Raw genomic sequence first — 56,216 nt, 5'->3', positions numbered from 1 at the left:
CGAGTCTTCTCCTGGGCACCATATAAAAACCCACTAGCTTGCTAGTGGGTTTTTTCTTGCCTGCGTTTTTTGTCCCACCCGCTACGCCCTCCCCTCCGGCCAAAAATTCAGCTGCTCGACGATCGTCTGCCCATGAATTTCTTGTCACACGGCCACTTGAGAAACGATTTCGTTTACCATTGTTTCCAAATATGTAGCCGTAAGCGAGGAAGTACCCGCATGACGATCCGTCCGCAACCGCTGATGCGCACCCTGGCCGCCGCTGTATTGAGCCTGGTGATCGGCGCCCCGGCCGCCATGGCAGACGCCCCGGTCACACTGACCATGTACAACGGCCAGCACAAGGAAATCGGCGAGGCCATCGCCAAGGCCTACGAGGCCAAGACTGGCATTCACATCAATATACGCAAGGGCAGCAGCAACCAGCTGGCCAGCCAGATCATCGAAGAAGGCGAGCGCTCGCCGGCCGACATCATCTATACCGAAGAGTCGCCACCCCTGAACAACCTGGGTGAGCTGGGCCTACTGGCGAAAATCGACGACGCCACCCTGAGCATGCTGCCCAAAGAATACGTAGCCGCCAACGGCACGTGGATGGGCGTCACCGCGCGCACCCGCGTGGTAGTGTTCAACCCGAAGAAAATCGACGAGAAAGACCTGCCGCAATCGGTCATGGACTTCGCCGACCCTGAATGGGATGGCCGTGTCGGTTTCGTGCCGACCAGTGGCGCGTTCCAGGAACAGGCTGTAGCCATCCTCAAGATGCACGGGCGTGATGCGGCCGAAGAGTGGCTGACCGGCCTGAAGGCTTTCGGCAAGACCTACACCAACAACATGGTCGCCCTGAAGGCTGTGGAAAAAGGCGAAGTCGCCGCCGTGCTGGTGAACAATTACTACTGGTATGCCCTGGAGCGTGAGCGCGGCAAGCTGGACTCCAAGCTGTATTACCTGGCCGACGGCGATGCCGGTGGCCTGGTGACCATCTCCGGCGCCGCCGCGGTCAAGGCCAGCAAGCACCCGAAAGAAGCCCAGGCCCTGCTCAACTGGATGGCCAGCGAAGAAGGCCAGCGCGTAATCACCCAGACCACCGCCGAGTATCCGCTGCACAAGGGCATGGTTTCTGACCGTGGCCTAAAACCTTTTGAAGACCTGCACCCACCGAAGATCTCCCCGGCCGACCTTGGCAATGCCGAAGAAGCCCTGGAACTTGAACGTGAGGTCGGTCTGCTCTGATGACTGCCGCCCTGTCCGAGCCGGCGCCGGTACGTTTCGTGCCGCGCCGCAAGCGCCCCTCGATCTGGGTGGTGCTGCCTGTGCTGTTCCTGGTGGCGATGAGTTTGCTGCCACTGGCGTATGTCGCCCTCAAAGCCTGGGAAGCAGGCTGGCGAGAAGCCCTGCACCTGCTGTGGCGCCCGTTCGTCTGGGGCCTGATGCGCAACACCTTGATGCTGATGTTCGGGGTGACGCTGGTGTGCATGGTGGTCGGCCTGGCCCTGGCCTGGCTGCTCGAACGCAGCAACCTGGCGGGGCGTCGCCTGTGGGGTGTGGTGCTGTGCCTGCCGTTTGCGGTGCCGTCATTCGTCAGCAGCTTCACCTGGGTGTCGCTGAGCTCGGACTTCGAAGGCCTCGGCGGGGCCATTTTGGTCATGGCCTTGTCCAAGTATCCGCTGGTGTTCCTGCCGGTGGCAGCCACCCTGCGCAACGTCGACACCTCGCTTGAAGAGTCGGCGCGTACGCTGGGGTGCAGCCGTTGGGGCGTGTTCATCAAGGTGACCTTGCCGTTGCTGTGGCCCTCGATGCTGGGCGGCGCCCTGCTGATTGCCCTGCACATGCTGGTGGAATTTGGCGCACTGTCGATCCTCGGCCTGCAGACCTTCACCACGGCGATCTACCAGCAGTTCGAACTGGAATTCAGCAACGCCAACGCGGCCATGCTCTCGGCCGTGCTGCTGGCGCTGTGCATGATCATGTTGTGGCTGGAACTGCGCGTGCGTGGCAAGGCCCGCCACGTTCGTATCGGCCAAGGCGTGGCGCGCCGCGCACAGCCTGTGCGCTTGCGCGGCTGGGCGCCCTTGGCGCAGCTGTTCTGCGTAGGCCTGGCGGTGCTGGGCAGCGGCATTCCGCTGGCCATGCTCGGTTACTGGCTGAGTGTTGGCTCGTCGGCGGCGTTCCCGGTCGCCGAAATCTCCAAGGCGCTGCTCACGTCGTTGTCGGTGTCGCTTGGCGGCGCAGGGTTCTGTGTGTTGCTGGCATTGCCGATCAGCTTCCTGGTGGTGCGCTACAAGGGCCGCCTGGCGATCTGGGCTGAACGCCTGCCGTACCTGCTGCATGCCCTGCCGGGCCTGGTGATCGCGCTGACGCTGGTGTTCTTCGCGTTGCACTACGTGCCTGCGATGTACCAGACCACTGCGCTGTTGCTGCTGGCCTACGCACTGCTGTTCCTGCCGCTGGCCCAGGCGCCGGTACGCACCGCCTTGAACAAGGCTTCGCCGACGCTCGAAGAGGCTGCCCGCACCCTGGGCGCGAGCAGCTTCACAGCGTTCTGCCGGGTGACTTTGCCGATCATCTTCCCGGCCCTGGCCGCGGCCTTCGCCCTGGTGTTCCTCGATGCCATGAAAGAGCTGACCGCCACACTGCTGCTGAGCCCGACCGGCATGACCACCCTGGCCACTGAGGTCTGGGCGCATACCGCCAACGTCGAGTTCGCGGCGGCAGCGCCTTACGCGGCGTTGTTGATCGTGGTGTCGGGGTTGCCGGTGTATTTACTGACGACGCGGATGTACCTGAACAAGGCGTGAGATCAGGTCTGAGCTGCTGGGCAGCTCGGACCATGCGCCAGGCCGACCGGCAGCAACACCCCTGTGTGGGCTCGGGCTTCTATCGCGACACCTACCCAACATTGTAACTAGCACGTTTTTCAGGGCCTGCCTTCCCTCGACAGCGTCTAGTCTCTACCCCTCCCCCCTCAAAGGAATGAAGCTATGAAAAGGGATTTTTTCATCGGGACTTTCTGCAAGATTGACGGCACACCACTGACATTCAGCAAGACTACATACGAAGATCGCGAGCGGATTGTCTCTACCGGTAGATTCGTAGGTGGTTCGGCCGAAGCCACCTCTGAACGCGCAGTCAGTTTCTCACTGGAGTTTATCGACTACCTCACGACCAATACCTTCGATGACTATGCACAACCCTTCGAATTCGAACATGTTACGCAAGGAGAGGCCGAACGTGGCGCGTCAGGCTATTTGTTGAAACTGAAAGACTCCCACGACTACCTTACCGTTTCGCCCCAAACCTACTACAAAAAGGTCGAGGGCAGGGAGAACGGGTGGCGATTGGAGATTTGCAAGAAAACAGAAAATGGCTATCGAGTCATGAGCCATGAGGAGCTTGAGCTCGGATCGCACGAGGTCATCATCAGAGACCACGGAAGAGACAAGTTCTGGTCCGAATGGGGTGGGGCAACGGTACACGAGCATAAATGGCACTACATTGCGGGCGTGGAGCTGAAACACTACCTGACCCTCAAGCTTGAGATCACCAGGAAGCTGTCAAAGGATATTGGTATCTAGCAAAAGTGGCTTTTGCAGGAGTGGCCTTGTGTGACAACAGGGCCGCATAGCGGCCTCAGCAATCTCACCTGCAACGCAAGCCTGGGGGCGTTACGCCCTGAACTGCCCCAGACTGGCCCGTAGTTGCGCTGCCAGGTCATCCAGTACCTTGCTGCTGGCCGTGGTCTGCATCACCACTTCAGCCGAGCGTTCGGCCTGGGCGTGGATGGTCTCCACCCGGCCGCGCACCGCTTGCGCACCGTGCGCCTGCTGTTCGGCCGCGCGGGTAGCCAGCCCGATCGCTGCATGCACTTGCTCGACCGCCGCCTGCACCGACTGCTGGCGGCGCTCGTTCTCGCGCAACACCAACAACCCTTCGCTGGCCTTGAGCCCTGCCTGGCTGATGGTGGCCACAGCTTCTTTGGCGCCTTTCTGCAGCGCAGCAATATGCGCCTGGATATCCCCGGTCGAGCTTTGCGTCTTGCTCGCCAACGCGCGCACTTCATCAGCCACCACGGCAAAGCCGCGCCCCGTCTCGCCAGCACGCGCCGCCTCGATGGCCGCATTCAATGCCAGCAGGTTGGTCTGCTCGGCAATGCCGTGGATCACTGTCAGCACCACCTCGATCTGCTCACTCTGCTTGGCCAGCCGTTCGATCACATGCGAGCCGGTCTCCACCTGCCCTGCCAAGCTTTCGATCAGGCCGGCGAGCTGGGTCGAAGTCCGGCTGTTCTCATCCGTGGCCTGGCGAATATCCACCACCTGCTGTAAGGCGGACTGCATGGCATGGCTCTCGGCTTGGGCTTCGTCGGCCATGCTCGACAGGTCACGCAGGCTGGCGGCCACTTCATCGCGCTGCAGCGCAGCAGCGGCGTCAGCACCGGCATTGCGCTGAGCCATGGCGCCAATCTCGACCCCCGTACGCTGCGCCACCTCACCGGCCTCGCGGACGATGGGCTGCAACTTGTCGACGAAACGGTTGACCGCCGAGGCCATGTCACCGATCTCGTCGCGACTGTCGAGGGTCACGCGCTTGGTCAGGTCGCCCTCACCGGCAGCCAGGTCGTTCAGGGCGGTGATCAACAGGCGCAGCTTGCTGAGCACCCGCCGACCAAGCACCACCGCGACTACCAGCAACACGCCAAGGCCCACCAACACCAGGCCCAGGCCAATACGCCAGCGCAGCTCGGCAGCAGCTTCACGCACCGTCTGCGCGGTATTGGCCTGCATCGCGGTGGCACTGCTCTGGGCAGTCTCCAGGCGTTCGCGCAGGGTCTTGCCGCTGTCGGCCGCGGCGGCCCCGAGGCTGTCACCCACCAGCTGCTCACCACTGGCGATCAACGCGGCAAAGCGCTGGTCAAGGGCTGCGAGCTCCTGATCGACGCCGGCCGTGGAAACCCCCATCAACACCTTGCCGATCTCCGCACCATTGGGGTTGATCGACGCTTCGACAAAATACACCGCCGGGTCGCGGCGAGCCGCATCGATCACCTTGTCCAGCGCCCGCTCGCCCTGCCCCTTTTCCATCAACGCCTGGTTGATCGGGTTCTGCCGGTTGAGGTAGCGGGTCAGGTGCTGGCCCTGGGCGTCGTCGTAGACCACGAACAGCACGTTGGGGTTGCGCTGAGCGCGACGGGCGAAGTCGGAGAGCACCGGCACATCGTTGTCCCAGATAGCCCGCGGGGCGACCGAGGCCAGCAGTTCGGCCATGTCGTTGGCAGAATCCTTGAGGTTCTTTTCCAGCGTGGTGCGCAGTTGCTGCTGCTCGTTTTGCAGGCGTGTCGACAACCCTGCGCTCAAACGCTGACGGGTGCTGCTGGACAGGCTGTCGAGCCCCGAACGCACGTCCTGCCCAGCTTGCTCCAGCTCGCTGGCCAGCTTGCGGCTGTCATTGCCCAAGCGCTCGCCCAGGTCGGCCTCCAAGGCGGTGACCGTGCTTCGGGTCAGCGCAACGGCAACCAGCACCTGCACCAAAAGAGCGATACCAAGGGCAACAAACACAGGCCGCAAAAGGCGGCTTCGTAACAGTGAGAGGATGGCAGACACGGTGTAACCCTCGTGTTTTCTGGCGCCACTATTTTGATGGCATCTACAGAAACTTCTTACAGCAAGGGTTATGCCGGGAACAGCAGGGATATGTGCCAAGGTCTAGCAAGGTGATTGCCTGCACGGGCCTTTTCGCGGGACAAGCCCGCTCCCACAGTGATCTCCACGGACCCTGCATCCACTGCAGAGATCCGGTGGGAGCGGGCTTGCCCCGCGAAGAGGCCGGTGCAGGCCTACAAATGAAAACGCCGCGGCCCCTTTCAGGGCCGCGGCGTCAGATCAGCCGTAAAAGCGGATCAGGCGAACGGATGACGCAGCACGATGGTCTCGTTGCGGTCCGGGCCGGTGGAGATGATGTCGATCGGCGCGCCGACCAGCTCCTCGATGCGCTTGATGTAAGCGCGAGCAGCTTCTGGCAGCGCTTCCAGGGTCTTGGCACCCAAGGTCGACTCGCTCCAGCCTGGCATCTCTTCGTACACCGGCTCCAGGCCGATGTAGCTGTCGGCATCGGAAGGGGCGTCGATGACAGCACCGTTCTCGTTCTTGTAGCCAACGCAGATGTTGATGGTTTCCAGGCCGTCCAGTACGTCCAGCTTGGTCAGGCAGATGCCCGAGATGCTGTTGACGTCGATGGCGCGACGCAGGATGACGGCATCGAACCAGCCGCAACGACGGGCACGGCCGGTGGTCGAACCGAACTCGTGACCACGCTTGGCCAGGGTAGCGCCGGTTTCGTCGAACAGTTCGGTCGGGAACGGGCCGGAACCTACGCGCGTGGTGTAGGCCTTGGTGATACCCAGGATGTAGTCCAGGTACATCGGGCCAACGCCGGAACCGGTGGAGATACCGCCGGCAGTGGTGTTGGAGCTGGTGACGTACGGGTAGGTACCGTGGTCGATGTCCAGCAGCGAGCCCTGGGCACCTTCGAACATGATGTCCTTGCCGGCGCGACGCAGGTTATGCAGCTCGGCGGTGACGTCGAGCATCATCGGCTTGAGCTGCTCGGCGTAGGCCATGCACTCGTCCAGGGTCTGCTGGAAGTCGATGGCCGGCTCTTTGTAATAGTTCACCAGCTGGAAGTTGTGGTAGTCCAGCAGCTCACCGAGCTTGGCAGCGAAACGCTCACGGTGGAACAGGTCGCCAACGCGCAGGCCGCGGCGTGCGACTTTGTCTTCGTACGCTGGGCCGATACCACGGCCGGTGGTGCCGATCTTGGCTTCGCCACGGGCTTTCTCGCGGGCCTGGTCCAGGGCCACGTGGTACGACAGGATCAGCGGAGCAGCCGGGCTGATGCGCAGGCGCTCACGCACCGGTACGCCCTTCTCTTCCAGCTTGGTGATTTCACGCATCAGGGCATCTGGAGCAACGACCACGCCGTTGCCGATCAGGCACTGAACGCCTTCACGCAGGATGCCGGACGGAATCAGGTGCAGAACGGTTTTTTCACCGTTGATCACCAGGGTGTGGCCCGCGTTGTGGCCACCCTGGTAGCGCACTACGGCGGCAGCATGTTCGGTCAGCAGATCGACGATCTTGCCTTTGCCCTCATCACCCCATTGGGTGCCCAGGACGACGACATTCTTACCCATTACATTGGTCCTCATTCACGCAAACTTGGTTGCCGGCCTTTTGCCGACGCAGAAACTCAATGGGTCAGCGGCAGTACCTGCCAGCGCCCGTCTTGCTGAATCAATTGCCGATCACAATCCGCCTCGAGAGCAGCACTCAACGGCTGGCCAGGCAAAGCCTGAACCACACGCTGGCCCTCGCTGCGCAACTGGCAGACCTGCTGCCAGAGGGCCGCGTCACCACTGTCGGGCATCCAGATGCCGCCAGTTGGCAATACGACCTCCGCTCGCCCCAGTGTGACCAGGGTCTTCAAATCCGTGGAGAATCCAGTGGCCGGGCGTGCCCGGCCGAAATCAGCGCCGATATCGTCATAACGGCCGCCCTGGGCGATCGATTGACCTTCGCCCGGCACGAACACGGCGAACACCACACCAGTGTGGTAGTGGTAGCCACGCAGCTCACCGAGGTCGAAGTACAACGGCAGGTCTGGGTAGCGCGACGCCAGGCGATCAGCGATCGCCAGCAGGTCGTCCAGCGCCGCCAGCACGCTGGCCGGGGCACGGCCCAGGCGCACGCGGGCTTCGGCCAGCACTTCACGGCCACCGCACAGCTCGACCAGGGCGCGCAGCATGTTGCCCAGGTCTTTCGGCAGATCGGCGGTCAGTGCCTGCACTTCGTCGACCGACTTGCGCTGCAGAGCGTCGAACAGCTGTTGCTCGACCGCGCCCGACAGGCCAGCGGCACGCGCCAGGCCACGGTAGATGCCGACATGGCCGAGGTCCATGTGCACGTCCGCGACATCCGTCAGTTGCAGCGTGGCGAGCATCAGGCTGATGACTTCGACATCGCTGGTGGGGCTGGCATCGCCGTACAACTCGGCACCGAGTTGGATCGGGCTGCGCGAGGTGGACAGCGCACGCGGCTGAGCATGCAGCACGCTGCCGGCATAGCACAGGCGGCTCGGGCCTTCACGGCGCAAGGTGTGGGCGTCGATACGCGCCACTTGCGGGGTGAAGTCGGCACGGAAGCCCATCAGGCGACCGGACTGCGGGTCGACCACCTTGAAGGTGCGCTGATCCAGGTCCTGGCCGGCGCCGGTCAACAGCGACTCCAGGTACTCGATATGCGGGGTGACGACCAGTTCGTAGCCCCAACTCTGGAACAGGTCCAACACCTGGCGACGCGCGATCTCGATGCGCGCAGCCTCAGGTGGCAGTACTTCCTCGATGCCATCTGGCAGCAGCCAGCGGTCTACCGTTGCCATTACGCCATTTCCCCTCTGGTCCGGGCGGCCTGCCTGTGGCGAGCCGTCAGTAAAGCAGGTATCGCGCACAGCAGCGGGCAGCACTGATCCCAGCGCAGCCACCGTACCCAATACCCTCGAATTGCCTTGCGCGCTGACCAAACCGTCAACTGGCGGCTTGCCAATCAACCTTGCAGACGCAAAAAAGCCGGGAAATTTCCCGGCTGCCTCATCATACACCCCTTTTCATTCAGGATGCACCCCGCCTGGTGTTTTAGCTGCCAGGCGGGGCGTAGCCCCAATGAAAACGGGCTCAGAGCATCAAGGCTTGCTCTTGTCCAGGAAGCGGAAGAACTCGTTCTTCGGGTCCAGGACCAGCACGTCGCTCTTGTTCGAGAAGCTCTCGCGGTACGCCTGCAGGCTACGGTTGAACGCATAGAAATCAGCGTCCTGGCTGTAGGCCTTGGCGTAGATGGCAGCCGCCTGGGCGTCGCCGTCACCGCGGGTTTCTTCAGCTTCACGGTAGGCTTCGGCCAGCAGTACACGGCGCTGACGATCGGCATCCGCACGGATACCTTCGGCCAACTCGTTACCTTTGGCGCGATGCTCGCGGGCTTCACGCTCACGCTCGGTGCTCATACGATCGAACACGCTGCGGTTGACTTCCTTCGGCAGGTCGATGGCCTTGACGCGCACATCGATGACCTCGATACCCAGCTCTTTGTTAGCCATGCGGTTCAGCGAAGCGGTGATGTCAGCCATCAGCGCGTCACGTTCGCCGGAAACCACCTCGTGCAGGGTACGCTTACCGAACTGGTCACGCAGGCCGCTTTCCAGACGACGCGACAGACGCTCATCGGCGATCTGCTTGAGGCCGGAAGTGGCGGTGTAGAAGCGCTCGGCATCCTTGACGCGCCACTTGGCGTAGGCGTCGACCATGACCGCTTTCTTCTCCAGGGTCAGGAACCGCTGGGTCGGCGCATCAAGGGTCATGAGGCGGGCGTCGAACTTGCGCACCTGGTTCACGTAAGGAACCTTCACATGCAGGCCTGGCTGAACATCAGCCTGAACCACACGGCCGAATTGCAGCAGTACGGCACGTTCGGTCTGCGACACGATGTAGAAGCAGTTCCAGGCCACGACGGCCAGCACCACAGCGGCGATCAGGGCGATCAGCGATCTATTGCTCATCAGCGGCTCTCCCTAGTGCGCGGCGGCTGTTGTTGCTGTTGCATGTCCTGCGCCGCACGCGCGGCCGCATCGTTGGCCGACGCAGATACACCGCTGGCCGGTGCGGACGTGTTGCGGCTGCCTTCGACCATCTTGTCCAGTGGCAGGTAGAGCAGGTTGTTCTGCCCGTCCTTGGTAGCCACCATGACCTTGCTCGAGTTGCTGTAGACCTCTTGCATGGTTTCCAGGTACAGACGCTGACGGGTGATGTCCGGCGCCTTGTGATACTCGGTCACCAGCTTGCTGAAGCGGTCGGCTTCACCCTTGGCGCGAGCGATCACTTCGTCGCGGTAACCGTTGGCGTCCTCGATGATGCGCTGGGCCTGACCACGGGCTTCTGGCACCACGCCATTGGCGTAGGACTCGGCCTGGTTGCGGGCACGCTGTTCATCTTCACGCGCACGGATCACGTCGTCGAAGGCTTCCTGCACTTCACGCGGGGCTGCCGCGCTCTGTACGTTGACCTGGGTGACGGTGATACCGGTACGGTAGTTGTCGAGGAAGCGCTGCAGGCGTTCGCGGATATCCACGGCCATCTGCTCACGGCCTTCGGTCAGCACCTGGTCCATGGAGGTGGAACCCACCACATGGCGCAGGGCACTGTCGGTCGCATGCTGCAGGCTCACCTCTGGCTGGTCGACGTTGAGCACGAAGTCCTGCAGGTTGGTGATCTTGTACTGGACGGTCAGCGGTACCTCGACGATGTTCTCGTCTTCGGTCAGCATCTGCCCCTGCTTGGTGTAGGCACGCTCACGCGTGACGTTTTCCATGTACTTGCGATCGATGGGCGGGAAGTAGATGTTCAGGCCGGGACCGACCGTCTCATAGTACTTGCCGAAGCGCAGCACTACGGCCTGCTCCTGCTCGTCGACCACGTACACGGCGCTGTACAGCCAGATGGCAGCCAACACCGCCAGGCCGATGCCCAGCAGGCCGTAGCCGCCACCCTTGCCGACATTGCGGTCACCGCCGCCACGTTTCTTGCCGCTGCCGAACATGCCGTTCAGGCTGTCCTGCAGTTTGCGGAAGGCCTCGTCCAGATCCGGCGGGCCTTTTTTATCGCCACCACCGCCGCCGCCACCACGGCGACCGCCCCAGGGATCCTGATTGTTCGAGTTGCCACCCGGCTCGTTCCAAGCCATAGCGCTCTCCATCTGATAAAGCAAAGACGCGCCCACGGCGCGCCGTCCAATGCTACAGAATGCCTGTCACTGCTGCCCGGCGACCTCGTCGAGCATTTATTGCAAAGTGTGTTGCTCGACAAACATTTGCGGCTCCATGCCTTCGCGGCTGACCAGACGATTCAACTCGACCTTGGGCAGTCGCACGCTCAGCAGGCTGCGCCCTTCTTCATCATGCTCTTCCCTCTGCACGGCACCCAGGGCAAAGAATTGCGCGCGCAAGCGGGCAAAACGCTGCTCCAGGCACAGGGTACCGACAAACAGATCATCCCCCAGCAACTCGGCAATCGCCTGGCCAACCAGCTCCAGGCCACGCCCATCGCGTGCCGATACCCAGACCCGCTCCGGCTTGCCATCGGCATCGCGCTGGATCTGCGGCTCGACATCTTCGAGCAGGTCGAGTTTGTTATAGACCTCAAGGATCGGCAAGCCTTCGGCACCGATCTCGCCCAATACCGCCAACACCTGCTCGATCTGCTCCATGCGGTCGGGCTCATGCGCGTCGATCACATGCAGCAGCAGGTCAGAGTTGCTCGACTCTTCGAGCGTAGCCCGAAAAGCCTCGACCAGCTTGTGCGGCAGGTGACGAATGAAGCCGACGGTGTCGGCCAGCACGATCGGCCCAAGGTCGTTCAACTCGAGCCGGCGCAAGGTCGGGTCGAGGGTGGCGAAGAGCTGGTCGGCGGCGTAGACCTCGGATTGGGTCAGGGCGTTGAACAGGGTGGACTTGCCGGCGTTGGTGTAACCCACCAGCGAAACCGACGGGATATCGGCGCGGCGCCGGCCGCGACGGGCCTGCTCGCGCTGGCTACGCACCTTCTCAAGGCGTGCCTTGATCTGACGCAGGCGTACCCGCAGCAGGCGGCGGTCGGTCTCAAGCTGGGTTTCACCCGGGCCACGCAGGCCGATACCGCCTTTTTGCCGCTCAAGGTGAGTCCAGCCGCGTACCAGTCGCGTGCTCATGTGCTCGAGCTGGGCCAGTTCGACCTGCAGCTTGCCTTCATGGGTACGCGCCCGCTGGGCGAAGATATCGAGAATCAGCCCGGTGCGATCAAGCACGCGACACTCGAAGACACGTTCGAGGTTGCGTTCCTGGCTGGGCGTGAGGGTGTGATTGAAAATCACCAGATCGACCTCATCAGCTTTGACTTGGTCGCGTAGTTCTTCGACCTTGCCGCTGCCAATCAGGTATTTGGCCGTTGGCTGATGCCGTGTAATGGTCACCAGCGAGACGATGTCCGCCCCGGCCGACAATGCCAACTCCTGAAACTCCTGCGGGTCTTCGCGCGCCTCAGGGTTCTGACCTTCCAAGTGAACGAGCAACGCCCGTTCACCACCACCGTGGCGCTCAAAGAACAATGCAGGCTCCTATCAGGCGTTGCCTGGCTCGCTGTCACCGTGTTCGGAATCGGACGGGCTTGGCAGGCGAACCGGACGCGCAGGAACCACGGTCGAAATAGCGTGCTTGTAGACCATCTGGCTGACAGTGTTCTTCAGCAGCACAACGAACTGGTCGAAAGATTCGATCGAGCCCTGCAGCTTGATCCCGTTGACCAGGTAGATGGAAACCGGAACCTTTTCTTTTCTCAAAGTGTTCAAGTAAGGGTCTTGTAGCGAATGCCCTTTTGACATATGCCGCACTCCTGTAAGGATAAATAATAGAAAATCAAGAAAATCGATAAATTAGGCCGCCCCTTCGCAAGAATAGACGGCAATTAGCAGGGACTCAGCTCAATATGGAGACGCTTCCCAGGTATTTCAAGGTGCGGGACAGATTGTCGCAGGCGAGGCTGTCAAGCCAGTGCACGTCAGACCAACCGCGCAACCAGGTGAACTGCCGCTTGGCCAGCTGGCGAGTGGCAATGATACCGCGTTCTCGCATCTCATTCTCACTAAGCCTGCCGTCGAGGTAGTCCCAGACTTGCCTGTACCCCACTGCCCGTATAGACGGCAACCCGGCGTGCAAGTCACTTCTGGCTCGCAGCGATCGGACCTCGTCGATGAAGCCCTGTTCCAACATCTGCGAAAATCGTAACGCAATTCGCTGATGCAAAATGTGACGATCTGTAGGAGCGATCGCCAAACTCGCGACAGTATAGGGCAAATGTCCGCCAGCGCCTGCGTCTGCGCCGCGACTTTCCGCGAATTGACGCTGGCGATGAGCCGTCATGCTCTCGCCGCTCACCCGGTAAACCTCAAGCGCACGGATCAGCCGCTGGGGGTCATTCGGATGGATGCGCGCCGCCGACTCAGGGTCCACTTCGGCCAACTGGCGGTGCAGCTCGACCAGGCCTAGCTCGCGAGCCTGCGCTTCGAGTTCGGCACGCACGCTGGCGTCGGCCGGCGGCATGTCAGCCAAGCCATCGATCAAGGCCTTGTAATACAGCATGGTGCCACCCACCAGCAGCGGGATCTTGCCCCGTGCGGTGATTTCCGCCATGGCTTGCAAGGCATCGGTGCAAAAGTGCGCGGCAGAGTAGCTTTCGGCCGGGTCGAGAATGTCGATCAGCCGATGCGGGTGCGCAGCCAGCAGTTCCTTGGAAGGCTTGGCGGTCCCGATGTCCATGCCACGGTAGACCAGCGCCGAGTCGACACTGATCAACTCGCAGGGCAGGACCTTGGTCAGCTCGATGGCAAGGTCAGTCTTGCCGGCCGCCGTCGGGCCCATGAGAAATATTGCTGGGGGCTTGCCGCTCATGTCATCGACCGCGCAGGAAAAGTTTGTCCAGGTCGTCCAGGCCCATTTGGGTCCAGGTCGGTCGGCCGTGGTTGCACTGGCCGCTGCGCTCGGTGTTTTCCATGTCGCGCAGCAGTGCGTTCATTTCGGGGATGGCCAGGCGCCGGTTGGCGCGCACGGCGCCGTGGCAGGCCATGGTGCCGAGCAGTTCGTTGAGGTGCGCCTGTATGCGGTCGCTGGTCCCGTATTCCATCAGGTCGGCGAGCACATCCTGCACCAGGCGGTTGGCCTCGGCTTGCTTGAGCAGCGCCGGGATCTGCCGGATCGCCAGGGTCTCGGGGCCAAGCCGCTGCAACTCGAAGCCCAGGCGCTGGAACCATTGGGCGTGCTCTTCGGCGCAGTCGGCTTCGCGCTGGCTCAAGGCCAACGACTCAGGCACCAGCAGCGGCTGACCGCTCAGGCCTTCGCTGGCCATGGCCACCTTGAGCCGCTCGTACATGATCCGCTCATGCGCGGCGTGCATGTCCACCAACACCAGGCCGACAGCATTCTCGGCCAAGATGTAGATGCCCTTGAGCTGAGCCAGGGCATAACCCAGCGGTGGAATGTCACCCTGGCTTTCCGGCAGCGACGAAGGTGCAGCCGCGCCATCGCTCAGCGGCTTGTAGAACTCGCGATACACCGCCTGCGACTCGGCGGCCGGCAGTGGCTGCGACGGACGCGGGCTGTACTGGGACTGATAGCCCGAGCCACTGCCGCCATTGGAAATCGAAAACTGCGGCGCACGAGGCTGCTCAAGCACCGGCGAGGCCAGGCGCATCTCGCCTTGAGGGCCAAACTCACCGGCCTGCTGGCCACTGGGGCGGACGATGTCGCCAGCCGCAGCGGGTGCAGCCAGCTGGTCCTCGGGGCGCACGTCGGCCAGGGCGCGGTGCAAAGTGCCATAAAGGAAGTCATGCACCGAACGCCCCTCACGGAAGCGCACTTCGTGCTTGGTCGGGTGCACGTTGACGTCCACGCCGTTGGGCTCGAGTTCGAGGAACAGCACAAAGGTCGGGTGCCGGCCATTGAACAGCACGTCCCGGTACGCCTGGCGCACAGCGTGGGCGACCAGCTTGTCGCGCACTGCCCGGCCGTTGACGAAGAAGTACTGCAGGTCGGCCTGGCTCCGCGAGAAGGTCGGCAGCCCCACCCAGCCCCACAAGCGCAGGCCGTTGCGCTCGACATCGATGGGCAGCGCCTGCTCCATGAAGCCCGGCCCGCAGATGGCGCCGACGCGCCGCGCACGTGCGGTTTCATCGTGGGCCTCATGCAGGCTGAGGATGCTCTTGCCGTTATGGCGCAGGTGGAAGCCGACATCGAAGCGAGCCAGGGCCAGGCGACGAATGACTTCCTGCAGGTGATCGAATTCGGTTTTCTCGGCCTTGAGGAATTTGCGCCGGGCCGGGGTATTGAAGAACAGGTCACGCACTTCGACCGAGGTACCCACCGGGTGCGCAGCCGGTTGCACGCGCGGGGTCATGTCGCGGCCTTCGGTCTCGACCTGCCAGGCTTCGCTGGCATTGGCCGTGCGCGACGTCAGGGTCAGGCGCGCCACCGAGCTGATCGAGGCCAGGGCCTCGCCGCGGAAACCCAGGCTCAGCACGCCTTCGAGGTCTTCCAGTTCACGGATCTTGCTGGTGGCGTGACGGGCCAGCGCCAGCGGCAGGTCATCGGCAGAAATCCCGCCGCCATCGTCACGTACCCGCAGCAGCTTGACGCCACCCTGCTCGACTTCGACATCGATGCGCCGGGCACCGGAGTCGAGGCTGTTTTCCAGCAACTCCTTGGCCACGGAGGCCGGGCGCTCGACCACCTCCCCCGCGGCAATCTGGTTAGCCAGCCGCGGGCTGAGCAGCTGGATGCGTGAACCACCACTCATTGCTGCGAAGCCAGGGTAGTGGCCGGCACGTCGAGACGCTGGCCGACTTTCAGCTCATCGGTCTTGAGGCTGTTAGTGCTGCGCAGGCTGGCCACGCTGACCTGATAGCGCACCGCGAGCATGGCCAGGGTCTCACCTGGGCGCACGGTGTGTTCACGTGGGCCGGCCGCGATCTTGCCGGTGTCGCGCAGCCAGGCAATGTAAGTGCCCGGCGGTGGGTTTTGCTGGAAGAACTGGCGCACGCCGGTATGGATCGAGCGGGCCAGGGCCTGCTGATGGCTGCGGGTGGCCAGCTTGGCGGCTTCGTTGGCGTTGGAGATAAACCCGGTTTCAACGAGGATCGACGGGATATCCGGCGACTTGAGCACCATAAAGCCTGCCTGCTCCACACGCTGCTTGTGCAGCGAGGTGATGCGGCCCATGTTGCCCAGCACCTTCTGGCCCACATTGAGGCTGGAGCTGAGCGTGGCGGTCATCGACAGGTCGAGCAACACGCCCGCGAGCATGCGGTCCTTGTCGTCGAGGCTGACGTTGCCGGCACCGCCGATCAGGTCGGAGCGGTTTTCCGTGTCGGCCAGCCAGCGTGCGGTCTCGGACGTGGCGCCACGGTCGGACAATGCAAAGACCGAGGCACCGAAGGCGGCCTTGGACGGCGCGGCGTCGGCGTGGATCGAGACGAACAGGTCGGCACCCTTCTTACGGGCGATTTCGGTGCGTTTGCGCAGCGGGATGAAGTAGTCACCGGTGCGGGTCAGCTCGGCACGGAAGCCCTTCTCGCTGTTGATCTGGCGCTGCAGCTCCTGAGCGATCTGCAGGACGATGTCTTTTTCATGCTGGCCGCGCGAGCCGGAAGCGCCCGGGTCTTCGCCGCCGTGGCCGGCGTCGATGGCGACCACGATGTCACGTTTGCCGCTGGGCACCGGTGGCAGCTTGATGGCCGGCTGGGCCGGGCTCACCGGCACCGCAGGCGTGGTCACCGGCGTTTGCACTGGCGTCGGCGGCGGCGGTGTACTGGCAGCGACGGCGTCGGCTTCCTGGTCGTACAGGTCGACCACCAGGCGGTTGCCGTACTGAGCATTGGGCGCCAAGGTGAAGCTCTTGGGCGTGACCGACTTTTTCAGGTCGACCACCACGCGCAGGTCGGTAGGCGTACGCTGGGCCGAACGCACGCTGCTAATCGGCGTGTTGGACGTCGCTACGTTCAACGGCGCGGCCAGGGTCGCACCATTGATGTCGATGACCAGGCGGTCTGGCGCGCTGAGGGTGAAGACGCTGTGCTGCACGGGGCCAGACAGGTCGAAGACCAGCCGCGTGTTGTCCGGCGCGCGCCACAGGCGCATGCTCTTGACTTGAGTGACGGCCAGAGCGTCAACGGTCACCGTTGTCAGCAGCAGCCCAACGATGGCGACCAGTGCGCGTATGCGCATACCTACCCCACTTACAGTTTTAGTGTTTGCCCAGTGCAACGCACCAAGCCTCGCCGCGAGCCCCCTGCGGCGAAAGGTTCAGCGAGCGTCCGCTCGCTTGGGGGCTTATGGTAATGGTCAGGTCAGGCTTTGGCAAAACGCCCGCACCCTTTTGTGGCCACTCGAACAGGCACAGCGCATCGCCCTCGAAGTAGTCACGTATGCCCATGTACTCCAGCTCCTCCGGATCGACCAGGCGATACAGGTCGAAATGGAACGCACGCACCTCACCAATCTCGTACGGTTCGACCACGGTAAAGGTCGGGCTCTTGACTGCACCAGTATGGCCCAAGCCACGGATCAGGCCACGTGAGAGCGTGGTCTTGCCCGCCCCCAGGTCACCTTCGAGAAAAATCACGCCATGACCGCCGGTCACTTCGGCAAGCCGCGCACCAAACGCGACCATGGCCGCTTCATCGGCCAGAAACAGGTTTAAGCCAGACACGCAGAATGCTCCTCCAACAACTCACGAATGACCGGCGCCAGATCACTGGCTGCCAGGCCTCTACCTTTGACGCCCAGGCGCTCGCCCGCACAGGCATGCAGCCACGCCCCCAAGCAAGCGGCCTCCCAGGCCCCCAAGCCTTGAGCCAGCAGCGCCGCCAGCACGCCGGTCAACACATCGCCCAAGCCGGCGCCGGCCATGGCCGGGTGCCCACGGTCACACCGCGCCAACTGCCCGCTCGGGTCGGCCACCAGGGTACCGGCGCCCTTCAGCACGCAGACGCTGGCATAGCGGCGGGCAAGCTTGCGCGCAGCCCCTGGGCGGTCGGCTTGCACGGCCTCGGTGGAAATCCCCAGCAACCGCGCCGCCTCACCCGGGTGCGGGGTGAGGATGCTGCCGCTGGGCAGGGCCAGGGGCGTGCGCGCCAGCAGGTTCAAGGCATCGGCATCCCAAACCTGCGGTTGCTCAGCGTTGGCCACTGCCGACAACAGGCTACGGCCCCACGCCGCCTGCCCCAACCCCGGGCCGACCACCAGCACCGAGGCACGCTCCAGCACGCCCATCAGCTGATTGGCCGAACTCACGCCCAGGCACATGGCTTCCGGCAGGCGGGCCAGGCATGCGCCGACATGTTCAGGACGCGTCGCCACGCTGACCAACCCGGCACCACAGCGCAGCGCGGCTTCGGCACTCAGTAGCACCGCACCGCCCGTACCGAGGTCGCCGCCAACCACCAGCACATGGCCGAAGTCACTTTTATGGGCATGCGCAGGCCTCGCCGGCAGGTGCGCGACGGTCACGCTGCTGAGCAGTTGCGGGGCATGCGCGGGTTGTTTGGTCTGGGGCATGGGGTCAAAGGCTCCAATGTCTGGCAGAATTATACGCACCTGAGCCCGTATTGCCTGCCCATCCATGTCCGCTTGCACACTTGACCTCGCCGCCCTGGCCCAATCCATCAAGATCTGGGGCCAAGAACTCGGTTTTGCCCATGTCGGCATCGCCGGGGTGGACCTTGGCGAGCACGAAAAGCACCTGCAGCGCTGGCTAGAAGCCGGCTATCAGGGCGAGATGGACTACCTGGCCGCTCACGATGGCAAACGCGCACACCCGGACCAGTTGATCCCCGGCACGGTAAGGGTGGTCTCGCTGCGCATGGATTACTTGCCCGGCGACACGCAGATGGCACAACGCCTGGCCCAGCCGGAAAAGGCCTACGTGTCGCGTTACGCCCTTGGCCGCGACTACCACAAGCTGGTGCGCAAGCGCGTCCAGCACCTGGCCGATCGCATTCAGGAAGCCATCGGCCCGTTTGGCTACCGGGCCTTCGTCGACAGCGCCCCGGTGCTGGAAAAGGCGATTGCCGAGCAAGCCGGGCTGGGCTGGATCGGCAAGAACACCCTGCTGCTCAACCGCAAGGCCGGCAGCTACTTCTTTTTGGCCGAGCTGTTCGTCGACCTGCCGTTGCCGGTGGACGACGCGCACACCAGCGAGCATTGCGGGCGTTGCGAGGCGTGCCTGGACATCTGCCCGACCAAAGCCTTCGTCGGGCCTTATGTGCTGGATGCCCGGCGCTGCATTTCCTACCTGACCATCGAGCTCAAGGGGGCGATCCCCGTCGAGTTGCGCTCAATGATGGGCAACCGGGTGTTTGGTTGCGACGACTGCCAGATCGTCTGCCCGTGGAACCGCTTTGCCCGACCCACGCAGGAGCATGACTTCCAGCCGCGCCATGGGTTGGAAAATGCCGAGTTGGCCGAGATGTTCTTGTGGGACGAGAAGACCTTCCTGCGCAAGACCGAAGGCGGGCCATTGCGGCGCGCGGGTTATGAGCGCTGGTTGCGTAACCTGGCCGTGGGGTTGGGCAATGCGCCTTCGACGATCCCGGTGATCGAGGCCCTGAAGGCACGGCGCGAGGATGCCTCGGCGCTGGTGCGCGAGCATGTGGAGTGGGCGCTGGAACGGCACGGTATCCAGTAGCCACGCCATCCCTGTGGGAGCGGGTTCACCCGCGAACACCGGCGGAGCCGGTGCCCTACACCGCTGTGCCTGCTTCGCGGGTAAACCCGCTCCCACAGTGACCGCGTCGCACCTGAAGGCGGCTCTATTGCTGGTCGTTGTAGTGGAACTTGGGCATTTCCCAGTGGAACCGGATCGCCAGCAAGCGCAGCAGAAACCCGCCGAACAAGGTCAGCAACATGGCCTGCTCCGCTGGCAACTGGAAGTGCACACAACCCAGATAGAACCACGCCGCCGCGAACGACACACTGGCATACAGCTCACGACGGAACACCAGCGGGATGTCGTTACAGAAGATATCGCGCAAGATCCCCCCAAATACACCGGTGATCACGCCGCTGATCGACGCCACCAGCATGCCCTGCCCCATCTCTAGCGCCGTCATGCAACCGATCAAGGTAAAGGCCACCAACCCCAGGGCGTCTAGCACCAGGAACATCGAGCGCAAGCGGCGCATCATGGGGGCGATGAAAATCGTCAGCAGTGCCGCGCAACTGGTCAGCACCAGGTACTCAGGGTGCTTGACCCAGGTGAGCGGGTAATGCCCGAGCAGCACGTCGCGCACCGAGCCGCCACCCAGGGCCGTGACACAGGCAATCAGCACCACGCCGAACCAGTCCATGCCGCGGCGGCCGGCAGACAACGCGCCGGTCATGGCTTCAGCGGTGATGGCAATGAGGTAGAGCATCAACAACATGGTGCGAGTCCGTGCGAGAAAGGCGCGCAGTCTAACCAGTTGCCCAGGGCACCAAAAGAGGGCACAGACACAATATCTGCGCCCTCACGCTTCACACCTTGATGAAGTGCTCGCGGTAATGGCGCAGTTCGGCAATCGACTCGCGGATATCGTCCAGCGCCAGGTGGGTGCCGCCCTTCTTGAAACTGTCGCGCACATTCGGCGCCCAGCGTGCGGCCAGCTCTTTAAGCGTCGAGACGTCGAGGTTGCGGTAGTGGAAGTAGTTTTCCAGGCTGCGCATGTGCCGATACAGGAACCGGCGGTCCTGGCAGATGCTGTTGCCGCAGATCGGCGACTTGCCCTTCGGCACCCATTGCTCGAGGAAGGCGATGGTCTGGGCCTCGGCCTCGGCCATGCTGACCTTGCTCTCGCGCACGCGCTGGGTCAGGCCCGAGCCGCCGTGGGTACGGGTATTCCATTCGTCCATGCGCGCCAGCACTTCGTCACTGTGGTGAATGGCGATCACCGGGCCTTCGGCCAGGGTGTTCAGATCGCTGTCGGTGACAATCGTGGCCATCTCGATGATGACGTCGCTGTCCGGATCCAGGCCGGTCATTTCCAGGTCGATCCAGATCAGGTTCTGTGGGTTTTGCATGCAGGGGCTCCTCGTATAGGCCGTCATAGTAGCCTAGCGAGTGCGGCGGGCGCATGTGCGGCGCGCGGTGCAAAGGTAAGCAGAATGGTCGAGCGCCCGGCGTGCTAAACTGCCTGCCGTTTTCAATCTGTCCCAGCACGGAATCTTCATGGCCAAACGCCAGCTCAATCGTCGCCAAAACTGGCGTATCGAAAAAATCCAGAACGAGCGCGCCGCTCGCGCCGCCAAACGCGAGCAGCACACGCTGCAAGAGCTGGAAGGCGGCGACCTGGGGCCAGAGCAACTGGGCCTGGTGATCGCGCACTTTGGCGTGCAGGTCGAAGTCGAGGCCCAGGACGGCGACGTGGCTGGGCAGATCTTCCGCTGCCACCTGCGGGCCAACCTGCCTGCGCTGGTCACCGGCGACCGCGTGGTCTGGCGGGCGGGCAACCAAGGCATCGGCGTTATCGTCGCGCAGATGCCGCGCAGCACCGAGCTGTGCCGGCCAAACAACCACGGCCAGCTCAAGCCGGTGGCGGCCAACGTCGATCTGATCGTGATCGTCTTCGCGCCAGCCCCCGAGCCCCACCCAAACCTGATCGACCGCTACCTGGTAGCCGCCGAACACGCCGGCATCCGCCCGTTGCTGCTGCTGAACAAGGCCGACCTGATCAACGACGAGAACGCCCCGGCGTTGCAGGCGCTACTCGAGGTCTACCGCGACCTCGGCTACCCGCTGCTGGAGGTTTCGGCCCACCAGGGTGACGGCATGCAACGCCTGCAGCAGATGCTGGACGGGCACATCAGCGTGTTCGTCGGCCAGTCGGGCGTGGGCAAGTCGTCGCTGGTCAACAGCCTGCTGCCCGCTGCCGACACCCGCGTCGGCGACCTGTCCGAATGGTCGGGACAAGGCACGCACACCACCACCACAGCGCGCCTGTACCACTTCCCCAACGGCGGCGACCTGATCGACTCGCCGGGTATTCGCGAGTTCGGCCTGGGCCATGTCAGCCGCGATGACGTGGAAGGGGGTTTCATCGAATTCCGCGACCTGTTCGGCACCTGCCGCTTCCGCGACTGCAAGCATGACCGCGAGCCGGGCTGTGCCCTGCTCAAGGCGCTGGACGAAGGCCGGATCAAGCAGCAACGCATGAACAGCTACCGCTCGATCATCGCCAGCCTGCCGGAAGACAGCTACTAACCCGCCTGATTTGTAGGAAATATTACCGGAGCGCGTAAGACCGCTCCGGTTTTAGCGTCATCTATTGCCCCTTCTCCTGCTTTCGCTGATGGTCATGGCTTCTATCAGGGAGGGCAACCGCCATGCCGGTTCTTATCAGCTACCGCCACGAAGAGCGGCTCGACGCGTTCATCCTCAATGAGCGCCTGCTGCTCGAAGGCATCCCCACCCAGCTGGTGCAATACGACAGCGATGGGCAGACCCGCGATGACCTCTATGGCAGTTTCTGCCAACAGATGAGCGATGCCACCCATTGGGTCGGCGTGTTGCCGGCCAGCGTCGGTGAACAATGGTGGACTGCCTGGCTGCTGGGGGCTGCGGCAATGGGCTGCCGCCGGGTGAGTTTCTATTGCAAAGGGCCAGGTACACAGCCTGAGTGCCTGGGCAGATGGCCGATCATGCGCGAGCGCCCGCACATCGACCTGTTCGTGCGTGCGTATCACGATGAACGCACGTTCGAGCGGGCCATGTCATTGCCGCCAGGGCGAGGGTTAGGGGCCGACCGGGATAATGCCGACTACTTTCATGCCGACCTCAAGGCCAAGATTCGCCGGGGGTTTTGAATGCATTGGGGCCGCTACGCGCCCCATCGCCGGCAAGCCGGCTCCCACAGATAGAGTGTGGGCCTGAGCTTCGCACAACCCCTGTGGGAGCAGCTGTCTTGTGGTGCTTGTTCCGGCCTCATCGCTGGCAAGCCAGCTCCCACAGGTGCGGCGCTTGACTTGGAGGCTACATAGTTCGGGTGGGAGCTGGCTTGCCAGCGATGGGCCGCAGAGCGGCCCCAGTCACTTACTGCTCCTTGGCTTCGTCCATCTTCAACGTGCCATCCTCGAAGATGTTCAGCTTCTGACGCAGCTCGCGTGGCTGCATCGGCGCTTGCTCAGCGCCCGGTACAGCAGGGGCCGAAGAAGCCCCCGGCGCGGCGCCGGCAGGCGGTGCTGGCTGGGCCGGAGGCGTTTCGGGCGCAGCCTGCTCACCTTCGATGTCGCGCTGGGCCTTTTTGGTCAGCACGATGATGTCGATACGCCGGTTGACCGGGTTGAACGGGTCCTTGCGGTCGAACAACGACGACGACGCATAACCCACCACCCGGGCCACTTGCCCATCCGGATAGCCCCCGGCAACCAGCGCACGCCGCGCCGCGTTGGCACGGTTGGCCGACAACTCCCAGTTGCCGAACTCACCGGTGCCGGCGAACGGCTTGGCATCGGTGTGGCCGCTGACACTGATCTTGTTCGGCACCGCCTTGATGGTGTCGGCCATGGCCAGCAGGATGTCTTCGAAATACGGCTGCAAACGCGCACTGCCGAGGTCGAACATCGGCCGGTTCTCGGCATCCATGATCTGAATACGCAAGCCGTCCTGGGTGATCTCGAACAGGATCTGGTCCTTGAACTTCTGCAGCTGCGGGTTTTCTTCGACCTTGTTCTGCAGTTCCTGCAGCAACAGCTCAAGGCGCTCGCGCTCGACCTGTTCGGCCATGGTCTCGACCTGGTCCTTGTTCAACTGAACCGTGGACTCCTGCGTCGGCTCGGTCTTCACCTCAGGGTTGATGGTCTTTTCCGGCGCCATCTCAGGCGAGCCGCCCAGGTCGATCACGTAGGGCGTGCCACTCTCGGAGAAGCCGATCGGGTCCTGGAAGTAACCGGCAATGGCGATTTTCTGCTCGGGGGTGGCTGTGGATAACAGCCACAGCACCAGGAAAAACGCCATCATCGCCGTGGCGAAGTCGGCAAAGGCGATTTTCCAGGCGCCGCCATGATGGCCGCCGCCGAAGCGCTTGACGCGCTTGATGATGATCGGCTGATTGTTTTCCATGACTCAGCGACCGCGAACCGCTTGTTCCAGCTCGGCAAAACTTGGGCGGTGTTTCGGGTAGAGCACCTTGCGCCCGAATTCCACAGCCAGGGACGGCGGCATGCCAGAGGCCGACGCGACCAGCGAGGCCTTGATCGACTCATAAAGGTTGAGCTCTTCCTTGGCATCGTGCTCCAGGCACTTGGCCAAGGGGCCGAAGAAGCCATAGGCCGCCAAGATACCGAAGAACGTACCGACCAACGCCGCACCGACGTGCATGCCGATAGCCGCCTGGTCGCCGTCGCCGAGCGAAGCCATGGTCACCACGATACCGAGTACCGCCGCAACGATACCGAAGCCGGGCATGCCGTCGGCAATGCCGGTCACCGCATGGGAGGGGTGTTCGAGCTCTTCCTTCATGCTCAGCAGCTCCATGTCGAACAAGCCTTCGAGCTCGTGCGGGGCCATGTTGCCGGTGGACATGATGCGCAAGTAGTCGCAGACGAACGCCGTCATGCGCTCATCCGCCAGCACGGTGGGGTACTTGGCGAAGATCGGGCTGGCTGCGGCGTCCTCGATATCACTCTCGATGGCCATCATGCCTTCACGACGGCTCTTGTTGAGGATCTCGTACACCAAGCCCAGCACTTCCAGGTAGAAGGCATGGGAGAAGCGCGAGCCGAACATCTTCATCGACTTCTTGATGACGTGCATGGTCATGTGGCCAGGGTTGGCCTGCAAGAATGCACCGAAGGCCGCACCGCCGATGATCAGTACTTCGAACGGCTGGATCAGCGCCGCAATCTTGCCGTGGGAGAGCACGTATCCGCCGAGCACGCTCGCGAATACGACGATGATGCCGATAATTTTAGCCATAGGTTCAAAGCACTTGCTGTCGTGGTCGGGGTATGAGACTGGGAGCTTTAAAACTCTTCTTCTACTTATCGGCAGAACTGCGCCAGACTATAGCCACTCAAAGCGAAAAGCCAGTTCGGACTGATGTCAAAATGCCAATTGAAACCAAGGTGCCCGCTCAGCCGCCGCGTACGTTAGAGGCTTGGGTAAAGCTGCTGGAGAGTGTCCGCATCCCTGTGCCGAAGCACAGTCACGACCGGGTAATCGCTGCCATCAATGACAGCCGCCGCTCGCTGCGCGATATCGCCGAACTGATGCAGGACAGCCCGGCATTGGTGCTTTCCGTGCTGCGTGAGGCCAATCACCCGACCAACGCCAGCCAGGCCGAGCCTGCCGAGAGCCTGGAAATCGCCCTTAACCGGCTGGGCCTTGCCCGCACCGAGCAGTTGCTCAAGCGCCTGCCCTCCGTGCCCGTCGAAGAAATCCCGCCAGTGCTCAGCCAGTTCCAGCTGATCAGCCAACACGCCTCGCAGCAGGCCAGCGGCCTGTTCGCCGGCCGCCTGGCAAGGCTGTGGCAGGAAATTCACTGGGGCAGCCTACTGTTCCTGTCACCCCTGTGGCCGCTGGCACTGGCCTACCCCAAGCTGCTCGACACCTGGGAGCTGCGGGTTATCCACAAGGGCGAGGACGCCGCCCAGGTAGAAGAAGAGCTGTTTGGCGTGCGCATCATGGCGCTGTGCCGGACCATGGCGGAGTACTGGCGCCTGCCGCAGTGGGTAACCCAGGGTTACCGCCTGTTGTTGGAAGAACGCGAACAACTGGCCCAGGTGCTGAGCATCGCCCGCGACGAAGACCTGCTCAGCCAGCAACACCGCCTGGATGCCGAGCCGGGCCTGCGCCGCTGGTTCAACCAGCCGGCCAACACCGTGCTGCTGGCCAACAACCTTGCGCTGGCGGCGCAGGTGGGCTGGGACAACCCGCACCTGCTGCGTTGGCAGCTGCTGACTGCGCTCTACCTGCAAACCTCGCTGGAAGACGTGCAGCAGCAAGTGCACCAGCAGGCCGCGGCCAGCGCCCGCCGCCACGCCAGGCATGCCCTGTTCCACCCGGCGGAAGCACTGATCTGGCCCTGGTACCAGCGCCGCCCGCACCCGGACATGCTGGCCCCACCACCGCCCAATAGCGACGACCTGGCGCGCTGGCGCAAGCTGTGCCAGGACCTGTTGGCCCAGCCCAGCCCGTTCACCAATACCGTGCACCTGGCCACCCAGGCCCGCGAAGCCCTGCTGGCCTGCGGCATGCAACGCATCCTGCTGCTGAGCCTGGACAAGGCCAGCGACTACCTGCGCGTGCAACAGACCGCCGGCTTGCCCAAAGAGGCCGGAGCCCTGGCCCTGCAGGTGTCGCAAAACAAACTACTGCAAAAGCTGATGGCCCAGGCCGGACAGTTGCGCATCACCCCGGAAAACCACAGCCAGTTCTCGGCCCTGCTGCCCGCCCCGCTGCGTGCCCTGTTCCGCAGCGAGCACGTGCTGCTGCGCTCGCTGGCAGTAAACGATCAGGTGCTGATGCTGATGGTGGCCGACCAGGGCTGCCGGCCATTGGCCGATATCAGCGTGCAAGCCTTTGGTAAAACCGCGCAATGCATCGAGCGCGCGCTGTCGGTGTTTGCCAACCGCAAGGGCTGAGCCTTGCGCTACAATCGCCCCTCTTTCCACACTGGAGACCGTGGATGACTGACTTTTCCGGCCTGCCCCTGGTGATCGAAGCCGCAGACCTGCTGCCGCGCCTGGATTCGCCACAGCTGATCCTGGTCGACCTGAGCAGCGCCAACCGCTATGTCAGCGGCCATATCCCCGGCGCACGCTTCGTCGAGGGCAAGCGCACCCAGCTGGGCCAGCCTCCTGCGCCCGGCCTGCTGCCGGCCTCGGGCGATCTGGAAAAACTGTTCAGCGAACTCGGCCACCGCGACGACGCCGTGTATGTGGTGTATGACGATGAAGGCGGCGGCTGGGCCGGGCGCTTCATCTGGTTGCTCGACGTGATCGGCCACAAGGCTTACCACTACCTCAATGGTGGTATCCAGGCCTGGCCGGCCGACACGCTGGTGACCGACGTACCGGCACCGGCCAACACGCCCGTACGCTTGCACGTGCATGGCGAGCCAACCGCCACCCGCGAATACCTGCAAAGCCGCCTGGGCGCCGATGACCTGGTCATCTGGGACGCCCGCGGCCCGCAGGAATACAGCGGCGAGAAGGTGCTGGCGGCTAAAGGCGGTCATATTCCCGGCGCGATCAACTTCGAGTGGACCGCCGGCATGGACCTCAATGACCACCTGCGCATCCGCCAGGACATCGCTGACGTCCTCGAAAAGCTGGGCATCACCCCCGACAAGGAAGTGATCACCCACTGCCAGACCCACCGCCGCTCCGGTTTCACCTACCTGGTGGCCAAATCCCTCGGCTACCCACGCGTCAAGGCCTACGCCGGCTCGTGGAGCGAATGGGGCAACCACCCGGACACGCCTGTAGAAGTCTAAGGAACCTGCATGAAATCCCGTTTGTTCATCATCAGCCAGTACCTGCTGCCGCACCACCTGCTGTCGCGGCTGGCCGGCTGCATTGCCGAGTGCCGTGCACGCTGGTTCAAAAACGCCTTCACCGCCTGGTTTGCCAAGCGCTACCAGGTGAACATGTCCGAGGCCCTGGTCGAAGACCTGAGCGCTTACGAACACTTCAACGCCTTCTTCACCCGTGCCCTGAAGCCCGGCGCCCGTCCGCTGGACGAAACGCCCGGTGCCATCCTGTGCCCGGCCGACGGCGCGGTCAGCCAGCTTGGCCCGATCGAACACGGCCGTATCTTCCAGGCCAAGGGCCACGGCTTCAGCGCGCAAGAGCTGCTGGGCGGCGATCCAGCCATGGCTGCGCCGTTCATGGGCGGTGAGTTTGCCACCATCTACCTGTCGCCGAAGGACTACCACCGCGTGCACATGCCGCTGGCCGGCACCCTGCGCGAGATGGTGTATGTGCCGGGCCGCCTGTTCTCGGTGAACCAGACCACTGCAGAAAACGTCCCCGAGCTGTTTGCCCGTAACGAGCGTGTGGTGTGCCTGTTCGACACCGAGCGTGGGCCGATGGCCGTGGTGCTGGTGGGTGCGATGATCGTCGCCTCGATCGAGACGGTCTGGGCCGGCTTGGTAACCCCACCCAAGCGTGAGCTGAAGACCTTCCGTTACGACGAAGGCAGCCGCGCGCCGATCCACTTGGAAAAAGGCGCCGAACTGGGCCGCTTCAAACTGGGTTCGACCGCCATCGTGCTGTTCGGGCCAGAGCAGGTGAAGTGGGCAGAAAGCCTGGGTGCCGGTTCGGCGGTGCGCATGGGGCAGTTACTGGCAGCGCCTGCCGAAGCCTGAGGCCAGCAAGTACACATGCCCCTGTAGGCGCAGCCTTGTGCTGCGAAGAGGCCAGCGAAGACTGCTAAATCTTCGCCGCTTCACCGGCCTCTTCGCAGCGCAAGGCTGCTTCTACAGAGATCAGGACTGCAAAGCAGCCCCAAAATCTCGAATCAGCCGCGCGCGTCGCGGTCTCGCAGCCCCAGCAGGTACAGCACACCGTCCAGCCCCAGGGTCGAAATCGCCTGCTTGGCCGATTGACGTACCAGCGGCTTGGCACGGAACGCCACGCCCAGGCCCGCCAGCGACAGCATCGGCAGGTCATTGGCACCATCACCCACGGCGATGGTCTGGTCCAGTTGCAAGCCCTCTTCGCGGGCCAACTGCTGCAGCAGCTCAGCCTTGCGCTGCGCATCGACGATAGGCTCAACAGCCACGCCAGTCACCTTGCCGTCGACCACTTCCAGCTCGTTGGCGAACACGTAATCGATGCCCAGGCGCGCCTGCACCTGACGGGCGAAATACGTAAAGCCACCGGACAGGATCGCAGTCTTGTAGCCCAGGCGCTTGAGCTCGGCGAACAGGTTCTCGGCACCTTCGGTCAGGCGCAGCGAGGCACCGATCTCATCCAGCACGCCCACGTCCAGGCCCTTGAGCAACGCCATGCGCTCTTTGAAGCTGGCGCGGAAGTCCAGCTCGCCGCGCATGGCCCGCTCGGTGATTGCAGCCACTTGCTCGCCGACGCCGGCAGCCTTGGCCAGTTCGTCGATGACCTCGGCCTCGATCAGCGTCGAGTCCATGTCGAACACCGCCAGGCGGCGGTTGCGACGGAACAGGTCGTCCTTCTGGAAGGCGATGTCGATGCTCAGTGCTTCGGCCAGGGCGAAGAAGTCTGCACGCAAGGCCTGGGCATCGCTCGGCTCTCCGCGCACGGAAATCTCGACGGCCGCCTTGCCCTTCTCGGTGTCGGCATCCAGGCCCACACGGGCAGACAGGCGCTCGATGCGCTCGATGGTCAGGCCGTACTGGCTGATGACCGCGCTGACCCGTTGCAACTGCTCTGGGGTGATCTTGCGGCTGAGTAGGGTGACGATATGACGCGCCTCACCGTGGCCATCGGCCCAATGCTGGTAATCGGCCTCGGAAATCGGCGTGTAACGTGCCTGCAGATTCAGCTCATGGGCCTTGGCCTGCACGCTTTGCAGCAGGTTGGTGGCCACTTCGTTGTCCGGGATATCGACCAAAATGCCGAACGACAAGGTGCCGTGCATGACCGCCAGGCCGATGTCGAGGATGTTCACACCACCCTGCAGCAGGACGCCGGTGATGGCCGCGGTGAGACCGGGACGGTCTTCACCTGTGATGTTGATCAGGACGATTTCGCGCAAGACCGGACTCCGACTTCGATGAAAAATGCGCATTCTACCGATTTTCCGTGACCATCGGGCACGAACGATACTTTGCCGAAAAAACCGGGGTCGCTATACTGCCCCTCACTTTTATGCCATTAAGAGCCGAGCTCTGTGAACCGGCCCACCCCCGTCAAGCCAGACAACTTCTTCCTGATGATCTATCGTGCCCTGAGTCAACGTCGCGTCCCTCTGGCGCTGCGCATCGCCTTCACCAACATTTTCTTGGTGGCGCTGGCGCTGGTCATCTATGCCTGCGTGATGGGCCTGCAGTTCAAGCAGGCCATGCACGAGCAGGCGGATGCGCTCGGCCAGAGCCTGACCACGCAGACGGCCACGTCGGCCACGGAGCTGTTGGTGTCCAACGACATCCTCAGCCTCAACGTGCTGCTGGGTAACCTGGTGAAAAACCCATTGGTGGCCCATGCGGCGATCTACAGCGTGGACAACCGCATCCTCGCCGAAGCCGGCCAGCGCCCGCGCAACAGCCTGCTGGGCGAGGCCGAAGGCCTGTACCAAACCAAGATCACCTTCCAGGACGTCACCGCCGGGCAGCTGCGCATCAGCCTGGACATGGGCCAGTTCCAGCAGCCGATGCTGATCAGCCTGCAAAGCATGGGCATTCTCGCCGCCATCCTGCTGGCCCTGGCACTGAGCCTGAGCCTGCGCCAGGCCCGCCATATCACCCTGCCGCTGCTGCAGCTGCGAGTCTGGCTGCGCGACCCGCACCCCTACACCCCGGCCACCGACCGTCAGGACGAGATCGGTGACATCGCCCGCCAGTTGCACACTCGCCTGGCCCCGCCGCCACCGCCTGAACCCGAGCCAGAGCCGGAAGACGAGGACGACGAAGACACCTTCGAGCACCTGCACGAAGCCGCACCTGCACCCAAGGCTGCCCCGCGCGCCAAGGTTGTCGCACAGGCAGACGACGAGGACGATGAAGCCTTCGCCGGGTTGCTCGATAACGAGGACAGCGCGCCGAAGGCGGTGCCGTTCGAGTCTGACGAGCCGCAAAACAGTGCTGTGCTGGCCGTGCAGCTCGGCTCGCAAGAGCAACTGCGCCGCCTGCCGCGCACGCGCCTGACCGAGTTGCTGGAGCGCTACCGCGACTGCCTGGAGCATGCCGCCTCGCTGTATGAGGGCGAAACCCACACGCTCAACGACGGCAGTACTCTGGTGCTGTTCCACAGCCGCGACTGTGGCGAGGACTACCTGACCAATGCGATCTGCTGTGGCGAGCTGCTGCGCGCACTGGGCCATGCCTTGCAGATCGAAGTCGCGGACAGTGGCATTACCCTGCAACTGCAGCTGGGCCTGGCCCTGGGTAACGACCTGCATGGGCTGGAGCTGGTCGACCTGCTGATGGCTGAAAAAGCCCAGGATGCCCTGGCGCTGTCGCAGCACAGCCGCAACCTGTTGCTGGTGGAGCGTCAGATCAGCGACGACGCACTGATTCGTCAGCGCGCGCGGATCCGCCCGATTGCCAGCCCAGAAGGCGCGTGCTGCGTGGAGCGGCTGATGGAGCCTTACCCGTCGATGCTGGAACGGCAACTGGCGCGGATGCACGAGCGCCGAGCCTGATTGTACGACCAGCCTTGTGCTGCGAAGGGGCCGGGGCTGGCAATGCATCTCTGTTGCCAGGACTGGCCTCTTCGCAGCGCAAGGCTGCTCCTACAGCGATCACGTAGCAGATACGAAAAAGCCCGCACATGTGCGGGCTTTTTCGTATCTGGCGGAACCATCAGAACCGATAGACTTCCATATCGGTACGGATCGGCGAAGCCATCGGGATCTTGGATTTCTCCGGCGCCTTCTTCACCTGTACCGGTGCAGCTGGCTTTTTCGGCGTTTCTTCGGCAATGGCAGGCTGATTGGCCAACGGTTTGACCGCTGTGCTCAATTGTTCAGCCAGCTTTTGCAGCAATTGCCCTTGCGCCTGCACCTGCGACGCCTCGCTACCCTCGTGCTGCTGCTCGAGGTGAACGATGCGGTTGTCGCGCACATGGCCACGACGGTCGAGCAGACGCCATTGGGCATCGAGAATCGCCGGCTGGTCCTTGCCAGAATCCAGGCGGGTAATCGACAGCAAGACTTGCACGTCCGGGCTGAAGCCAGCGGTTGCCGGTGCCAGGACCACGCGCTGGCTGTCCAGGCGCCAGGCCAGCTGGCGAACCAGCAACTGGTCAATGTCCGACGAGAGGCTGCCCGCCCAACGACCGTCGGTCGCCGAACTCAGGCTGCCATCGGCCTGACGCTGCAGGAACGTCTCGCGTTGCAGGTAATCGGCAACCGACACCGGGCCGAGCACCACAGCCATGCCCGCGCTTTGCGACGGCTGGCCAGGATCACCGCTGTCGAGCTGGTACAAGGCAACCGGCTGATGCATGCTGCATCCGCCCAGCCCCAAAAGGCCCGTCATCAACAGCGCAAATGGAAGGCGCAGAAGTTTCATCATCCCATCCAGGCGGTCGCCACAGGCAGACCGCAGTGATACTCATGTAGATTCAATCGGGCACACGGCTACGCCGGCACCGCAGGGGCCATATCATCCGCGAAATAGCTGTCCGACTCCAGCATTTCTGCCTGGAACGGCGCTGAAATTGCCGTTCCAGACATTTCACCGGGTTACGCCGGACCTTCCACCTGCAACCCATCGACACGCTGGAAGCCGCGTGGCAGCTTGCTGCCGCGCCGGCCTCGTTCGCCCTTGTAGTGCTCCAGGTCGTCCGCTTTCAGAGATAGCGTACGCTTGCCGGCTTGCAATACAAGGGTCGCCCCTTCGGCCATCACCGCCAGGTCGGTGACAAATTCTTCACGGCTGGCCACCCGATCACCGGGCACGCCGATGATCTTGTTGCCCTTGCCTTTACCCAGTTGCGGCAAGTCGCTGACCTTGAACACCAGCAGCCGGCCCTCGGTGGTCACCGCCGCCAGCCAATCCTGCTCGCGGTTGGCGACCGGGCGTGGCGTCATCACTTTTGCCCCGTTGGGCAGGCTGAGCAGGCCCTTGCCGGCCTTGTTCTTGGCCTGCAGGTCTTCACCCTTGACCACGAACCCGTAGCCGGCGTCCGACGCCACCACATACAGGGCGTCATCGTCAGGCAACAGCACACACTCGAAGGTTGCCCCAGGTGGCGGTGTCAGGCGGCCGGTCAGCGGCTCGCCCTGCCCCCGCGCCGACGGCAGGGTATGCGCGGCCACCGAATAGCTGCGGCCCGTGGAGTCGATCAGCACGGCAAACTGGTTGGAGCGCCCGGCAGCGGCGGCCTTGAAGCCATCGCCCGCCTTGTACGAGAGGCCGGTGGCATCGATGTCGTGGCCCTTGGCGCAACGCACCCAGCCCTTTTCCGACAGTACGACGGTGACCGGTTCGGTCGGCATCAGCTCGTTTTCCGACAGCGCCTTGGCCTCGGCACGCTCGACGATTGGCGAACGACGGTCATCGCCATAGTTTTCGGCGTCCTTGATCAGCTCGGTGCGCACCAGCTTGCGCAGCTTGGCGTCGCTGCCGAGCAAGGCCAGCAGCTTGGCTTGCTCTTTGAGCAGTTCGTCCTGCTCGCCGCGAATCTTCATTTCTTCAAGGCGCGCCAGCTGCCGCAGGCGGGTTTCGAGGATGTAGTCGGCCTGGATTTCAGTCAGTTGGAAGCGGTCGATCAACGCCTGCTTGGGATGCTCCTCGGTGCGGATGATGTGAATCACTTCATCCAGGTTGAGGAAGGCCGTCAACAAGCCCTCAAGCAAGTGCAGGCGACGCTCAACCTTGTCCAGACGGTGTTGCAGCCGGCGACGGACGGTAGTGGTACGGAACTCCAGCCACTCCAGCAACAGGGCGCGCAGGTTCTTCAGCTGCGGCCGGCCGTCGAGGCCGATGATGTTGACGTTGACCCGGTAGCTGCTTTCCAGGTCGGTGGTGGCGAACAAATGCTGCATCAGTTCGTCGGCATCCACCCGGTTGGAGCGCGGGATGATGACGATGCGGCACGGGTTCTCGTGGTCTGACTCGTCACGCAGGTCGGCCACCATCGGCAGCTTCTTGGCCTGCATCTGGGCGGCGATCTGCTCCAGTACCTTGGCCCCGGAGACCTGGTGCGGCAGTGCGGTGACCACCACATCGCCATCTTCGACACGATAAACGGCGCGCATGCGGATCGAGCCGCGGCCGGTTTCGTAGATCTTCAGGATCTCGGCGCGCGGGGTGATGATCTCTGCTTCGGTCGGGTAGTCCGGGCCCTGAATGTGCTCGCACAGCTGCTCGATCGTGGCCTTGGGCTCGTCGAGCAAACGGACGCAGGCACTGGCCACTTCACGCAGGTTGTGCGGCGGCACGTCGGTGGCCATGCCCACGGCGATACCGGTGGTGCCGTTGAGCAGGATGTTGGGCAGGCGCGCTGGCAATACCGCTGGCTCCTGCAGGGTACCGTCGAAGTTCGGCACCCAGTCCACGGTGCCTTGGCCCACTTCGTTGAGCAGCACTTCGGCGTAGCGCGACAGCCTTGCTTCGGTGTAACGCATGGCGGCGAACGACTTCGGGTCGTCCGGCGCACCCCAGTTGCCCTGGCCATCGACCAGGGTGTAGCGGTAGCTGAACGGCTGCGCCATCAACACCATGGCTTCGTAGCAGGCCGAGTCGCCGTGAGGGTGGAACTTGCCGAGCACGTCGCCGACGGTACGCGCCGACTTCTTGTGCTTGGCATCGGCATCGAGCCCCAACTCGCTCATGGCGTAGACGATGCGTCGCTGCACCGGCTTCAGGCCGTCGCCGATGTGCGGCAGGGCCCGGTCCATGATCACGTACATGGAGTAGTTGAGGTAGGCCTGTTCGGTGAAGTCCGCCAGCGAGCGGCGTTCGACGCCGTCGAGGCTGAGTTCCAGTGAGTCGCTCATGCGGGCCTCGTCATTTCAGGTTCTGGCGCAGCAGCATGGTGCCGCCGCGCTGGGTAAATTCAAGTTGTTTCAGGGCGCTCATGCCGAGCAGCACGGTCTGCCCGTCCAGGCCGGGCACCACGGTGGCTCGCACGTCCTGCAGGCGGATATCACCCAGCTGCAGGGTATTCAGCCGCGTGCGGTAGCCTTCGGTGCGGCCGTTTGCGGTACTGAGCAGCACCGGGCTGCCGCGCGCAAGCGCCAGCGTGTGGGCCAAGGCCTCAGGTATCGCCACGTCGGTCGCCCCGGTGTCGAGCATGAAATGCACGGCCTGGCCATTGATCGCGCCATCCACCACGAAGTGCCCCTGGCCATTGCTCAGCAGGCGCACCTCGATAAAGCCTTCGCCACGTGAAGACTGCACCTGGGCATTAGGGTTGCGCTGGCTGTCTTCCCATTGGCCGAAGAAACGCGTGGCAAGGAACAACGCCGCCGCCCAGGCGACGATCATCAGTAGCTTGCCGGCACGCTTGCCCGGAGCCTGGCTCATGGCTTGGCGCTCCAGCCGCCGGCAGGTGCGTCAAAGCGCCAGACGATCGGGCGTGCCTCGCCATCGGCGCGCACGCCATTGTTGTTGTCCAGGCCAATCCAGGCGCCTTTGGCATCGATTACCAGGGCTTCTGCCAGGCCGTACGGCTGATCGTACCGGCGCGATTCCACCAACGCATCGGCGGCGAACGACCAGCAACGCTCGACCACGCCGCTGTCTGCGTCGCGGCGACAAATGCGGTAGGCGTTACGCTCAAGGGTGTACAGCTTGCCCTCGAACCAGGCCAGGTCGGCAAAATCACGCGACAGCGCCCGGGGGTTGGGCATCTGCGCCGGCTGCATCTCGACGCCAGCCTCGCTCAGCAGCACGCAACTGCGCCCGCAGGTCCACACCGACTGCTGACGCTCGATCGCCACCAAGCCCCGGCGCTCGCGCTCGGCGGCCAGCCAGATGCGGTCACCCGCCGGGTTGATCGCCAGGCCTTCGAACAAGGCATTGAAGTTAAGCAGCATGCCACTGGCCCGCGCCTGCCGAACCATGGCCGGGTCGATCTTCAGCCAGTCCGGCTCACCCTCGAGCGGGATGCGCAACACGCCGGCATGCGCCTCGCTGACCAGGTAGAGGCTACCGGCCTGGTCACAGGTGATGCCTTCGAAATCCAGCTCGCCACCGCGCACATAGGACGCCGCCCAGTTGCGCGACTTCAGCCCCCACGGCAAGCCGCTCTCGGGTACGGGCGGCGGGGTGAAGGTCAGCGGTTGTGCACGCCACACCGCGTTTTGCTGATCGAAGCGGTAGACCCGGTCATCGTCACGGTCGGATACACCCCACAACGCCCCCCGGCACTGCACCAACCCAGACAAGTTGCCGCCGCGCATACCCTCGACGGGGTATTCGGCAGTCATCTTCAACTGCGGCCAGTCGCCCGCCACACTCGGCAAGGTAACCAGGGCAAGGCAAGCGGCGAGAAACAGCCGAATCAAACCATGACCTCGGCAAGGTTACCTTTGGTTTCCAGCCAGCTCTTGCGGTCGCCAGCGCGCTTCTTGGCCAGCAGTTTGTCCATCAGCTCGCAGGTGGCCTGCACATCGTCCAGCGTCAGCTGCACCAGGCGCCGGGTGTTCGGGTCCATGGTGGTTTCGCGCAGCTGTGGCGGGTTCATTTCACCCAGCCCCTTGAATCGCGTGACTTGCGGCTTGCCGCGCTTCTTCTCGGCCACCAGGCGATCGAGGATGCCGTCGCGCTCGGCTTCGTCCAGGGCGTAGTAAATTTCCTTGCCGAGGTCGATGCGGTACAGCGGCGGCATGGCCACGTAGACATGGCCGGCCTCCACCAGTGGGCGGAAATGCTGCACGAACAGTGCGCACAGCAGCGTGGCAATGTGCAAGCCGTCAGAGTCGGCGTCGGCGAGAATGCAGATTTTGCCGTAGCGCAGCTGTGAGAGGTCGGCAGCCCCCGGGTCGACGCCGATGGCCACGGCAATGTTGTGCACTTCCTGGCTGGCCAGGACTTCGCCACCGTCCACTTCCCAGGTGTTGAGGATTTTCCCGCGTAGCGGCAGGATCGCCTGGAACTCTTTGTCCCGCGCCTGCTTGGCCGAACCACCGGCAGAGTCGCCCTCGACCAGGAACAGCTCGGCGCGCATTGGGTCCTGGCCTGCGCAATCCGCCAGCTTGCCCGGCAGCGCCGGGCCTTGGGTGATGCGCTTGCGTTCGACCTTCTTGCTGGCCTTGAGACGACGGCCGGCGTTGCTGATGGCCAGTTCAGCCAGTTGCATGCCCAGCTCGGGGTGGGCATTGAGCCACAGGCTGAATGCGTCCTTGACCACGCCGGAAACGAAGGCGGCCGCCTCACGGGACGACAGGCGCTCTTTGGTCTGCCCGGAGAACTGTGGCTCCTGCATCTTCATCGACAGCACGAAGGTGATGCGCTCCCAGACGTCTTCAGGCGCCAGCTTGACCCCGCGGGGCAGCAAATTGCGGAACTCGCAGAACTCGCGCATGGCATCCAGCAGGCCTTGGCGCAGGCCGTTGACATGGGTGCCGCCCTGGGCGGTGGGGATCAGGTTGACGTAGCTTTCCTGAACGCTGTCGCCGCCTTCAGGCAGCCACAGCAAGGCCCAGTCCACGGCCTCCTTGTTACCGGCCAGGCTGCCGCAGAACGGCTCGTCGGGCAGGCGCAGGTACTCGCTGACCGAGTCGACCAGGTAGGAACGCAGGCCATCCTCGTAGTGCCACTCGACCTTCTCGCCGCTGCCTTTGTCCTCGAAGCTGACCAGCAGGCCCGGGCACAGCACGGCCTTGGCCTTGAGCACGTGCTTGAGGCGGCTGATGGAGAATTTCGGCGAATCGAAGTACTTCGGGTCGGGGCTGAAGTACACGCTGGTGCCGGTGTTGCGCTTGCCGACCGAGCCCACCACTTCCAGTTCGCTGGCCTTGAAGCCATCGGCGAAGGTCATCTGGTATTCGTTGCCGTCACGCTTGACGCGCACGCGCACCTGGGTCGACAGGGCGTTGACCACCGAAATACCCACGCCGTGCAGGCCACCGGAGAACTGGTAGTTCTTGTTGGAGAACTTGCCGCCGGCATGCAGCTTGGTCAGGATCAGCTCGACCCCGGACACGCCTTCTTCGGGGTGGATGTCCACCGGCATGCCGCGGCCATCGTCGCTGACTTCCAGCGAGTGGTCGGCATGAAGGATGACCTGCACCGAACGGGCGTGACCGGCCAGGGCTTCGTCGACACTGTTGTCGATGACTTCCTGGGCCAAGTGGTTCGGTCGGCTGGTGTCGGTGTACATGCCCGGTCGCTTGCGGACCGGATCAAGGCCCGAGAGGACTTCGATGGCGTCTGCGTTATAGGCGCTAGCGCTGGGATTGGCCATGGGGTCTCGTCGTCAGTCAGGTGAATGCAAAAGTGCTGGGTACAAAGCTCAGAGCACGGAAAAGTCGAGCGCCGCATACGCGCCCGGGGCAATCCCGGCAAAGGCCAGCAGTGCCGGCAGGCGCTCGACAAAGCCCTGGAAGCTGTGGTCGCCACCGGCCTGGATGCGCAATGCACACGCTCGGTAATAGCGCTCGGCGTGGCGATAATCCAAGGTTTCGTCAGCGGTCTGCAACCACACTTGGTAGCGGTTGGCATCCTCGGGGGCTGGCACTTCCAGCTCGGCCAGGGCCTGCACGTGATCGTGGGTCAGCTCCCAGGCCTCATCGGTGTAGAGGTTGCGCTGGGTGCCCAGGTAGCCATCGAACAACCGGTGGGGTGCCACCGCTGGGTTGATCAGCAAGGCCTTGAGGCCGTGGCGCTCTGCCAGATAGGTGGCATAGTAGCCGCCGAGCGAACTGCCGACCAGCAAGGGCGCACCCAGTTCGGCGATGGCGCCCTGCAATTGGGCGATGGCCTGGCGTGGGTGATGGTGCAACGCCGGCACACGCAATTGGTCGGACAAGTCCAACTGCTGCATGACTGCCTCGAGCTGGCGCGCCTTCTTGGACAGCGGCGAGCTGTTGAAGCCATGGATATAGAGGATGGAACCCGACATGCTGCCCCCGGAATCTGCGGCTTCGCGCCCTTGTTGCGGGCGCAGGGACGCGCAGTGTAGCGCGTTCGCCGGGTTTTGACGCAGTGAGGGGGATTTCGCAACACTTTCTTCAGGCACTTCCGGGCATTCAAGGGGCGCTTTCCGTGTAGGAGCAGCCTTGTGCTGCGAAGAGGCCGGTGGCAAGACCCAAGATCGGCGTTTTTGCAGCTGGCCTCTTCGCAGCACAAGGCTGCTCCAAGGAAGATGTATTGCCTGAACCTCAATACCCCGGGCTGTCGAAGTCCAGTTTCACCTCGAAATCCCGTGCCCGCTCCACGCCGCTCTCCAGCTGCCCGTCGGCATGCAAGCGCAACCAGCGATAGCCAGGCTGCTCTTCGCTCACCTTGAAGTCCTCGCTTTGCGCCGCGAACTGAATGCAGGTCGACGGCGTGGCCATCAAGCGCAACCCCTCGCGCAGTTCATCCCACGTCTGGTGGATATGCCCCCAGAGCAACGCCCGCACCTGTGGATAACGTTCAACGATGGCGAACAATGCCTGGGCATTGCGCAGCCCGATGGGCGCGATCCAGGCGCAGCCGATGTCCACCGGCTGATGGTGGAAGCACACCAGGCAATGGCGCTCACCGGCCTGTTTCAAGGCAGATTCCAGCGCGGCCAGTTGGTCGTCTTCCAGAAAACCGTGGGTAGCACCGTGCACGGCCGTGTTGAGCATGACGACGCGCCATGCGCCAATGTCGGTTACCGCCTGCACCAGCTCCGGCGCCACCTGCGCCATTACCTGCGCCTCGTCATGGTTACCTGGCAACCAGCGGGTGGGCACGGCAAACGGTGCGGTCAGCTCACGGAACGCCTCATAGGAGGCCACGCTGGCATCCTGGGACAGATCGCCGGTGCACAGCAGCAAATCGATGGGCGGCTGCTCGCGGCGCACTTGGGCGACCACATGGCGCAGGCTGTCACGGGTGTTCAGGCCAAGCAGGGTACCGGCCGGGTCGGCGAACAAGTGGGCATCGGTGAGTTGCACCACATGCACGGGGCGGGTTGGGTCTAGGTGCGGCAACGGCCGTCTCCTCGAACGGATTCAGCACGAATTATGGCTGCGCAACGGTTGCGAGCAAACACCCGAAACCGACGCACATCACATTTCAGCGAACACTTGCCAGTTCATGACCGCAGGCCAGGCAGTGGCTCAGCCATTCGCCGAGGAACAGGTTGAGCTGCGCTTTTTCGTCGGGCTGGTGCATACCCGCATTCGGATAAGGATAAATGCTGCGCAAGCGCCGGGCATGCTCGGCGCTGACCACCTCGGCCATGCGTGCATCGTGGTACACCTGCACCTCAAGGTGCGGCACCGGCAGCCACGGCAAGCTGTGCTCCTGGCGCACGTGCAGGGTGGTGGTATAAGGGCAGGCCAGCACGACATCGAGCACCAGCACACCGAGCATCTGGTCGCCCTGGGTCATGCCGATGCGACGCGAGCTCTGGGTAGTGCGCATGTCTGGTAACAAACGCATCAGCCGGGCGTAATTGGCCTCGCAGGCTGCTTGCAGCCCGACCAGGTCAACCCGATATCGCTCGCGCAGCAGGTTCACTTCCACATACCTCGAACTTCGTCTCTGTTAAGCGCCAGCCATTGCAGGCCGATGATCGTCGCGGCGTTGCAGATACGGCCGTCACGCACGGCCTGCAAGGCATCCTCGAACGACCACACGCGCACGCGAATGTCTTCGCCCTCTTCTTCCAGGCCATGCAGGCCGCCCGCGCCTTCGCTGGTGCAGCGCCCCAGGAACAGGTGGACGAATTCGTCACTGCCACCGGGCGATGGGAAGTAGCGGGTCATTGGCCACAAAGCGCTGAACGTAAGCCCAGCCTCTTCTTCTGCCTCGCGGTGTGCGACCTCTTCAGGTTGCTCGTTCTTGTCGATCAGCCCGGCGACCATCTCGATCAGCCAAGGGTTGGCGACCTTGTCGAGCGCACCGACACGAAACTGCTCGATCAGCACCACCTCGTCACGCAGTGGATCGTAGGGCAATACACAAACCGCATCGTGGCGCACGAACAGTTCGCGGCTGATCTCGCGGCCCATGCCCCCGGCGAACAGTTCATGGCGCAGGCGAAGCTTGTCGAGCTTATAAAAGCCCTGGAAGCAATTGGCCCGCTCGATGATCTCGAAGCCCTTGGGCACTGAATTCAACGCGTCTGACATGGAAATCCTCATGGCCTCAAATACTGCATCGCGCCATCCTACTCCGCACTTTGGCGCGTTTCACCCCTTTCCGGCAACCGTTCGCGCAGTCGGGACAGCGCGCCTTCTGTCTGTTAGCTTAGTGGCGAACTGACGGTCGCGCCGACGGTCAAAGGCCGACTTTTCCCTGTTCTGCAAGGATCATCATGACACTTGTCAAACTGACTTCCGTGGCTGTGCTGGCACTGGCCCTGGGTGCCTGCCAGAGCCTGTTCACGCCCAACTACCGGGCCCCGCTCGAGGTCAAGCGTGACGCCTGGGAGCACGTCAAACCCGGCTGCAGCGAAAGCGACTGCCCGCTGGTGAACATCGACACCCTTCACTTCCCGGCCCAGCCCAAGCTCGACGCCATCGTCGAACAGCGCCTGCTGCAGCTGACCGAAGACAACCAACACGGCGCCGCGCCGACCACCCTGCAGGCGTATGAGCAGCAGTACCTGGCCAGCGCCGACAAGCGCAACAGCAGCTACTTGCAAGCCAAGGTACGCGAACAGCATGACGGGCTGGTGATCATCGAACTGTCCAGCTACCTGGACAGCGGTGGCGCCCATGGCATGCCAGGGCGCGGCTTCATCAACTATTCGCGCAAGCTGGACAAGGTACTGACCCTGCAGGACATGCTGGTGCCCGGCCAGGAAGAGACCTTCTGGAAAACTGTCGAAGAGTCGCACCGCGCGTGGATGATCAGCGTCGGCATGGACAAGGACGCCGACTTCGTCAAGACCTGGCCCTTCAAGCGGTCGCCGCACATCGCCCTGACGTACGGCGCGGTGGTGGTCAAGTATGAGGTCTATGCCATCGCGCCCTACTCCATGGGCCACGTCGAGCTGAAGATCCCCTACCCTCGCCTGAACGGCGTGATCAAGCCCGAGCTGTTTCCCGGCCGCGGCTGAAGCTCAGTAGCGCATGCAGCACACCTGCCAGCACCAGTGCCGGCAGGGTTGCGCCCAGGTCCGGTGCTTGCGCGGCAATCAGGTGATAAGCCGCCACACCCACGGCCCAGGCCAGCAACGCCTGCCAATGCAAGCCATCGACCTGTGACGGCAGGCGGCGGTGACGGATCACGTAGTGGTCCATCAGCACCACGCCGAACAGCGGCGCAAATACCGAACCGATCAGCAGCAAGAAGTTTTCGTACTGGGCCAGTGGCGCGAACAGCGCGATCAGGGTGCACAGCACACCAATGGCCAGCGCCAGGTGCTCGACTTTCAGGCGTACCAGCACGCCGGTGGAAACGGCGGCCGAATGAATGTCGGCAAAGGCTTTTTCCGACTCGTCCAGTAGAATCAACAGCAACGGGATACCCAGCCCAGCACCTGCCAGGGCCAGCAGCAAGGCATTGGCTTCGCCGCTGGGGGCAAAGGCCAGGGTGTAGGCGACGCCCAGGCTCATCAGCCAGGTATTGCCGATGAAGTAGCCCAGCACGGTACCGCCGAACACGCGCTTGCCGCTGCGGGCGAATCGCGAGTAGTCGGCGATCAGCGGCAACCACGACAGCGGCATGGCGATAACGATGTCGAAGCCGACGGCCAGCGACATCGAGCCGTCACCGGCGCGTTGCCACAGGTCGGCCAGGTCGGCTTTGGCGAACAGGTTCCAGGTCAACCACAGGCAGGCGCCCAACAGCACCCAGATGCCCCACGTGCGCAACACCTTGCGCACGAACGCCAGCGGCCCACTGACTGCAAGCAGGGTCGCCAGGGCGCCGAAGCACAGGGTCCAGAGCATAGGGCTGTTCCACGCACTGCCTTCACCGAAGGTACGCGCGCCGAGCAGGCTGGCCGCGTCGCGCATGACGATGATCTCGAACGCCCCCCAACCCACCAGCTGCAGCAGGTTGAGCACTGCCGGCAAGCGGGCGCCATGGCTGCCCAGGCTGAGCCGCAGGGTGCCCATGGCCGACAGGCCAGTGTCGCTGCCGATGACGCCAGCCGCCCCGAGTAACAGCACGCCCACACCGGTGCCAAGGGCGATGGCCAGCACCGCACTGGCAAGGCCCATGCCTGGGGCGAGCATGGCGCCGACCTGCAGCACCATCAAGCCGATACCGAGGGAGAACCACAGAGAGAACAGGTCGCCGAAGCCGAAGATGCGTTGGCTGGTGGGGACCGGGTGGTCCGGGGAAAAATGGCTGGGGGTGGTCATTGTTGTGATCGCCGCAAAGATTGGGATGAACAGGCATCCAACGGTGGGAGCGGGCTTGCCCCGCGAAGGCGTCTGGCCTGCCAATCGCGCTGGCCCAGCTGACGCTTTCGCGGGGCAACCCCGCTCCCACGGTGGTGACGGATTGCCTTACACTTTTTTGTACAACTGGCTGCCTTCCTGGCGGAACCGCTCGGCCTGCTCACGCATGCCTTCTTCAACCGTCACGTCCACGGCTTCGATCTTGGCGGCGTACTCACGCACTTCCTGGGTGATTTTCATCGAGCAGAACTTCGGCCCACACATCGAGCAGAAGTGCGCGACCTTGGCCGATTCCTTAGGCAAGGTTTCGTCGTGGTACGCGCGGGCGGTGTCCGGGTCGAGGCCAAGGTTGAACTGGTCTTCCCAGCGGAACTCGAAACGCGCCTTGGACAAGGCGTTGTCACGAATCTGCGCGCCCGGGTGGCCTTTGGCAAGGTCGGCGGCATGGGCGGCGATCTTGTAGGTGATGATGCCGGTCTTGACGTCATCCTTGTTCGGCAGGCCCAGGTGTTCCTTGGGCGTCACGTAGCACAGCATGGCGCACCCGAACCAGCCGATCATCGCCGCGCCGATACCGGAGGTGATGTGGTCGTAACCCGGCGCAATGTCGGTGGTCAGCGGGCCAAGGGTGTAGAACGGCGCCTCGTCGCAGCATTCGAGCTGCTTGTCCATGTTCTCCTTGATCAACTGCATCGGCACGTGGCCCGGGCCTTCGATCATGCACTGCACATCGTGCTTCCAGGCGATCTTGGTCAGCTCGCCGAGGGTTTCCAGCTCACCGAACTGCGCAGCATCGTTGGCGTCGGCAATCGAGCCCGGACGCAGGCCGTCGCCCAGCGAGAAGCTGACGTCGTAGGCCTTCATGATTTCGCAGATTTCGTCGAAGTGGGTGTACAGGAAGTTTTCCTGGTGATGCGCCAGGCACCACTTGGCCATGATCGAGCCGCCCCGGCTGACGATGCCGGTAACGCGCTTGGCGGTCAGCGGCACATAGCGCAGCAGCACACCGGCGTGGATGGTGAAGTAGTCCACGCCCTGCTCGGCCTGCTCGATCAGGGTGTCGCGGAACAGCTCCCAGGTCAGGTCTTCAGCGACACCGCCGACTTTTTCCAGGGCCTGGTAGATCGGCACGGTACCGATCGGCACGGGCGAGTTACGGATGATCCACTCGCGGGTTTCGTGAATGTGCTTGCCGGTGGACAGGTCCATGACCGTGTCCGAACCCCAGCGAATCCCCCAGGTCAGCTTGGCCACTTCTTCCTCGATCGAGGAGCCCAGGGCGCTGTTGCCGATGTTGCCGTTGATCTTCACCAGGAAGTTGCGGCCGATGATCATCGGCTCCAACTCGGTGTGGTTGATGTTGGCCGGGATGATCGCGCGGCCGCGGGCGATTTCTTCGCGGACGAATTCGGGGGTGATTTCTTTCGGGATGTTGGCGCCGAAGCTGTGGCCCGCGTGCTGCTGGTCAAGCAGGCCGGCGGCGCGGGCTTCCTGCAGTTTCATGTTCTCGCGGATGGCAACGTATTCCATCTCGGCGGTGATGATGCCCTGGCGGGCATAGTGCATCTGCGAGACGTTGACGCCCGCCTTGGCGCGGCGCGGGTTGCGCACGTGGTTGAAGCGCAGCTTGGCCAACTCTGCATCGTTCAGGCGCTGTTGGCCGAAGTCGGAACTCAAGCCGCCCAAACGTTCGGTGTCGCCACGCGCGTCGATCCAGGCCGAACGCACGTCGGCCAGGCCTTTGCGCACGTCGATGATGACGTTAGGGTCGGTGTAGGGGCCGGAAGTGTCGTAGACCAGCACCGGGGCGTTGGTCTCGCCGCCGAAATCGGTAGGGGTGTCGTGCAGGCTGATTTCGCGCATGGGCACGCGGATGTCCGGGCGGGAGCCTTCGACATAGACCTTGCGCGAACGGGGGAACGGTTGCACGGATTGCTGATCGACTTGTGCCGATTCGCTGAGGTTGATCGTTTTTTCTTGTTTGCTCATCACGGGCTCTCCAGACAGCTTCCTAGCGGATGGAATGTCGGGGAGAACCTGAAAGACGCGGACGCACCCCTTTACGGGTGTGCAGTGCCGGATACATGGGGGTGCCGTAAGCTGCTTGCAGCTGAGACATTCCCGGACCTGGCACAAGAGGCTCCCCGGGAAGGCGAGCAATCTTGTTCCCTACGCAGGCGCTAACCTGATCAGGTTCAACGGGATCCGCAACTTTGCGATCTCAGCCTTTGCTTCAAGGCACCCCGACAAGAACATGCGCAGTCTAGACTGGAGTGGTCGGCAAAGCCAAGCGGGTAAATACGGGTGATGATGAAAGGCGCACTGGGCGATTGTTGCCGGGGGCGCATGGCACTACACTGGCCCATCGCTCGATACTCAACAGTTCAGTAATTATATTTCGTACAAGGATTGCCTCTATGCTGCGCAAACTCTCACTGGCGATAGCCGTGTCTTGTGCGTCCAACGGAATGGCCTGGGCAGCAGAAATGCCCATGACGGTTAAGACCGACCTGGTCAGCGTCTACCAGGAAGCGGTCGACAACAACGCCGATCTTGCGGCAGCCCGCGCCGATTATGGCGCCCGCCGCGAAGTCGTCCCACAGGCCCGCGCCGGCCTGCTGCCGAACCTGTCGGCCGGTGCCGAGATGATGAACACCCGCACCAAGCTCGACGAGCCGTCCCTCACCGCCAACCGCAGCGGCAACTCCTGGAGCGCCACCCTGGCGCAGCCGGTGTTCCGTGCCGACCGCTGGTTCCAGTTGCAGGCGGCCGAGGCGGTCAACGAACAGGCGGCGCTGGAATTGTCTGCCACTGAGCAGAACCTGATCCTGCAGACCGCGCAAAACTACTTTGCCGTGCTCCGGGCCCAGGACAACCTGGCCGCGACCAAGGCCGAGGAATCCGCCTTCAAGCGCCAGCTCGACCAGTCCAACGAACGTTTCGACGTGGGCCTTTCCGACAAGACCGACGTCTTGCAGTCCCAGGCCAGCTACGACACGGCCCGAGCCAACCGGATCATCGCCGAGCGCCAGGTGCAGGATGCCTTCGAGGCGCTGGTGACGTTGACCAACCGCGAGTACTCGTCGATCCAGGGTGTGGTCCACACCTTGCCGATCCAGGTGCCTACGCCCAATGACGCCAAGTCCTGGGTAGAAACCGCTGCCCGCCAGAACCTCAACCTGCTGGCGACCAACTACGCCGTCGATGCCGCCGAAGAAACCCTGCGCCAGCGCAAGGCCGGCCATGCCCCAACCGTGGATGCGGTCGCCAAATACCAGAAAGGCGATAACGACAGCCTGGGCTTTACCAACTCGCCCGCGCAGCCAAACGTGCGTTACGGCAGTGATGTGGAACAGACCAGCATCGGCCTGCAACTGAACATCCCGATCTACAGCGGCGGCCTGACCAGCTCGCAAGTGCGCGAGGCCTACCAGCGCCTGAGCCAGAGCGAGCAACAGCGCGAAAGCCTGCGCCGCCAGGTGGTGGAAAACACCCGCAACCTGCACCGCGCGGTGAACACCGATGTGGAACAGGTGCAGGCACGCAAACAGTCGATCATTTCCAACCAGAGCGCGCTCGAAGCCACCGAAATCGGCTACCAGGTCGGTACCCGCAACATCGTCGACGTACTCGACGCCCAGCGCCAGCTGTACACATCGGTGCGTGATTACAACAACAGCCGCTATGACTACATTCTCGACAACCTGAGCCTGAAGCAGGCGGCGGGAACCCTGAGCCCGCAAGACCTGCAAGACCTGGGGCGCTACCTGAAGCCGGACTACAACCCGGACAAGGACTTCCTGCCACCGGACCTGGCGGCGGCGGCGGCGAAGAACTTCGAGCGCAGGCCCTGAGATAGATGTCGCGCCATTCGCGGGTAAACCCGCTCCCACTGGTTTCGTGCAGCTCGCAAGGAAAGCACCACCCCTGTGGGAGCGGGTTTACCCGCGAAGAAGCAATCGCCTATCTCAGCCGATAAGCGCGCCCAGCCCATCCAGCAACCGCTGCAAGGCGCCCTGGTTTGCCCGCATCACCGCCCTGCCCGCCTCGCCCATGCGCTGACGATCCTGCGGCAACTCGATCAACCGCCGCACCGCCTCGGCCAGCCCGTCGGCATCTTCGATCTGCTGCAACGCCCCGGCGTCCTTCAGCATCGCGCTGATCTCCAGGAAGTTGAACACATGCGGCCCCATGATCACCGGCAAAGCCAGTGCTGCTGGCTCGAGCGGGTTATGCCCGCCAGTGGCGACCAGGCTGCCGCCGACGAAGGCGATGTCGGCCAGGGCGTAGAGGAACAGCAACTCGCCCATGGTATCGCCAAGCAGCACGCGGGCCTGGTCATCGACCGGGGTGCCGGCAGAGCGGCGCACGGTGGTGAACTGTTCGCTGCACAGGGCATGCACTGCATCGAACCGCTCCGGGTGGCGTGGCACCAGGATCAGCAGCGCATCGCCGTGCACCTGCAGCAGCTTCTGATGTGCCTGCAGGATCAGCGCGTCTTCACCTTCATGGGTGCTGGCGGCAATCCATACCGGGCGCTGGCTGGCGCCCCATTGCTCGCGCAGCGCCTTGGCGCGCGGCAGCAACTGGTCATCAACCTTCAGGTCGAACTTGATCGAACCGGTCACCTGCACGCATTCAGGGCGCGCGCCCAGGTCGCGAAAGCGCTGCGCTTCGGTTTCGGTCTGTACCGCGATCAGGTTCATCTCGGCGAGCATCGGCCGGGTCAACGTGGCAAAACGCCCATAACCACGGGCCGAGCGCTCGGACAACCGCGCATTGGCCAGCGCCACCGGGATGCCACGCTTGGCACACTGGTGAATGTGGTTAGGCCACAGTTCGGTTTCCATGATGATGCCCAGCTTCGGCTGCACATGGTCGAGAAAACGCCCGGCCGCCCACGGCAGGTCGTAGGGCAGGTAGCAATGCTGCACACGCGGTTCATCGGCGAACATCGCACGAATGCGCTCCGACCCGGTCGGGGTCATGCAGGTAAGCGTGATCGGCAGGCCTGGGTAGGCCTTCAGCAGCGCCCGTACCATGGGCGCGGCGGCAATGCTTTCGCCCACCGACACCGCATGCACCCAGATGCCGCCCTGGCGCATGGGCGGCAGGCCGAAGGCAAAGCGCTCGCCGATGCGCTGGCCGTAGGCCGGTGCCTTGCGCGCCCGCAGGAACAGGCGCAGCGCAACCAGTGGCAGGCCCAGGTGAAACAGCAAGGTATAAAGAGTTCTGTTCATGGCGGCGAAGTTTACCCGATCGCGCGCAGGTGCACCGCAAAGCGCTCGGCCAGCCATTGCGCGGCAGGCCCCAGTGGCTCGTCACGGCGCCAAGCCAGTTCTACGACCAGTGCCGGTGGCCGCCACTCGCTGGCGAGCTCGACCATGTGCGCCTGGTAAGTGGGGTACTGCACCACGTGCCGGGGCAACCACGCCCAGCCCAGGCCACGCATCAGCAGCTCGGCCATGGCGTAGAAGCTGTCGGCACGCCAGATCTGCGGGCTGATCGCCTCGCCGCCGGGGTAGCCACTCTGTTGCGGGGTGATCAATAGCTGGCGATGGCGCGCCAACTGCTGGCGGTTGACCTTGGCCTGCTGCGCCAGCGGATGGCCGACCGCGCACACCGTGACCATTTCCACACTGCCCAAGGCACGACGCTCCAGCGATGCCGGCATGCTTTCGTGATGAAAGAACAGGCCAAGGTCGGCACGCCGCTCCACCAGCTTGCGCGCCACATCGCCCTGGGCGCCGCTGGCCAGTTGCACTTCCAGGTACGGGTAGCGGCTGGCCAGTTCATCGAGGCTGTCGATCACCGGTTGATAGGGCATGGCCTCGTCCTGGGCGACACGCAGCAGGGCTTCCTGCCCACGCATCAGGGCCAGGGCACGGCCGTCGAGGCGCTCGCATTGGCGCAGCAGCTCGCGGGCGTCCTCCAACAGCGCGGTACCGTTTTCGGTCAACTTAGGCTGGCGGCCGCTGCTGCGGTCGAACAGGGTCACGCCCAGGTCGGCTTCAAGCATGGCGATTGAAGTGCTGATTGCCGACTGCGCCTTGCGCTGCTCACGGGCAACGGCGGAGAACGAGCGCAGCTCGACGACGCGGACGAAGGTCCGCAGTTGGTCGAGGTTCCAGTGTTCCGCCATCAACCTATCTCCCATGGTGATAGGTAATGACTTTACCGCATCCAGGCGGCGTCTAGAATGCCCGACCAGTCACCGGAGAATTGCCATGAACGCCTACACCTACCTCGCTATTGCCATCTGCGCCGAAGTCATCGCCACTGCCTCCATGAAAGCAGTAAAGGGCCTGAGCACGCCGCTGCCATTGCTGTTGATGGTGGTCGGTTATGGCATTGCCTTCTGGATGCTGACCCTGGTGGTGCGCAGCATTCCGGTGGGTATCGCTTATGCCATCTGGTCGGGGCTGGGGATTGTGCTGATCAGTGTGGCAGCGCTGGTGATCTACGGGCAGAAGTTGGATGTGCCCGCAATGCTGGGCATGGCGATGATCGTTGGCGGGGTGGTTGTGATTCAGCTGTTTTCGAAAACTGCCGGGCATTGATGCGGGCTGTATACTTGCCAGCTGTCCCAGTCTTCGAGGTACCGCCATGCCAACCGCCATTTCCACTGACGTGCTGATCGTCGGCGCCGGGGTCGCAGGCCTCTGGCTCAATGCCCGGTTGCGCCGCCAAGGCTATTCGACCGTGCTGGTGGAACGCGCCAGCCTGGGTGGCGAGCAGACCATCAAGTCCCAGGGCATCATCCACGGCGGCACCAAGTACGCCCTGCACGGCGCCCTGACCGGCGCCTCGGAAGCGATCGCCGACATGCCGCGACGCTGGCGCGAGGCCTTGGCGGGCGATGGCGAGCTGCCGCTAGGCAAGACCCGCCTGCTGTCCGACGCGCACTACCTCTGGTCCCCCGGCACCCTGGCCGGCAACCTCACCAGCTTCTTCGCCAGCAAGGCCGTGCGCGGCCGCGTCGATCAGGTCAAGGGGGAGCAACTGCCGCCTGCCCTGCAGGACCGCGACTTCAAGGGCAAGGTCTATCGCCTGGCCGAGCTGGTCATCGACGTGCCCAGCCTGCTGGCCAACCTGGCCGAGCTGGCCGGCGACAGCCTGCTCGCCGGCGAACGCATCGAACCCCTGCGTGACGGCGATGAGCTGGTTGGCCTGCGCGTGGACGACCGTGAAATCCGTGCGCAACGTATCGTGCTCAGCGCCGGCGCCGGCACCGAAGACGTGCTGCACGCCTTGGGCCTGAGCCAGCCGGCCATGCAACGTCGCCCGCTGCACATGGTCATGGCCAAGGGGCCGAACCTCAAGCCACTGTATGCACACTGCCTGGGCGGCGGGCCCAAGCCACGGGTCACCATTACCACCCACCCGGCGGCGGATGGCCAGTGGGTCTGGTACCTCGGCGGCGACCTGGCCGAGGCCGATGGCGTAGCGCGTGAGCCTGCCGCGCAGATTGCCGCGGCGCAAAAGGAAATCGGCAACCTGCTGCCGTGGGTCGACCAAAGCCAGGTTCGCTGGGCCACCCTGCGCGTCGACCGTGCCGAACCGGCACAGTCGGGCCTGGTACGCCCGGACAACGCGTTTATTGCCGACCAGCAACGCCTGCTGGTGGGCTGGCCGACCAAGTTGGCGCTGGCCCCGGACTTCAGTGACCGGGTAATCGCCAAGCTTGAGCGCGATGGCATACGCCCCAGTGCCCAAGCCGACCTCTCTGGCCTGCCACGCCCTGCGCTGGGCGTGCCTGCTTGGGAGCAACTGCTGCCATGAGCCTGCCGACCCTGCACGACTTCCATCGCCCCCTGGGCAGCACCGGCCTCACCGTTTCGCCCCTGGGCCTGGGCACGGTCAAGTTGGGCCGCGACCAAGGCGTGAAGTACCCGACCGGTTTCACCATCCCCGGCGATGACGAGGCCCGCATGCTGCTGGCCCAGGCGCGCGAACTGGGTATCAACCTGATCGACACCGCCCCGGCCTATGGCCGCAGCGAAGAACGCCTTGGCCCACTGCTGCGCGGCCAGCGTGATGAGTGGGTGATCGTCAGCAAGGTTGGCGAAGAGTTCGACAACGGCCACTCCCACTTCGACTTCAGCGCCGCCCATACCCGCCGCTCGGTCGAACGCAGCCTGCGCCTGCTGGAAACCGACCACATCGAACTGGTGTTGGTGCATTCCGACGGCAATGACTTGGCCATCCTCGAACAGCAAGAGGTCTACCAGACACTGGCCGCCCTCAAGCAGGAAGGCAAGATCCTCGGCTACGGGTTGTCCGGCAAGACCGTCGCTGGCGGCCTCAAAGCCCTGGAACAGGGCGACTGCGCCATGGTCACCTACAACCTGAACGAGCAGGCAGAACGCCCAGTGCTGGACTACGCTGCCGAGCACGGCAAGGCGATTCTGGTTAAAAAAGCCTTGGCCAGCGGGCACATCTGCCTGGCACCTGGGGTTGACCCGGTGCAAGCCAGTTTCGAGCTGCTGTTCTCCCACCCGGGGGTCAGCAGTGCTATCGTCGGCACCATCAATCCCTTGCACCTGGCCCATAACGTGGCCACCGTGGCCCGAATTCTGGGCCAGCATTGAGCCGCCCTCGCGGGCGTCCGACAGGAGGAGGAACCTCGTGCCGCGTACGCTGATCCGCAAGAACCCGAGCAACTTCAAGACACTGCCGCTGCATGTCGAGGCAACTGCCGAAGGCCTGGTCTACCAGAGCATCGGCATGCCGCTGAACTTCGCCCAGACCCAACAGCGGCGCAGGGCCATCCAGTTGCCCGACACACAGCGTTTCGTGGCCGAGCTGGCCAACCTGGGCGTTTCGGTACGCCTGACCCTGCATTGGCAAAACCGTGATTACTGGGTACTGGTGCGCCAGCGGCGCCAGGACCGTGGCGACGTGGTGCTGAAGCTGATTTCAGGCTATGTCCCCGCTCAAGAGCTCAACTTGCCGCTGCACACCGCTGTCCAGGAAGTGGCCGAGGAGTGTTTGCTGGAAACACCGGAAGGCTGGCTGGGCGGGCGCTTCAACGACACCTGGCTACCGGCGCCATACGCCGCCGCACTGCACTACCGCGAAGCGCTGCCTTTTGTGCTGACGCCGGAGTCTGGCGCGGCACGGCCGGTGCATTGCGGCAAGCTGATGCTGCTGGAGCGGCCACGGGCCTACGTGCACTTGCCGACCGCCTCGTTGCAGCTGATCTATGACATGCGCCTGCAGGTACCCAAGGACGCCAAAAAGCTCAGCTTGTTCCATGTCGACGAACGCCTGGAAGGTGACCAGCTGGTGGCCCGACTGAATCGCAAGCGCCCAGACCTGTACCTGATGCCATTGGAAGAAGGCCGACCGTTGGCCGAGCTCTATACGCTGAAAAAGGACGAGCTGGTGCCGGCGAGCACGCGCGGGCTTTACCTGGCAGAGAGCTTTGCCCGGCAAGAAGGCTGGGTGGTCACCGATGAGCGGATTCGCTGGCGGGATTGGGTAAAGCAGCAGGGCTTGGTGGATGCCAAGCCAGGGCGGGCTTCACACCTGCAGCGGTTTGGCGACAAGGCACGGGCGCTGCTAGCGCGGGCGCGGACGTCGCTGAATAAATAAATTCACGCGCGCGCCCTGTAGGAGCAGCCTTGTGCTGCTCCCACAATGACCGCGCATTGTGCAGGTAAAAGGACCGCGCAGTGCGCAGGCACATCAATGCTTGCGGATCTTCTCGACAATCGCTGTGGTCGAGCTGTTTTCAACCAGCCCGAGCACCTTCACGGTCCCGCCATAGGCCTTGACGATATCCGCGCCGACCACCTGGTCGATACCATAGTCGCCGCCTTTGACCAGCACATCCGGCTTCACCTGGCTCAGCAGGTTTTCCGGCGTACCTTCCGGGAAGCTGATCACCCAATCCACCGCGCCTAGCCCCGCCAGTACCGCCATGCGGCGGTCGACGCTGTTGATCGGGCGGCCAGGCCCCTTCAGGCGGCTGACCGACGCATCGTCATTGACCGCAACGATCAGCCGATCGCCCTGGGCCCGTGCCTGCTCCAGGTAGGTGACGTGGCCGGCATGCAGAATATCGAAGCAACCGTTGGTGAAGACGATTTTCTCGTTGTGCGCACGCGCATCATCGATCGCCAGCAGCAGTTGCTCCAGGCCCAGCACACCGCGCTCGGAACCTTCTTCGCGCTGGATCGCCCGGCGCAGCTCAGGCGCGCTGATTGCCGCCGTGCCCAGTTTGCCCACCACGATGCCCGCAGCCAGATTGGCCAAGGCAACCGCGTGTGGCAGTTCTTCACCGGCCGCGATGGCTGCTGCCAGGGTAGAGATCACGGTATCGCCGGCACCGGTCACATCGAACACTTCACGCGCCCGGGCCGGCAAGTGCAATGCGGGTTGGCCGGTACGCAGCAGGGTCATGCCATGCTCGCCACGGGTGACCAGCAAGGCGCCCAGGTCGAGGTCCAGCAGCAGTTGCAGGCCCTTGGCGACCAGCTCCGCCTCATCGGCGCAACGGCCGACGATGGCTTCGAACTCGCTGAGGTTCGGGGTAATCAGGCTGGCACCGCGGTAGATGGAAAAATCCTTGCCCTTGGGGTCGGCCAACACCGGAATGCCCTTGGCGCGTGCGGCCTGGATCAGGCTCTGGTGGTTTTTCAAGGCACCTTTGCCGTAGTCGGACAACACCAGCACCTTGACGCCATCGAGCAGGCTGTCGACCTCCGCGCCCAACGACAGCGGGTCGGTGGCGAACGGTTCTTCGAAGTCGATACGCAGCAGTTGCTGGTGGCGGCTCATGACCCGCAACTTGACGATGGTCGGCTGGTGCGCGATGCGTTGGAACACCGAGCGCACGCCCGCAGCTTGCAGGCTGTTGGCCAGGCTGTCGGCGGCCTCGTCCTGGCCGGTGACACCGATCAGCGATGCCGGTGCGCCCAGGGCGGCGATGTTCAAGGCAACGTTGGCCGCGCCGCCGGGGCGATCCTCGATCTGATCGACCTTGACCACCGGGACTGGCGCTTCAGGCGAGATACGCGAAGTACCGCCATGCCAGTAGCGGTCGAGCATGACATCGCCGACCACCAGTACCGGGGCTTGATCGAAACGCGGCATGGACAACTTCATGGGCAACCCATATGAAAATAATGAACAGGGGCAGGATATTAGCACAGGGTAAGCGACGGCTTTATGGCCAGATCGGGCCCTTGAAAATTCCGGTGACAATCGGGGCCGGCGAGGCCCCGATCAAAGAGGTTCAGGTGATATCGGCCTTGGCCGGCTCATCCAGGCCCATCGCATGCAGGCGGGCATAATGGCCATTCGCCTGAAGCAACTCGGCATGGGTACCGCGCTCTACTAAGCGGCCCTGGTCCATGACCAGAATCAGGTCGGCCTTCTCGATGGTCGACAGGCGGTGGGCGATGACCAAGGTGGTCCGCCCTTCCATCACGTGATCCAGTGCGGCCTGGATATGCCGCTCGGACTCGGTATCCAGCGCCGAGGTCGCCTCGTCGAGGATCAGCAGTGGCGCGTCCTTGAGCAATGCACGGGCAATCGCCAGGCGCTGGCGCTGGCCGCCGGACAGCAACACGCCGTTCTCGCCAACCTCGGTATCGAAGCCTTTCGGCAGCTTGTCGACGAACTCCTTGGCATAGGCATCGGCTGCCGCCGCCTCGATGTCCTCGCGCGGTGCACCGGCCAGGTCGCCGTAGGCGATGTTGTTGGCGACCGTGTCGTTGAACAAGGTGACATGCTGGGTGACCTGGGACACATGGCGACGCAAATTGCGCAGGCGATAGTTCTCGATCTCCTCGCCATCGAGCAGAATCTGCCCTTTGTCGTGGTGATAGAAGCGCGGAATCAACGCCGCCAGAGTCGACTTGCCGCTGCCGGAGCGGCCTACCAAGGCAATCATCTGCCCCGGTTCAGCGACAAAGCTGATATCGCTCAGCACCTCACGGTCGGTGCCGGGGTAGGTGAAGCTGAGGTTACGCACTTCCAGACGGCCTTCTACCTGCGCCTTCTCAAGGGTGCCCGTGTCTACCTCGGGCTCTTCGTCGAGCTGTTCGAAGATGCTTTCTGCGCCGGCGAGGCCCTTCTGGATGGTCGAGCTGACTTCGGACAGTTGGCGGATCGGTTTCGGCAGCAGGCCAGCCGCGGTGATGTAGGCCACCAGGTCACCGGCGGTCGAGTCACCACGGAGGTACAGCACCAGGAACATCAAGGCCGCCATGGCGGTGTAGATCACCAACTGTAGCATCGGCGTGTACAGCGAGCCGGTCTTGGTCATGCGCAGTTGCTTGTCGGTATTGCTTTGGCTCGCGCGGCCAAAACGCTGCTGTTCGTAAGCCTCGCCGCCGAAGCTGCGCACCACGCGATAGCCCTGGATGGTCTCGGAGGCGACGTGGGTCACGTCGCCCATGGCCACCTGGATCTTTTTGCTCTGCTTGCGGAATTTCTTGCTGGCAACGCTCACCATCACCGCAATCACCGGCAGGATGGCAACCATTACCAAGGTCAGGTGCCAGTTCATCCACAACAGGTAGGCGAACAGGAAGACCACCGTCAGGCCTTCGCGGATCACGACCTTGATCGCGTCGGTCGCAGCGCCGGTGACCATGGTCACGTTGAAGGTGATGCGCGAAATCAGGTGCCCCGAGTTGTGGTTGTCGAAGTAGCGGTTGGGCAGCACCAGCAGCTTGTTGAACAACTCGACACGCAGGTCATGCACCAGGCACAGGGAAACCTTGGCCAGGAAGTAGTTGCCCAGAAACGAGCCCAGCCCCTGCCAGGCCGCGATCAGGATAATCAGCAGCGGCACCGCCTGCAGCAGCTGCAGGTCGCGCAGGTAGGGCACGGTAGGGAACAACACCGCTTGCGGATTGCTCAGGCCATCGACGAAATACTTGAGGATCCCGGCCAGCATCGGCTGGGTCGAGGCGAAGATCACGAAACCGACGATGCTCAGCAGGAAAATGCCGGCATAGGGTTTCACGTAGCTCAGCAGCCGGAAGTAGATCTTCAGGCTGGAGGTATGCTCCGCGGTTCGCGGTGTTTCGGCCATCATCGAGCTCGCTGTTCAGGTTGAACCGGAAATTTTACCACAGGCGTCATTTTCGGCACGCCCCCAAGGCAACATCATGGCCAGGCCGACCGGCAGCCAGCTGATGAACCACTCTGCACGCGGCGTACCGGTGAGGCTGGCGGCATCGAACTGCATGGCCAGGGTCGAGTAAACCCAGAAGCACAGCAGGATCTTGCCGAACAGCGTGCCGCGTGCCCGTACAATTTCAGCCAGGGTGTACAGCCACACGGCCACCCACAGCAGCATGCCGGGCAGGCCCATTTCCACGGCAACGTGGGTGAACATGTTGTGGGTATGGTCGAAGTGCAGGCCAACGGCGTTCACATCGTACGCCGCGCCCAGCCCCAGCCCAGTCCAAGGGTGGGCGGCGATCATGTTCAGCACCGCATGGAAAATCTCCGGGCG

Annotated in this window: 49 protein-coding genes, 1 pseudogene and 1 riboswitch (1 of these 51 only partly in view); of the genes and pseudogenes, 16 read left to right on the top strand and 34 right to left on the bottom strand. The window is 63.4% G+C overall.

The genetic code is table 11. From position 1 onward, the window contains the following. Positions 1 to 219: 219 nt before the first annotated feature. The 3 genes from MFF34_RS18765 to MFF34_RS18755 all read left to right on the top strand — a co-directional run bounded on the left by MFF34_RS18765 (position 220) and on the right by MFF34_RS18755 (position 3,575). Positions 220 to 1,233 (top strand): extracellular solute-binding protein, encoded by a 1,014-nt coding sequence (locus MFF34_RS18765; protein ID WP_238215767.1) that lies wholly within the window; start codon positions 220 to 222, stop codon positions 1,231 to 1,233. Beyond that, positions 1,233 to 2,798 carry an iron ABC transporter permease gene (locus MFF34_RS18760; protein ID WP_027592537.1) on the top strand — a complete coding sequence of 522 codons (1,566 nt, stop codon included), beginning with the start codon at positions 1,233 to 1,235 and terminating at the stop codon, positions 2,796 to 2,798. Before MFF34_RS18765 ends, MFF34_RS18760 begins: the two co-directional genes overlap by 1 nt. Positions 2,799 to 2,981: 183 nt before the next feature. Beyond that, positions 2,982 to 3,575, top strand: coding sequence for a hypothetical protein (locus MFF34_RS18755; protein ID WP_238215765.1), 594 nt, complete (start codon positions 2,982 to 2,984; stop codon positions 3,573 to 3,575). Positions 3,576 to 3,665: 90 nt separating this feature from the next. Here the strand turns inward: MFF34_RS18755 and MFF34_RS28370 are convergent, their stop codons facing one another. The 13 genes and pseudogenes from MFF34_RS28370 to MFF34_RS18695 form a co-directional block, all read right to left on the bottom strand. Further along, entirely contained in the window at positions 3,666 to 4,370 is a 705-nt protein-coding gene (locus MFF34_RS28370) for a methyl-accepting chemotaxis protein (RefSeq protein WP_371097102.1), read from the bottom strand. A 201-nt stretch (positions 4,371 to 4,571) separates the two neighbouring features. Beyond that, a pseudogene (locus MFF34_RS28365) lies at positions 4,572 to 4,784 on the bottom strand (methyl-accepting chemotaxis protein); the annotation flags it as partial. A 1,112-nt stretch (positions 4,785 to 5,896) separates the two neighbouring features. Next, positions 5,897 to 7,189, bottom strand: coding sequence for an adenylosuccinate synthase (locus MFF34_RS18745; protein WP_027592535.1), 1,293 nt, complete (start codon positions 7,187 to 7,189; stop codon positions 5,897 to 5,899). 56 nt (positions 7,190 to 7,245) lie between these two features. After that, positions 7,246 to 8,433, bottom strand: coding sequence for an ATP phosphoribosyltransferase regulatory subunit (locus tag MFF34_RS18740; RefSeq protein ID WP_027592534.1), 1,188 nt, complete (start codon positions 8,431 to 8,433; stop codon positions 7,246 to 7,248). Between the two features lie 300 nt (positions 8,434 to 8,733). Continuing rightward, on the bottom strand, positions 8,734 to 9,603 hold the full coding sequence (hflC, locus tag MFF34_RS18735) for a protease modulator HflC (protein ID WP_027592533.1): 870 nt from the start codon (positions 9,601 to 9,603) through the stop codon (positions 8,734 to 8,736). Then, positions 9,603 to 10,784: an FtsH protease activity modulator HflK gene (gene hflK, locus MFF34_RS18730; RefSeq protein WP_238215763.1), complete on the bottom strand. Its 1,182-nt coding sequence runs from the start codon at positions 10,782 to 10,784 to the stop codon at positions 9,603 to 9,605. Before hflK ends, hflC begins: the two co-directional genes overlap by 1 nt. Positions 10,785 to 10,880: 96 nt before the next feature. Then, positions 10,881 to 12,182 (bottom strand): ribosome rescue GTPase HflX, encoded by a 1,302-nt coding sequence (gene hflX, locus MFF34_RS18725; RefSeq protein WP_238215761.1) that lies wholly within the window; start codon positions 12,180 to 12,182, stop codon positions 10,881 to 10,883. Between the two features lie 12 nt (positions 12,183 to 12,194). Further along, complete coding sequence (hfq, locus tag MFF34_RS18720; RefSeq protein WP_003258160.1) at positions 12,195 to 12,455, bottom strand: RNA chaperone Hfq; 261 nt, start codon at positions 12,453 to 12,455, stop codon at positions 12,195 to 12,197. Positions 12,456 to 12,549: 94 nt separating this feature from the next. Next, positions 12,550 to 13,521, bottom strand: coding sequence for a tRNA (adenosine(37)-N6)-dimethylallyltransferase MiaA (gene miaA / locus MFF34_RS18715; protein ID WP_238215759.1), 972 nt, complete (start codon positions 13,519 to 13,521; stop codon positions 12,550 to 12,552). A 1-nt stretch (position 13,522) separates the two neighbouring features. Beyond that, entirely contained in the window at positions 13,523 to 15,421 is a 1,899-nt protein-coding gene (mutL, locus tag MFF34_RS18710) for a DNA mismatch repair endonuclease MutL (protein ID WP_238215757.1), read from the bottom strand. Beyond that, complete coding sequence (locus MFF34_RS18705; protein WP_238215755.1) at positions 15,418 to 16,848, bottom strand: N-acetylmuramoyl-L-alanine amidase; 1,431 nt, start codon at positions 16,846 to 16,848, stop codon at positions 15,418 to 15,420. Before MFF34_RS18705 ends, mutL begins: the two co-directional genes overlap by 4 nt. A 19-nt stretch (positions 16,849 to 16,867) precedes the next feature. Beyond that, positions 16,868 to 17,332, bottom strand: coding sequence for a tRNA (adenosine(37)-N6)-threonylcarbamoyltransferase complex ATPase subunit type 1 TsaE (tsaE, locus tag MFF34_RS18700; RefSeq protein WP_099430583.1), 465 nt, complete (start codon positions 17,330 to 17,332; stop codon positions 16,868 to 16,870). Then, on the bottom strand, positions 17,320 to 18,180 hold the full coding sequence (locus tag MFF34_RS18695) for an NAD(P)H-hydrate dehydratase (RefSeq protein ID WP_027592526.1): 861 nt from the start codon (positions 18,178 to 18,180) through the stop codon (positions 17,320 to 17,322). The genes tsaE and MFF34_RS18695 overlap by 13 nt, the downstream gene beginning before the upstream one ends. A gap of 64 nt (positions 18,181 to 18,244) precedes the next feature. Here MFF34_RS18695 and queG point away from each other — a divergent pair, with 64 nt between their 5' ends. After that, the gene (gene queG, locus MFF34_RS18690; protein ID WP_238215754.1) at positions 18,245 to 19,309 is read left to right on the top strand and encodes a tRNA epoxyqueuosine(34) reductase QueG; all 1,065 of its coding nucleotides are present in this window, start codon (positions 18,245 to 18,247) and stop codon (positions 19,307 to 19,309) included. 124 nt (positions 19,310 to 19,433) lie between these two features. Here the strand turns inward: queG and MFF34_RS18685 are convergent, their stop codons facing one another. After that, positions 19,434 to 20,045 (bottom strand): trimeric intracellular cation channel family protein, encoded by a 612-nt coding sequence (locus tag MFF34_RS18685; RefSeq protein ID WP_027592524.1) that lies wholly within the window; start codon positions 20,043 to 20,045, stop codon positions 19,434 to 19,436. Between the two features lie 91 nt (positions 20,046 to 20,136). Continuing rightward, positions 20,137 to 20,679, bottom strand: a complete 543-nt coding sequence (orn, locus tag MFF34_RS18680) for an oligoribonuclease (protein WP_238215752.1) — start codon at positions 20,677 to 20,679, stop codon at positions 20,137 to 20,139. Positions 20,680 to 20,827: 148 nt separating this feature from the next. Here orn and rsgA point away from each other — a divergent pair, with 148 nt between their 5' ends. Both rsgA and MFF34_RS18670 read left to right on the top strand, forming a co-directional pair. Continuing rightward, complete coding sequence (gene rsgA / locus MFF34_RS18675) at positions 20,828 to 21,859, top strand: small ribosomal subunit biogenesis GTPase RsgA (RefSeq protein WP_027592522.1); 1,032 nt, start codon at positions 20,828 to 20,830, stop codon at positions 21,857 to 21,859. Between the two features lie 122 nt (positions 21,860 to 21,981). Next, on the top strand, positions 21,982 to 22,461 hold the full coding sequence (locus tag MFF34_RS18670; protein WP_238215751.1) for a molecular chaperone Tir: 480 nt from the start codon (positions 21,982 to 21,984) through the stop codon (positions 22,459 to 22,461). A 226-nt stretch (positions 22,462 to 22,687) separates the two neighbouring features. Here the strand turns inward: MFF34_RS18670 and motB are convergent, their stop codons facing one another. Both motB and motA read right to left on the bottom strand, forming a co-directional pair. After that, complete coding sequence (motB, locus tag MFF34_RS18665; protein ID WP_238215749.1) at positions 22,688 to 23,716, bottom strand: flagellar motor protein MotB; 1,029 nt, start codon at positions 23,714 to 23,716, stop codon at positions 22,688 to 22,690. A gap of 3 nt (positions 23,717 to 23,719) precedes the next feature. After that, complete coding sequence (gene motA, locus MFF34_RS18660) at positions 23,720 to 24,571, bottom strand: flagellar motor stator protein MotA (protein WP_027592519.1); 852 nt, start codon at positions 24,569 to 24,571, stop codon at positions 23,720 to 23,722. A gap of 131 nt (positions 24,572 to 24,702) precedes the next feature. Between motA and MFF34_RS18655 the strand changes: the two genes are divergently transcribed. From MFF34_RS18655 to asd, 3 genes are read left to right on the top strand one after another with little or no spacing between them, the layout of a single operon-like run. Further along, complete coding sequence (locus MFF34_RS18655; RefSeq protein ID WP_238215747.1) at positions 24,703 to 26,238, top strand: HDOD domain-containing protein; 1,536 nt, start codon at positions 24,703 to 24,705, stop codon at positions 26,236 to 26,238. A gap of 44 nt (positions 26,239 to 26,282) precedes the next feature. Continuing rightward, positions 26,283 to 27,092, top strand: coding sequence for a rhodanese-like domain-containing protein (locus MFF34_RS18650; RefSeq protein ID WP_238215745.1), 810 nt, complete (start codon positions 26,283 to 26,285; stop codon positions 27,090 to 27,092). 9 nt (positions 27,093 to 27,101) lie between these two features. Continuing rightward, positions 27,102 to 27,965: an archaetidylserine decarboxylase gene (gene asd, locus MFF34_RS18645; RefSeq protein ID WP_099430587.1), complete on the top strand. Its 864-nt coding sequence runs from the start codon at positions 27,102 to 27,104 to the stop codon at positions 27,963 to 27,965. A gap of 152 nt (positions 27,966 to 28,117) precedes the next feature. Here the strand turns inward: asd and serB are convergent, their stop codons facing one another. Beyond that, complete coding sequence (gene serB, locus MFF34_RS18640) at positions 28,118 to 29,332, bottom strand: phosphoserine phosphatase SerB (protein ID WP_027592515.1); 1,215 nt, start codon at positions 29,330 to 29,332, stop codon at positions 28,118 to 28,120. A gap of 135 nt (positions 29,333 to 29,467) precedes the next feature. On the opposite strand from serB, the gene MFF34_RS18635 reads away from it, so the two are divergent. Continuing rightward, entirely contained in the window at positions 29,468 to 30,937 is a 1,470-nt protein-coding gene (locus MFF34_RS18635) for an AhpA/YtjB family protein (RefSeq protein WP_099430588.1), read from the top strand. A 160-nt stretch (positions 30,938 to 31,097) separates the two neighbouring features. Here MFF34_RS18635 and MFF34_RS18630 read toward each other — a convergent pair whose 3' ends face one another. The 9 genes from MFF34_RS18630 to MFF34_RS18590 form a co-directional block, all read right to left on the bottom strand. Continuing rightward, entirely contained in the window at positions 31,098 to 31,808 is a 711-nt protein-coding gene (locus tag MFF34_RS18630) for a membrane integrity-associated transporter subunit PqiC (RefSeq protein ID WP_099430589.1), read from the bottom strand. Positions 31,809 to 31,981: 173 nt separating this feature from the next. Then, the gene (gene parC, locus MFF34_RS18625) at positions 31,982 to 34,240 is read right to left on the bottom strand and encodes a DNA topoisomerase IV subunit A (protein ID WP_238215743.1); all 2,259 of its coding nucleotides are present in this window, start codon (positions 34,238 to 34,240) and stop codon (positions 31,982 to 31,984) included. A gap of 10 nt (positions 34,241 to 34,250) precedes the next feature. After that, positions 34,251 to 34,769, bottom strand: a complete 519-nt coding sequence (locus MFF34_RS18620; RefSeq protein WP_027592511.1) for a TIGR02281 family clan AA aspartic protease — start codon at positions 34,767 to 34,769, stop codon at positions 34,251 to 34,253. Next, the gene (locus tag MFF34_RS18615; RefSeq protein WP_238215741.1) at positions 34,766 to 35,752 is read right to left on the bottom strand and encodes an esterase-like activity of phytase family protein; all 987 of its coding nucleotides are present in this window, start codon (positions 35,750 to 35,752) and stop codon (positions 34,766 to 34,768) included. Before MFF34_RS18615 ends, MFF34_RS18620 begins: the two co-directional genes overlap by 4 nt. After that, a complete protein-coding gene (parE, locus tag MFF34_RS18610) occupies positions 35,749 to 37,653 on the bottom strand; it encodes a DNA topoisomerase IV subunit B (RefSeq protein ID WP_027592509.1) in 1,905 nt (634 codons plus the stop codon). The genes MFF34_RS18615 and parE overlap by 4 nt, the downstream gene beginning before the upstream one ends. A gap of 48 nt (positions 37,654 to 37,701) precedes the next feature. Then, positions 37,702 to 38,310 (bottom strand): YqiA/YcfP family alpha/beta fold hydrolase, encoded by a 609-nt coding sequence (locus tag MFF34_RS18605; protein ID WP_238215739.1) that lies wholly within the window; start codon positions 38,308 to 38,310, stop codon positions 37,702 to 37,704. Positions 38,311 to 38,569: 259 nt separating this feature from the next. After that, positions 38,570 to 39,370: a 3',5'-cyclic-AMP phosphodiesterase gene (gene cpdA, locus MFF34_RS18600; RefSeq protein WP_238215737.1), complete on the bottom strand. Its 801-nt coding sequence runs from the start codon at positions 39,368 to 39,370 to the stop codon at positions 38,570 to 38,572. Between the two features lie 85 nt (positions 39,371 to 39,455). Then, positions 39,456 to 39,908, bottom strand: coding sequence for a DUF1249 domain-containing protein (locus MFF34_RS18595; RefSeq protein ID WP_027592506.1), 453 nt, complete (start codon positions 39,906 to 39,908; stop codon positions 39,456 to 39,458). Next, positions 39,899 to 40,516 carry an NUDIX domain-containing protein gene (locus MFF34_RS18590; RefSeq protein WP_238215735.1) on the bottom strand — a complete coding sequence of 206 codons (618 nt, stop codon included), beginning with the start codon at positions 40,514 to 40,516 and terminating at the stop codon, positions 39,899 to 39,901. The genes MFF34_RS18595 and MFF34_RS18590 overlap by 10 nt, the downstream gene beginning before the upstream one ends. A 185-nt stretch (positions 40,517 to 40,701) precedes the next feature. Here MFF34_RS18590 and MFF34_RS18585 point away from each other — a divergent pair, with 185 nt between their 5' ends. Further along, positions 40,702 to 41,448: an RsiV family protein gene (locus tag MFF34_RS18585; protein ID WP_027592504.1), complete on the top strand. Its 747-nt coding sequence runs from the start codon at positions 40,702 to 40,704 to the stop codon at positions 41,446 to 41,448. On the opposite strand, the gene cytX is transcribed toward MFF34_RS18585, so the two are convergent. Both cytX and thiC read right to left on the bottom strand, forming a co-directional pair. Then, on the bottom strand, positions 41,417 to 42,700 hold the full coding sequence (gene cytX, locus MFF34_RS18580; protein WP_027592503.1) for a putative hydroxymethylpyrimidine transporter CytX: 1,284 nt from the start codon (positions 42,698 to 42,700) through the stop codon (positions 41,417 to 41,419). The two genes, MFF34_RS18585 and cytX, sit on opposite strands and share 32 nt — an antisense overlap. 147 nt (positions 42,701 to 42,847) lie before the next feature. After that, positions 42,848 to 44,728 carry a phosphomethylpyrimidine synthase ThiC gene (thiC, locus tag MFF34_RS18575; RefSeq protein ID WP_027592502.1) on the bottom strand — a complete coding sequence of 627 codons (1,881 nt, stop codon included), beginning with the start codon at positions 44,726 to 44,728 and terminating at the stop codon, positions 42,848 to 42,850. 160 nt (positions 44,729 to 44,888) lie between these two features. Continuing rightward, a riboswitch (TPP riboswitch) is annotated at positions 44,889 to 44,995 on the bottom strand. A 161-nt stretch (positions 44,996 to 45,156) separates the two neighbouring features. Between thiC and MFF34_RS18570 the strand changes: the two genes are divergently transcribed. Further along, on the top strand, positions 45,157 to 46,593 hold the full coding sequence (locus MFF34_RS18570; RefSeq protein ID WP_027592501.1) for a TolC family outer membrane protein: 1,437 nt from the start codon (positions 45,157 to 45,159) through the stop codon (positions 46,591 to 46,593). 114 nt (positions 46,594 to 46,707) lie between these two features. Here the strand turns inward: MFF34_RS18570 and waaA are convergent, their stop codons facing one another. After that, the gene (gene waaA / locus MFF34_RS18565) at positions 46,708 to 47,979 is read right to left on the bottom strand and encodes a lipid IV(A) 3-deoxy-D-manno-octulosonic acid transferase (RefSeq protein WP_238215733.1); all 1,272 of its coding nucleotides are present in this window, start codon (positions 47,977 to 47,979) and stop codon (positions 46,708 to 46,710) included. Between the two features lie 11 nt (positions 47,980 to 47,990). Further along, on the bottom strand, positions 47,991 to 48,881 hold the full coding sequence (locus MFF34_RS18560; RefSeq protein WP_238215731.1) for a LysR family transcriptional regulator: 891 nt from the start codon (positions 48,879 to 48,881) through the stop codon (positions 47,991 to 47,993). Between the two features lie 85 nt (positions 48,882 to 48,966). On the opposite strand from MFF34_RS18560, the gene MFF34_RS18555 reads away from it, so the two are divergent. From MFF34_RS18555 to MFF34_RS18540, 4 genes are read left to right on the top strand one after another with little or no spacing between them, the layout of a single operon-like run. Next, positions 48,967 to 49,299 carry a multidrug efflux SMR transporter gene (locus MFF34_RS18555; protein ID WP_008095055.1) on the top strand — a complete coding sequence of 111 codons (333 nt, stop codon included), beginning with the start codon at positions 48,967 to 48,969 and terminating at the stop codon, positions 49,297 to 49,299. A gap of 46 nt (positions 49,300 to 49,345) precedes the next feature. Beyond that, positions 49,346 to 50,521 carry an FAD-binding oxidoreductase gene (locus MFF34_RS18550; RefSeq protein WP_238215729.1) on the top strand — a complete coding sequence of 392 codons (1,176 nt, stop codon included), beginning with the start codon at positions 49,346 to 49,348 and terminating at the stop codon, positions 50,519 to 50,521. Beyond that, entirely contained in the window at positions 50,518 to 51,330 is an 813-nt protein-coding gene (locus MFF34_RS18545; protein WP_099430597.1) for an aldo/keto reductase, read from the top strand. Before MFF34_RS18550 ends, MFF34_RS18545 begins: the two co-directional genes overlap by 4 nt. A gap of 37 nt (positions 51,331 to 51,367) precedes the next feature. Next, positions 51,368 to 52,336 carry a metal ABC transporter ATPase gene (locus MFF34_RS18540; protein WP_238215727.1) on the top strand — a complete coding sequence of 323 codons (969 nt, stop codon included), beginning with the start codon at positions 51,368 to 51,370 and terminating at the stop codon, positions 52,334 to 52,336. 93 nt (positions 52,337 to 52,429) lie between these two features. Here the strand turns inward: MFF34_RS18540 and hldE are convergent, their stop codons facing one another. The 3 genes from hldE to MFF34_RS18525 all read right to left on the bottom strand — a co-directional run. Continuing rightward, positions 52,430 to 53,851 (bottom strand): bifunctional D-glycero-beta-D-manno-heptose-7-phosphate kinase/D-glycero-beta-D-manno-heptose 1-phosphate adenylyltransferase HldE, encoded by a 1,422-nt coding sequence (gene hldE, locus MFF34_RS18535; RefSeq protein WP_027592495.1) that lies wholly within the window; start codon positions 53,849 to 53,851, stop codon positions 52,430 to 52,432. Positions 53,852 to 53,981: 130 nt separating this feature from the next. Further along, the gene (gene msbA, locus MFF34_RS18530; RefSeq protein ID WP_027592494.1) at positions 53,982 to 55,790 is read right to left on the bottom strand and encodes a lipid A export permease/ATP-binding protein MsbA; all 1,809 of its coding nucleotides are present in this window, start codon (positions 55,788 to 55,790) and stop codon (positions 53,982 to 53,984) included. 15 nt (positions 55,791 to 55,805) lie between these two features. Beyond that, positions 55,806 to 56,216 carry the 3' end of an O-antigen ligase gene (locus MFF34_RS18525; RefSeq protein WP_238215725.1) on the bottom strand. Its footprint extends 765 nt past the window's final position, so 411 of the gene's 1,176 nt are visible here — the last part of the coding sequence; its start codon lies off the right edge, out of view — the gene reads right to left on this strand; the stop codon is at positions 55,806 to 55,808.

Origin of the sequence: Pseudomonas sp. PAGU 2196 (assembly GCF_022179005.1) — a bacterium.
Taxonomy (GTDB): domain Bacteria; phylum Pseudomonadota; class Gammaproteobacteria; order Pseudomonadales; family Pseudomonadaceae; genus Aquipseudomonas; species Aquipseudomonas kermanshahensis.
The sequence above is the reverse complement of the archived record's forward strand: the minus strand, read 5'-3'. Positions and strand labels throughout refer to the sequence as shown.

What these genes read in the sequence shown, in the direction of transcription:
- MFF34_RS18765 (WP_238215767.1), top strand. Translation starts at nt 220, where the DNA reads ATGACGATCCGTCCGCAACCGCTGATGCGCACCCTGGCCGCCGCTGTA.
- MFF34_RS18760 (WP_027592537.1), top strand. Translation starts at nt 1,233, where the DNA reads ATGACTGCCGCCCTGTCCGAGCCGGCGCCGGTACGTTTCGTGCCGCGC.
- MFF34_RS18755 (WP_238215765.1), top strand. Translation starts at nt 2,982, where the DNA reads ATGAAAAGGGATTTTTTCATCGGGACTTTCTGCAAGATTGACGGCACA.
- MFF34_RS28370 (WP_371097102.1), bottom strand. Translation starts at nt 4,370, where the DNA reads ATGGCCGACGAAGCCCAAGCCGAGAGCCATGCCATGCAGTCCGCCTTA.
- MFF34_RS18745 (WP_027592535.1), bottom strand. Translation starts at nt 7,189, where the DNA reads ATGGGTAAGAATGTCGTCGTCCTGGGCACCCAATGGGGTGATGAGGGC.
- MFF34_RS18740 (WP_027592534.1), bottom strand. Translation starts at nt 8,433, where the DNA reads ATGGCAACGGTAGACCGCTGGCTGCTGCCAGATGGCATCGAGGAAGTA.
- hflC (WP_027592533.1), bottom strand. Translation starts at nt 9,603, where the DNA reads ATGAGCAATAGATCGCTGATCGCCCTGATCGCCGCTGTGGTGCTGGCC.
- hflK (WP_238215763.1), bottom strand. Translation starts at nt 10,784, where the DNA reads ATGGCTTGGAACGAGCCGGGTGGCAACTCGAACAATCAGGATCCCTGG.
- hfq (WP_003258160.1), bottom strand. Translation starts at nt 12,455, where the DNA reads ATGTCAAAAGGGCATTCGCTACAAGACCCTTACTTGAACACTTTGAGA.
- miaA (WP_238215759.1), bottom strand. Translation starts at nt 13,521, where the DNA reads ATGAGCGGCAAGCCCCCAGCAATATTTCTCATGGGCCCGACGGCGGCC.
- mutL (WP_238215757.1), bottom strand. Translation starts at nt 15,421, where the DNA reads ATGAGTGGTGGTTCACGCATCCAGCTGCTCAGCCCGCGGCTGGCTAAC.
- MFF34_RS18705 (WP_238215755.1), bottom strand. Translation starts at nt 16,848, where the DNA reads ATGCGCATACGCGCACTGGTCGCCATCGTTGGGCTGCTGCTGACAACG.
- MFF34_RS18695 (WP_027592526.1), bottom strand. Translation starts at nt 18,180, where the DNA reads ATGCCCCAGACCAAACAACCCGCGCATGCCCCGCAACTGCTCAGCAGC.
- queG (WP_238215754.1), top strand. Translation starts at nt 18,245, where the DNA reads ATGTCCGCTTGCACACTTGACCTCGCCGCCCTGGCCCAATCCATCAAG.
- MFF34_RS18685 (WP_027592524.1), bottom strand. Translation starts at nt 20,045, where the DNA reads ATGTTGTTGATGCTCTACCTCATTGCCATCACCGCTGAAGCCATGACC.
- orn (WP_238215752.1), bottom strand. Translation starts at nt 20,679, where the DNA reads ATGCAAAACCCACAGAACCTGATCTGGATCGACCTGGAAATGACCGGC.
- rsgA (WP_027592522.1), top strand. Translation starts at nt 20,828, where the DNA reads ATGGCCAAACGCCAGCTCAATCGTCGCCAAAACTGGCGTATCGAAAAA.
- MFF34_RS18670 (WP_238215751.1), top strand. Translation starts at nt 21,982, where the DNA reads ATGCCGGTTCTTATCAGCTACCGCCACGAAGAGCGGCTCGACGCGTTC.
- motB (WP_238215749.1), bottom strand. Translation starts at nt 23,716, where the DNA reads ATGGAAAACAATCAGCCGATCATCATCAAGCGCGTCAAGCGCTTCGGC.
- motA (WP_027592519.1), bottom strand. Translation starts at nt 24,571, where the DNA reads ATGGCTAAAATTATCGGCATCATCGTCGTATTCGCGAGCGTGCTCGGC.
- MFF34_RS18655 (WP_238215747.1), top strand. Translation starts at nt 24,703, where the DNA reads ATGCCAATTGAAACCAAGGTGCCCGCTCAGCCGCCGCGTACGTTAGAG.
- MFF34_RS18650 (WP_238215745.1), top strand. Translation starts at nt 26,283, where the DNA reads ATGACTGACTTTTCCGGCCTGCCCCTGGTGATCGAAGCCGCAGACCTG.
- asd (WP_099430587.1), top strand. Translation starts at nt 27,102, where the DNA reads ATGAAATCCCGTTTGTTCATCATCAGCCAGTACCTGCTGCCGCACCAC.
- MFF34_RS18630 (WP_099430589.1), bottom strand. Translation starts at nt 31,808, where the DNA reads ATGAAACTTCTGCGCCTTCCATTTGCGCTGTTGATGACGGGCCTTTTG.
- parC (WP_238215743.1), bottom strand. Translation starts at nt 34,240, where the DNA reads ATGAGCGACTCACTGGAACTCAGCCTCGACGGCGTCGAACGCCGCTCG.
- MFF34_RS18620 (WP_027592511.1), bottom strand. Translation starts at nt 34,769, where the DNA reads ATGAGCCAGGCTCCGGGCAAGCGTGCCGGCAAGCTACTGATGATCGTC.
- parE (WP_027592509.1), bottom strand. Translation starts at nt 37,653, where the DNA reads ATGGCCAATCCCAGCGCTAGCGCCTATAACGCAGACGCCATCGAAGTC.
- MFF34_RS18605 (WP_238215739.1), bottom strand. Translation starts at nt 38,310, where the DNA reads ATGTCGGGTTCCATCCTCTATATCCATGGCTTCAACAGCTCGCCGCTG.
- MFF34_RS18590 (WP_238215735.1), bottom strand. Translation starts at nt 40,516, where the DNA reads ATGTCAGACGCGTTGAATTCAGTGCCCAAGGGCTTCGAGATCATCGAG.
- MFF34_RS18585 (WP_027592504.1), top strand. Translation starts at nt 40,702, where the DNA reads ATGACACTTGTCAAACTGACTTCCGTGGCTGTGCTGGCACTGGCCCTG.
- cytX (WP_027592503.1), bottom strand. Translation starts at nt 42,700, where the DNA reads ATGACCACCCCCAGCCATTTTTCCCCGGACCACCCGGTCCCCACCAGC.
- thiC (WP_027592502.1), bottom strand. Translation starts at nt 44,728, where the DNA reads ATGAGCAAACAAGAAAAAACGATCAACCTCAGCGAATCGGCACAAGTC.
- MFF34_RS18570 (WP_027592501.1), top strand. Translation starts at nt 45,157, where the DNA reads ATGCTGCGCAAACTCTCACTGGCGATAGCCGTGTCTTGTGCGTCCAAC.
- waaA (WP_238215733.1), bottom strand. Translation starts at nt 47,979, where the DNA reads ATGAACAGAACTCTTTATACCTTGCTGTTTCACCTGGGCCTGCCACTG.
- MFF34_RS18560 (WP_238215731.1), bottom strand. Translation starts at nt 48,881, where the DNA reads ATGGCGGAACACTGGAACCTCGACCAACTGCGGACCTTCGTCCGCGTC.
- MFF34_RS18555 (WP_008095055.1), top strand. Translation starts at nt 48,967, where the DNA reads ATGAACGCCTACACCTACCTCGCTATTGCCATCTGCGCCGAAGTCATC.
- MFF34_RS18550 (WP_238215729.1), top strand. Translation starts at nt 49,346, where the DNA reads ATGCCAACCGCCATTTCCACTGACGTGCTGATCGTCGGCGCCGGGGTC.
- MFF34_RS18545 (WP_099430597.1), top strand. Translation starts at nt 50,518, where the DNA reads ATGAGCCTGCCGACCCTGCACGACTTCCATCGCCCCCTGGGCAGCACC.
- hldE (WP_027592495.1), bottom strand. Translation starts at nt 53,851, where the DNA reads ATGAAGTTGTCCATGCCGCGTTTCGATCAAGCCCCGGTACTGGTGGTC.
- msbA (WP_027592494.1), bottom strand. Translation starts at nt 55,790, where the DNA reads ATGGCCGAAACACCGCGAACCGCGGAGCATACCTCCAGCCTGAAGATC.